Source organism: Azoarcus sp. PA01 (genome assembly GCA_001274695.2).
Lineage (GTDB): Bacteria > Pseudomonadota > Gammaproteobacteria > Burkholderiales > Rhodocyclaceae > Aromatoleum.
The window spans coordinates 2,344,644-2,388,297 of sequence record LARU01000002.1; the positions used below are offsets into that span (position 1 = coordinate 2,344,644).

Annotated in this window: 32 protein-coding genes, 2 tRNA genes, 3 rRNA genes and 1 pseudogene (1 of these 38 running past the window's edge); 17 read left to right on the plus strand and 21 right to left on the minus strand. The window is 63.5% G+C overall.

What is annotated here, in order from left to right:
* The 4 genes from rpoD to rpsU all read right to left on the minus strand — a co-directional run.
* Positions 1–1,472 carry the 5' portion of an RNA polymerase sigma factor RpoD gene (gene rpoD, locus PA01_11855; protein ID KON82186.1) on the minus strand. It extends 523 nt beyond the left edge of the window, so the window shows 1,472 of its 1,995 coding nt (coding positions 1–1,472); its start codon is at positions 1,470–1,472; its stop codon lies off the left edge, out of view.
* 49 nt (positions 1,473–1,521) lie between these two features.
* Complete coding sequence (gene dnaG / locus PA01_11860; protein ID KON82187.1) at positions 1,522–3,351, minus strand: DNA primase; 1,830 nt, start codon at positions 3,349–3,351, stop codon at positions 1,522–1,524.
* Between the two features lie 37 nt (positions 3,352–3,388).
* The gene (locus PA01_11865) at positions 3,389–3,835 is read right to left on the minus strand and encodes a GatB/YqeY domain-containing protein (GenBank protein ID KON82188.1); all 447 of its coding nucleotides are present in this window, start codon (positions 3,833–3,835) and stop codon (positions 3,389–3,391) included.
* 94 nt (positions 3,836–3,929) lie between these two features.
* A complete protein-coding gene (gene rpsU, locus PA01_11870; GenBank protein ID KON82189.1) occupies positions 3,930–4,142 on the minus strand; it encodes a 30S ribosomal protein S21 in 213 nt (70 codons plus the stop codon).
* Positions 4,143–4,290: 148 nt separating this feature from the next.
* Between rpsU and tsaD the strand changes: the two genes are divergently transcribed.
* Positions 4,291–5,319 (plus strand): tRNA (adenosine(37)-N6)-threonylcarbamoyltransferase complex transferase subunit TsaD, encoded by a 1,029-nt coding sequence (gene tsaD / locus PA01_11875; GenBank protein ID KON82190.1) that lies wholly within the window; start codon positions 4,291–4,293, stop codon positions 5,317–5,319.
* Between the two features lie 62 nt (positions 5,320–5,381).
* On the opposite strand, the gene plsY is transcribed toward tsaD, so the two are convergent.
* Positions 5,382–5,975, minus strand: a complete 594-nt coding sequence (gene plsY, locus PA01_11880; protein KON82191.1) for a glycerol-3-phosphate 1-O-acyltransferase PlsY — start codon at positions 5,973–5,975, stop codon at positions 5,382–5,384.
* A 41-nt stretch (positions 5,976–6,016) separates the two neighbouring features.
* On the opposite strand from plsY, the gene PA01_11885 reads away from it, so the two are divergent.
* Complete coding sequence (locus PA01_11885) at positions 6,017–6,394, plus strand: dihydroneopterin aldolase (protein ID KON82192.1); 378 nt, start codon at positions 6,017–6,019, stop codon at positions 6,392–6,394.
* Between the two features lie 42 nt (positions 6,395–6,436).
* On the opposite strand, the gene PA01_11890 is transcribed toward PA01_11885, so the two are convergent.
* The 8 genes from PA01_11890 to PA01_11925 form a co-directional block, all read right to left on the minus strand.
* The gene (locus PA01_11890) at positions 6,437–6,805 is read right to left on the minus strand and encodes an H-NS histone family protein (protein ID KON82193.1); all 369 of its coding nucleotides are present in this window, start codon (positions 6,803–6,805) and stop codon (positions 6,437–6,439) included.
* Between the two features lie 137 nt (positions 6,806–6,942).
* Positions 6,943–7,431 (minus strand): Cys-tRNA(Pro) deacylase, encoded by a 489-nt coding sequence (gene ybaK / locus PA01_11895; protein ID KON82194.1) that lies wholly within the window; start codon positions 7,429–7,431, stop codon positions 6,943–6,945.
* Positions 7,428–7,922 carry a methylated-DNA--[protein]-cysteine S-methyltransferase gene (locus PA01_11900; GenBank protein KON82195.1) on the minus strand — a complete coding sequence of 165 codons (495 nt, stop codon included), beginning with the start codon at positions 7,920–7,922 and terminating at the stop codon, positions 7,428–7,430. The genes ybaK and PA01_11900 overlap by 4 nt, the downstream gene beginning before the upstream one ends.
* Before the next feature lie 167 nt (positions 7,923–8,089).
* Entirely contained in the window at positions 8,090–9,367 is a 1,278-nt protein-coding gene (locus tag PA01_11905; GenBank protein KON82482.1) for a glutamate-5-semialdehyde dehydrogenase, read from the minus strand.
* A gap of 93 nt (positions 9,368–9,460) precedes the next feature.
* Positions 9,461–10,468 (minus strand): DNA polymerase III subunit delta, encoded by a 1,008-nt coding sequence (gene holA / locus PA01_11910; GenBank protein KON82196.1) that lies wholly within the window; start codon positions 10,466–10,468, stop codon positions 9,461–9,463.
* Positions 10,465–10,974, minus strand: coding sequence for an LPS assembly lipoprotein LptE (gene lptE, locus PA01_11915; GenBank protein KON82483.1), 510 nt, complete (start codon positions 10,972–10,974; stop codon positions 10,465–10,467). Before lptE ends, holA begins: the two co-directional genes overlap by 4 nt.
* 9 nt (positions 10,975–10,983) lie before the next feature.
* Entirely contained in the window at positions 10,984–13,605 is a 2,622-nt protein-coding gene (leuS, locus tag PA01_11920) for a leucine--tRNA ligase (protein ID KON82197.1), read from the minus strand.
* Between the two features lie 194 nt (positions 13,606–13,799).
* Entirely contained in the window at positions 13,800–14,126 is a 327-nt protein-coding gene (locus PA01_11925; protein KON82198.1) for a hypothetical protein, read from the minus strand.
* A gap of 329 nt (positions 14,127–14,455) precedes the next feature.
* Here PA01_11925 and PA01_11930 point away from each other — a divergent pair, with 329 nt between their 5' ends.
* Positions 14,456–16,678, plus strand: a complete 2,223-nt coding sequence (locus tag PA01_11930; protein KON82199.1) for a UvrD-helicase domain-containing protein — start codon at positions 14,456–14,458, stop codon at positions 16,676–16,678.
* 36 nt (positions 16,679–16,714) lie between these two features.
* On the opposite strand, the gene PA01_11935 is transcribed toward PA01_11930, so the two are convergent.
* Positions 16,715–17,494 (minus strand): ParA family protein, encoded by a 780-nt coding sequence (locus PA01_11935; protein KON82200.1) that lies wholly within the window; start codon positions 17,492–17,494, stop codon positions 16,715–16,717.
* A 395-nt stretch (positions 17,495–17,889) separates the two neighbouring features.
* Here PA01_11935 and PA01_11940 point away from each other — a divergent pair, with 395 nt between their 5' ends.
* The 6 genes and pseudogenes from PA01_11940 (at position 17,890) to dnaE (ending at position 26,599) form a co-directional block, all read left to right on the plus strand.
* Entirely contained in the window at positions 17,890–20,193 is a 2,304-nt protein-coding gene (locus tag PA01_11940) for an NADP-dependent malic enzyme (protein ID KON82201.1), read from the plus strand.
* A 62-nt stretch (positions 20,194–20,255) separates the two neighbouring features.
* A complete protein-coding gene (locus PA01_11945; protein ID KON82202.1) occupies positions 20,256–20,456 on the plus strand; it encodes a DUF2905 domain-containing protein in 201 nt (66 codons plus the stop codon).
* 34 nt (positions 20,457–20,490) lie between these two features.
* A complete protein-coding gene (locus tag PA01_11950) occupies positions 20,491–21,627 on the plus strand; it encodes a phospholipase A (GenBank protein KON82203.1) in 1,137 nt (378 codons plus the stop codon).
* A gap of 63 nt (positions 21,628–21,690) precedes the next feature.
* Positions 21,691–22,665: a quinone oxidoreductase gene (locus PA01_11955; protein KON82204.1), complete on the plus strand. Its 975-nt coding sequence runs from the start codon at positions 21,691–21,693 to the stop codon at positions 22,663–22,665.
* Positions 22,662–23,063 (plus strand): hypothetical protein, encoded by a 402-nt coding sequence (locus PA01_11960; protein KON82484.2) that lies wholly within the window; start codon positions 22,662–22,664, stop codon positions 23,061–23,063. The genes PA01_11955 and PA01_11960 overlap by 4 nt, the downstream gene beginning before the upstream one ends.
* 42 nt (positions 23,064–23,105) lie before the next feature.
* A pseudogene (gene dnaE / locus PA01_11965) lies at positions 23,106–26,599 on the plus strand (DNA polymerase III subunit alpha).
* Positions 26,600–26,677: 78 nt separating this feature from the next.
* Here dnaE and PA01_11970 read toward each other — a convergent pair.
* The 5 genes from PA01_11970 to PA01_11990 form a co-directional block, all read right to left on the minus strand.
* Positions 26,678–27,277 carry a peroxiredoxin gene (locus PA01_11970; GenBank protein KON82205.1) on the minus strand — a complete coding sequence of 200 codons (600 nt, stop codon included), beginning with the start codon at positions 27,275–27,277 and terminating at the stop codon, positions 26,678–26,680.
* Between the two features lie 217 nt (positions 27,278–27,494).
* A complete protein-coding gene (locus PA01_11975; GenBank protein KON82206.1) occupies positions 27,495–27,782 on the minus strand; it encodes an acylphosphatase in 288 nt (95 codons plus the stop codon).
* Positions 27,775–29,463, minus strand: a complete 1,689-nt coding sequence (gene sulP, locus PA01_11980; GenBank protein ID KON82207.1) for a sulfate permease — start codon at positions 29,461–29,463, stop codon at positions 27,775–27,777. Before sulP ends, PA01_11975 begins: the two co-directional genes overlap by 8 nt.
* Before the next feature lie 129 nt (positions 29,464–29,592).
* Positions 29,593–31,746: a methionine--tRNA ligase gene (gene metG, locus PA01_11985; protein KON82208.1), complete on the minus strand. Its 2,154-nt coding sequence runs from the start codon at positions 31,744–31,746 to the stop codon at positions 29,593–29,595.
* An 83-nt stretch (positions 31,747–31,829) separates the two neighbouring features.
* Positions 31,830–32,399 (minus strand): OmpA family protein, encoded by a 570-nt coding sequence (locus PA01_11990; GenBank protein ID KON82209.1) that lies wholly within the window; start codon positions 32,397–32,399, stop codon positions 31,830–31,832.
* Between the two features lie 228 nt (positions 32,400–32,627).
* Here PA01_11990 and apbC point away from each other — a divergent pair, with 228 nt between their 5' ends.
* The 3 genes from apbC to PA01_12005 all read left to right on the plus strand — a co-directional run bounded on the left by apbC (position 32,628) and on the right by PA01_12005 (position 36,794).
* Positions 32,628–33,719 carry an iron-sulfur cluster carrier protein ApbC gene (gene apbC / locus PA01_11995; GenBank protein KON82210.1) on the plus strand — a complete coding sequence of 364 codons (1,092 nt, stop codon included), beginning with the start codon at positions 32,628–32,630 and terminating at the stop codon, positions 33,717–33,719.
* Positions 33,720–33,836: 117 nt separating this feature from the next.
* Entirely contained in the window at positions 33,837–34,403 is a 567-nt protein-coding gene (gene dcd, locus PA01_12000; GenBank protein ID KON82211.1) for a dCTP deaminase, read from the plus strand.
* 141 nt (positions 34,404–34,544) lie between these two features.
* The gene (locus PA01_12005; GenBank protein ID KON82212.1) at positions 34,545–36,794 is read left to right on the plus strand and encodes an arginine/lysine/ornithine decarboxylase; all 2,250 of its coding nucleotides are present in this window, start codon (positions 34,545–34,547) and stop codon (positions 36,792–36,794) included.
* Between the two features lie 34 nt (positions 36,795–36,828).
* Here the strand turns inward: PA01_12005 and PA01_12010 are convergent, their stop codons facing one another.
* A complete protein-coding gene (locus PA01_12010; protein KON82213.1) occupies positions 36,829–37,332 on the minus strand; it encodes a dihydrofolate reductase in 504 nt (167 codons plus the stop codon).
* Entirely contained in the window at positions 37,329–38,123 is a 795-nt protein-coding gene (locus PA01_12015) for a thymidylate synthase (protein ID KON82214.1), read from the minus strand. Before PA01_12015 ends, PA01_12010 begins: the two co-directional genes overlap by 4 nt.
* A 409-nt stretch (positions 38,124–38,532) precedes the next feature.
* Between PA01_12015 and PA01_12020 the strand changes: the two genes are divergently transcribed.
* The 5 genes from PA01_12020 (at position 38,533) to rrf (ending at position 43,653) form a co-directional block, all read left to right on the plus strand.
* Positions 38,533–40,070 (plus strand): 16S ribosomal RNA (locus tag PA01_12020).
* Positions 40,071–40,147: 77 nt separating this feature from the next.
* A tRNA-Ile gene (locus PA01_12025) sits at positions 40,148–40,224 on the plus strand.
* A 15-nt stretch (positions 40,225–40,239) separates the two neighbouring features.
* Positions 40,240–40,315: transfer RNA gene (locus PA01_12030), tRNA-Ala, on the plus strand.
* Between the two features lie 260 nt (positions 40,316–40,575).
* Positions 40,576–43,446, plus strand: a 23S ribosomal RNA gene (locus PA01_12035).
* 94 nt (positions 43,447–43,540) lie between these two features.
* Positions 43,541–43,653: ribosomal RNA gene (gene rrf / locus PA01_12040) — 5S ribosomal RNA — on the plus strand.
* The 16S, 23S and 5S rRNA genes sit together here with 2 tRNA genes alongside, the layout of an rRNA operon.
* The last annotated feature ends 1 nt before the right edge of the window (position 43,654 follow it).

Consider the following 43,654-nt stretch of genomic DNA (forward strand, 5'->3'; position numbering starts at 1 on the left):
GAGCGCGTGATCGCCTGGCGGATCCACCACGTCGCGTAGGTCGAGAATTTGTAGCCGCGGCGGTATTCGAACTTGTCCACGGCTTTCATCAGGCCGATGTTGCCTTCCTGGATCAGGTCGAGGAATTGCAAACCGCGATTCGTGTATTTCTTCGCAATCGAAATCACGAGGCGCAAGTTGGCCTCCGTCATTTCGCGCTTCGCGCGGCGCATCTTCGCTTCGCCGGTGGACATCTGGCGGTTGATGTCCTTGAGTTCCTTCAGCGGAATGCCGATGCGCGTCTGCAGGTCGATCAGTTTCTGCTGTTCCTCGAGCACCGCAGGATGCACCCGCATCAGGCCTTCGGCGTAGTTCTTGCCGGCGCCGATTTCGTCCTTCAGCCAGTCGAGATCGATCTCGCGGCCGGGAAACACCTTGATGAAGTGCTGGCGCGGCATGCCGGCTCGGTCGACGCACAATTGCAGGATGTGGCGCTCATGACCGCGGACCTGTTCGACCATGTGGCGCACCGAGTCGCACAGCCGCTCGATCGACTTCGCGGTGAAGCGGATGTTCAGCAGTTCGCCGGAAATCTGTTGCTGCAGATCGAGGTACGCGCGGTCCTGCGAGCCTCCTGCGGCGAGCACCGCCATCTTCCGCTCGTGCAGCTCGCGGATCGTCGTGAAACGCACCAGCGCGTCGTTCTTCAGCTGCAGCAGCGTCGCGGCGTTCGCTGCAGCTTCCTTGTCTTCGTCGCTTTCGTCGTCGTCGTCGCCGCCGACGTCTTCGCTCTCGACTTCCTCGTCCGCGGCACTTTCGTCATCGGCCGCCTCGACCGCCGGCGCCTCGACCGCCTGGGCCGCGTTCGGGTCGATGAGCCCGTCGATCAGCTCGTCGATGCGCATCTCGTCGCGAGCGACCTTGTCGGTGATCTCGAGCATTTCGGCGATCGTCGTCGGACACGCGGAAATGGCCTGGACCATGTGACGCAGGCCGTCCTCGATCCGCTTCGCGATCTCGATTTCGCCTTCGCGAGTGAGCAGTTCGACGGTGCCCATTTCGCGCATGTACATGCGCACCGGATCGGTCGTGCGGCCGAACTCGGAGTCGACCGACGACAAGGCCTGTTCGGCCTCTTCCTCGGCGACGTCTTCGTCGACACTGCTCGGCACCGCGTCCGACATCAGCAGGTCTTCGGCAGCCGGTGCCTCGTCGAAGACGCGGATGCCCATGTTGTTGAACGTCGCGATGATGCCTTCGATCTGCTCGGCGTCGGCGACATCGTCCGGGAGATGGTCGCTGATCTCGGCGTACGTGAGATAGCCGCGCTCCTTGCCGAGCGTGATCAGGGTCTTTAGGCGGGTGCGGCGAACCTCGGCGTCGAGAGGCGCCACTTGCGGGCCTTCAGCTACCAACACTCCTTTGTCTTTGGCTCTGGAAGCTCGTCCCTTCGGGCTGTCCTTGCGCGAATCCTTGGTTTTTTCGCGGGCCATGGTACTCCTTGGTTCGGGCGGGAAATGAATTGGGTAACCTGCAATGGTACTAAAAATCTTGGACTTTGCCGAGATTGACGAGGTTCATTTTTTCGATTAAGAGCGCCGCAAGCCGGCGCCGCTCGATCGGCGACAGACCGGATTCGCGCTCCCGGGCGGTCAGCCCGTCAATTTCACGGGCGATCGCGTCGGCGTGCAGTTTGCGCAGCGTGTCTTCGAAAAGTATCTCGACGACCGCATCGTCGAACTCCGCGTCGACAAGTTCGCCTGCGGTCGTCGCGAGCGTTTCCCCGTGCGGGGTTTCGCGGAAGCGTTCGACCAGGGCGCCGAGCCCAAGGTTCGCGGCGAGATCGCCAGTGCTTGTCGCGTCAATGATTGCGACCAGCGCTTCGCCCTCGGCGTTCATTGTCGGGACGAGGTCGACCGGCAGTCGCGCCGCCAGGGCGGGGTGCTGGAGCACGAGCCGCAAGAGCGTGCCCACGGTCGAAGGGGGCTTGCGGCGCGGCCGCATTCCTGGGGTCGAACGGCGCGGCGCGGCGGCGGCAGGGCGATAGCCGGGAGCGACGGTGGGATGCTCGCCGGGCCCTTCGCGGCCGTCCTCCGAGAGCCCATACGCCCGCTCGATTTCGCTCTGGCTGAACTGGCTTGCCTCGGCGATCGACTTCACGATCTGCAGCCGCAGCATTGGCGCGGTGATCCGCGTGACGAGCGGTTTCGCTTCGTGGACGAGTCGTGCACGCCCTTCTGCGCTGTCGAGCGCGCAGTCCGCCTGCAGTTCGCGCAGCAGGAAAGTCGTCAGCGTCGTTGCGGCGTCAGCGGCCTGGCGGAACGCTTCGGCACCATGAGCGCGCACGAACGAATCCGGGTCGTGTTGCTCGGGCAGGAACAGGAAGGCGAGGGTGACGTCGTCGCGCAGCGCTTCGAGCGACGATTCGAGCGCCCGTCGAGCGGCCTTGCGCCCCGCCGCGTCGCCGTCGAAGCAGAACACGATGCGTCGGGACTGGCGCAGCAGCACATTGATGTGGTGCGTCGTCGTCGCGGTGCCGAGCGTCGCGACCGAATTGCCGATGCCGTGCTGGGCGAGCGCCACGACGTCCATGTAGCCTTCGACGACGATTACATGGCCCGCGTGGCGGATCGGTTTCTGCGCCTGGAGCAGCCCGTAGAGCTCGCGGCCTTTTTCGAACAGCGGGGTTTCCGGCGAGTTCAGGTACTTCGGTTCGCCGCTGTCGAGAACCCGTCCACCGAACGCGATGACGCTCCCGCGCCGGTCCTGGATCGGGAACATGATGCGGTTGCGGAAGCGGTCGTAGCGTCGCCCGGCTTCATTCTCGATCACGAGGCCGGCTTCGAGCAGTGGCTTCGCATCGTAGTCCGGGAAGCTGCTGGACAAGCCCTGCCAGTCGTCGGGCGCAAAGCCGATGCCGAAGCGCGCCGCGATTTCACCGCTGACGCCGCGTCTTTTAAGGTACTCGATCGCCGCGGAGGCCTGCCTGAGCTGGTCGCGGTAGTGCCGCGCCGCGACGCTCATCGCCTCGATCAGCGCTGCGTAAGCGGGATCCGCGTCGGTGCGCGGAGTCGGGCCACGTTCCTGCGGGACCTGCAGGCCCGCCTGGGTGGCGAGTTCCTTGACTGCCTCGACGAACGGCAGCCCGCTGTATTCCATCAGGAATCCGACGGCACTGCCGTGGGCGCCACAGCCGAAGCAGTGGTAGAACTGCTTGGTCGGGCTGACCGAGAACGACGGCGACTTCTCGCCGTGGAACGGGCAGCAGGCGAAGTAGTTGGCGCCGCCTTTTTTCAGCGGCAGGTGGCGCTCGATGACGTCGACGATGTCGACCCGGGCGAGCAGATCCTGAATGAACGACTGCGGAATCATGACTGGGCGCGGGCCCGCCCGCGGGGGCGGCAGCCAATCAGCTCGCCAGCCTCGCGCGCACCCGGCGCGACGCTTCAGTCATGTCGGCACGGCCCGCCAGGCGTGGCTTCAGCAGCGCCATGACGCGTCCCATGTCAGCGGGACCGGTGGCGCCGGCTTCGCCGACGGCGGCGGCAATCGCCTCTTCGAGTTCGGCGTCGGACAGCGGCTCGGGGAGATAGGCCGACAACACCGCGATCTCGAAGCGTTCGGCGGCAGCCAGTTCCGGCCGATTGGCGCCTTCGTACTGGGTGGCTGCGTCGCGCCGTTGCTTGACCAGTTTTTCAACCGTCGCGGTGATCGCAGCATCGTCGAGTTCGACCCGCTCGTCGATCTCGCGCTGCTTGACCGCCGCGAGCAGCAGGCGGACTGCGGACAGGCGTGCGCTATCCTTCGCACGCAGCGCCGCCTTCATGTCGTCCTGGATGCGTTCCTTGAGAGACATGATGTACTCCAGTTCGAAAATGCAAAAGCCACGCCGGGCACGAACCCTATGATTCGTGCCCGGCGTGGTGTCGGCCGGCTGAACCGGTGACGGATCAGTACAGCTTCGGCGGCAGAGTCTGGCTGCGCAGGCGCTTGTGGTTGCGCTTGACCGCGGCGGCCGACTTGCGCTTGCGTTCCGCGGTAGGCTTTTCGTAGAACTCGCGGGCGCGAAGCTCAGTCAGCAAACCGGTTTTTTCGATGGTGCGCTTGAAGCGGCGAATGGCGACTTCAAACGGCTCGTTTTCCTTGACGCGAATACCCGGCATTGCGAACGTCCTTGTGTGTCTTGTAGGCGGAAAAACGCGGATTATAACGACTGGCAGACGCCAAGCCAAGCACAAACTTCGACCGGGCACACCAGACGGGCCGTTAGAATAGGCGCCTGTGCGAACGTGCCGTCCAAATGGTGGGGTGATGAAAATACTGGGAATCGAGACTTCGTGCGACGAAACGGGTGTGGCGATCTTCGACACTGTGGCCGGTTTGCTCGGGCATTGCGTCCATACCCAGGTCGCGCTGCATGCCGCGTATGGTGGTGTCGTGCCGGAGCTCGCGTCGCGCGATCATATCCGCCGCCTGCCGCTGCTCGTGAAGCAGACGCTGGAGGCGGCCGGCTGCGAGCTGTCGCAACTCGATGCGGTCGCTTACACGGCAGGGCCGGGGCTTGCCGGGGCGCTGCTCGTCGGCGCGAGCTTCGCCGAGTCGCTCGGAGTGGCGCTCGCTGTGCCGGTTTTGCCCATTCATCATCTCGAGGGGCACCTGCTGTCCCCGTTGCTCGCCGCCGATCCGCCGGCGTTTCCGTTTGTCGCGTTGCTCGTGTCCGGCGGCCATACCCAGTTGATGCGGGTGTCGGGCGTGGGGGAATATGCCCTGCTCGGAGAATCGGTGGACGATGCGGCCGGAGAGGCGTTCGACAAGACGGCGAAGCTCCTCGGGCTCGGCTACCCGGGCGGGCCGCAACTGGCCGCGTTGGCCGAGCGTGGGCAGACGGGCCGTTTTCGCCTGCCGCGTCCGATGCTGCGTTCGGGCGATCTCGATTTCAGCTTCAGCGGACTCAAGACCGCGGTCCTCAACGTCGTGTCGGCGCCGACGTGGCGGGCCGAGGATGTCGCCGACCTGGCGGCGGATTTCCAGGCGGCGGTGGCCGACGTGCTGTGCGCGAAGGCGCTGCGTGCGCTCGAGCAGACCGGCTTGGCCCGGCTCGTCGTGGCGGGCGGAGTGGGGGCCAATCGCCATCTGCGCGAGCGACTCGATGCCGCGATGCGGCGCAAGGGTTGGCGAGTGTATTACCCGGAACCCGAACTGTGCACCGATAACGGCGCGATGATCGCGTTCGCCGGCGCGCTGCGCGTCGCTGCGGGGCAGCGCGGGGGCGAAATCCCGGCAGTGCGAGTGTTTCCTCGCTGGCCTCTGGCCGAGCTGCATTCACCCGTTCGGACGTGAGCAAAAGGCGGCTCTGACAGGCGTCGGTGCGCGGGGGGGCATTGCAGTGCGACCACCGGGGATCAACTCTTGCTTGCGCCGATCTTGCTTTCGGACCCGTTCATCAGTTTTCGTATGTTCGGGGCGTGGCGCCACACCAGGAGGCCGGCGATCAGCGCGAGCACGGCGACCGTCGGGGTGGTGCCCAGCAGAACGGCGCCCGAAATCGGCGTGATCGCTGCAGCGGCGAGCGCCGCTGCGGACGAATAGCGGGTCAGGACCGCGACCGCGAGCCACACGAGGAGCGCGCTGAGCGCGACCCAAGCATTGATCCCGGCTAGCACGCCGAGTGCGGTCGCCACGCCCTTGCCGCCGCGGAAGCGCAGGAACACGCTGAAGACATGGCCGAGAAACGCCGCCAACCCGGCCAGCGCTGCTTCGACTGGCGGAAAACCCAGCTTCGCCGCCGCCCATACGGCGAGCCACCCCTTCGCGCAGTCGCCGACCAGCGTCAGCAGGGCCGCAGCCTTGTTGCCGCTGCGCAGGACATTGGTTGCACCGGGGTTGCCGGAGCCGTAGCGGCGAGGGTCCGCAAGTCCGAACAGGCGGCTCGAAACGATGGCGAACGGGGTCGAGCCGAGTGCGTACGCGGCGAGCAATAACAGGAGGAAATTCATTTTTTCACCTAGAATTGCCGGAATTCTAATCGGGAAACAGCATGGATTTCATCTTCATCGAGGAGCTGCGCGTGCAGGCGTGGGTAGGCATCTATCCCCGTGAAAAGGCCGTCCCCCAGCCGGTCGAGCTGAATCTGACTTTCGGCGTGCCGGATTCCGCGGCCGAAAATGACGACATCGCGGGGACGATCAACTACGCGGACGTGATCGAACGAATCCGGAAGGAATTGGCCGAGCGCCATTTCAATCTGATCGAGACGCTCGGAGAGTTCGTCGTGAAGCTGCTATTCGACGAATTCGGCGCGCCGTGGGTCAAGATCCGCATCGCGAAGATCGGCGTGAAGAAAGGCGTGCGTCGTGTCGGCGTGTATATCCAGCGGGGACGCGAAGGAGTCTCGCTCCCGGCCACTGCAATCTGAAAGGTGATCGTGGCGCGCCCGTTAAAGAGGCGCCACGACGGGTTATTTTTCGGCAGCGATCTCGAGTTCCACGAGGGGCTTTTCCTGGGCAAGCCAATCCACGACCCATTGCGGTTTTCTGCCGCGCCCGCTCCAGCCGACCGACGGATTTTCCGGGTGGCGGTACTTCGCCGGAATCGGGCTGTTTTTCTTCGCTGCGGGTTTCGCTTTCCGCTTGCCGGGGCTGCGCTTGTCCTCGCTCGCCGGAGCGCTTCCGATAAGGTCGGTGAGCGACAGGCCTTCGTCCGCCGCCATCTTCTGCATTTTCTTGATCAGTTCGCGGCGCGTGTTATCGCTGCGCCGGCGGATTTCCGTTTCTACCTTCGACTGCAGGCGGCGCAATTCGGTCAGCGACAAAGTGGCCAAGTCCATGATCTCTCCAGATATCGAGGGTGGTTAGTTATGAAGGCAATGAATCGGGGATGAAATGCCAAACCGCATGCTCGCGATTATTGCCGATTATTTTGCCAGTAAATCCGGAGAATTAAAACGTTGCGGACGAATGCGACCTAGATTCCGGCGCTGACGAGCCGGGGCTGCAATACTCGCAGTATTTCCTGCGGAGATATTCCGAGCAGGAATCCCCGCCGACCGCCGTTGATATAGACGAGCGGAAGATCGACGATCGAGTTTTCCATGAACACCGGCAGGCGTTTTCGCATCCCGAAAGGAGAAGTGCCGCCGACGAGATAACCCGAATGACGATTCGCGACTTCCGGAGTGCAGGGCTCGATGCGTTTGCGGCCGGCTTGCCGTGCGAGTTCCTTCGTCGCTACTTTCCGGTCGCCATGCATCAATACGACCAACGGCGCGCCGCTGTCGTCTTCCATTACCAGCGTCTTGACGACCGCATGTTCGTCGACACCCAGTTCCCGGGCCGACACTTTCGTTCCGCCATGAGGTTCGTAGGTGTAGAGATGCGTCGTATAGGCCACGCGATGCTGTTTAAGAAAACGGGTGGCCGGCGTTTCCGGTGCGTGATGTTCGGTTCTGCTCACCGGGTTGCCTCGAACGCGAGAAGCCAGCGCTTGGCGTCGATCAGGTAGCCTCCCGATGCGCCGGCAAATCCACCGATGCCTGCTGCCGATACGACACGATGGCAGGGAATCACGAGGGGAAACGGGTTTGCCCGGCACGCCTGGCCGACCGCCCGGGCGGCGCTGGCGAGCGCCTTCGAAAGATGTGCGTACTGCCGCGTCTCGCCGCGCGGAATCGCCGCGATCGCGTCCCATACCCGCTGCTGAAACAACGTGCCACGCGTCGCCAGGGGCAGGTCGAAAGGGTGGTCCGGGTCTTCCAGCCAGGCGTGGATCTGCCCGGCCGCGCGCTCGGCGAGCGCGCAATCAGGAGGCATTGCGGGCGTGCCCGGGGGAAGGAAGACGAGCTCGTGAATGACGTTTCCCGCAGTCCGGATGCCGAATGCGCCGAACGGCACGGCGAGGATTGCGGCGAACGGGTCGCCGGATGAAGCGGTCGGAGTGAGGTTCATGGTCCGCGATGCAGTGTCGAGAGAGATTCAGGACCCGCGCGGCCACCGCAGGCTTCCGGTTGTCGGGACCTCGCCCGCGACCGCGCGACGACGTGCGCGACGAGCGGTCGCGTGCGGCAGCCTTTCGGGACGCGGGCGCAGAAGGCGAGGCGCGGCACGTAGCCTTTTTAGCCGCGGACTTCCCCGTTGCCGAAGACGATCCATTTCTGGCTCGTCAGCCCGTCGAGTCCGACCGGGCCGCGGGCGTGAATCTTGTCCGTCGAGATGCCGATTTCCGCCCCGAGGCCGTATTCGAAGCCGTCGGCGAAGCGCGTCGAAGCATTCACCATGACCGAGGACGAGTCCACCTCGCGCAGGAAGCGCATCGCGCTGGTGTAGTTTTCGGTGACGATCGCTTCGGTATGGCCCGAACTGTAGGTGTTGATATGCGCGATCGCGTCGTCGAGGTCGGCAACCACTTTCACCGCAATGACGGGTGCGAGATATTCCTCCGACCAGTCCTGCTCGCTCGCGGCGCGCAACTTGTCCGCAGCGATGCCGTCTGCGCGCAGGATCGCCAGCGATTGTTCGCACCCGCGCATCTCGACGCCTTTCGCCGCGAGCATCCGGCCGATTTCCGGCAGCAGGCGCGGCGCGACCTCGCGGGCGACGAGCAATGATTCCGCCGTGTTGCAGGTGCCGTAGCGCTGCGTCTTGGCGTTTTCGACGATCGGCACGACTTTCGCCACATCGGCATCGCGGTCGATATAGACGTGGCAGTTGCCGTCAAGGTGCTTGATGACCGGCACCCGCGCTTCTTTCGAAATGCGTTCGATCAGGCCTTTGCCGCCGCGCGGAACGATGACATCGACGAACTCGGGCATCGTGATGAGGTGGCCGACCGCGGCACGGTCGGTGATCTCGACGACCTGCACCGAAGTTTCCGGCAACCCGGCAGCGGAGAGTCCTGTCCTGACGCACTGCGCGATCGCCTGGTTGCAATGCAGCGCTTCCCTGCCGCCGCGCAGGATCGCGGCGTTGCCGGACTTGAGGCACAGCGCCGCGGCGTCGGCGGTCACGTTGGGGCGCGCTTCGTAGATGATGCCGATGACCCCGAGCGGCACGCGCATCTTGCCGACCTGAATGCCGGACGGGCGGCGCTTGACATCGGTGATCTCGCCGACCGGGTCGGGCAGTCCTGCGACCTGTTCGAGCCCTTCGGCCATCGCCTCGACGCCCTTCGAGGTCAGGGTGAGGCGATCGATCAGCGCCGCTTCGAGTCCGGCGGCGCGCGCCTCGTCGAGGTCGCGCGCGTTCGCCGCGAGCAGCGCCTCCGCCTGTTGCCGAATCGCCGCGGCCATCGCGATGAGCGCGGCGTTCTTGTCGGCGGTCGAAGCGGCCGCGAGCACGCGCGAGGCGGCGCGTGCGTCGCGACCCAGAGTCTGCATGTAGTCGTGGATGTCCATCGGATTCTCGATGTTGCCGTGCAAAAGAAGATTAAAGCATCGATCGGCCGGCGCCTGCCAGTGCGCACGTCCGCACTGAGGCGACCTGACCGGTCAGCGCCGTGCGAGCCGCAGTGCCAATTGCAGGAACTCGTCCCACACGTTGCCCGGAGCGAGTCCCTTGATGATGCGGTCGATCTTCGCCGCGTGCAGCAGCGCCGCGCGAAGCGTGCCGGTCCGAACCCGCGCAAGCGCGCTGCTTAACGCGTGCTTGCGCCGTTCGTCGAAGATTCGTTCGGCCTTGAACAGCGCGGCAAGAGGCTGGCCGGCAGCTTTTCCTGCCGCTAGCGTGGCCAGCATCCTGATTTCGTGCGCGAGTGCCCACAGCACCAGCGGCGGTGCCGCGCCTTCGCCCTGCAGGCCTTCGAGGAGACGTGTGCACCGCACCGGATCGCCTTCGACGAGCGCGTCGCGCAGCTTGGCAATGTCGTAGCGCGCGACGTTCAACACCGCATTCTGGACATCCTCGAGGCTGAGGTTTCCTTCCGCGTGGAGCAAACCGAGCTTGAGGATTTCCTGGTGCGCAGCGAGCAGATTGCCTTCGACGTGGTCGGCGATGAACGCGAGCGCTTCCGGGCTTGCCGTCTGCTTTTGCAGCGCCAGCCGGGCGGCGATCCATTCTCCCAGGCGTTCGCGCTCCGGGGCGTTGAGTTCGACCGTCACGCCCGTTTGCGTCAACGCGGTGAACCACGCCGTCTTGCGCGTCGCCCAGTCGATCTCGGGCAGCGTGATCAGCGTCACGATCCCGTCGGCGAGGCCGCGCGCATAACGCTGAAGCGCGTCGCCGCCGTCGCGTCCGGGTTTCCCGCCGGGAATGCGCAGGTCGATCAGCTTCGAACCACCGAACAGCGACAGATTTCCTGCAGCGGCGCTGAGGCTTTCCCACCGGAAACCCTGTCCGACGACCAGCGTTTCGCGCTCGTCGAAACCTTGCCGGCGCGCTGCCGCGCGTACGAGGTCAGCGGATTCGAGCACCAGCAACGGTTCGTTGCCATGCAGCAGGTAGAGTGGGGCGAGCGGCTTTGCCAGATGTGCGGAAAGCTGCTCGGGGCGCAGGTTCACGGCTTCGCGGCGGCCAGGCGGCGCATCAACTGGTCGATGAGGTCGAGCTGCATGTCGCGGAACAGCAGAGCTTCTTCCTGTTCCTTGGCGAGCACCTGGGCGTCGTCGAAGTTGTATTCGCGCCGCGCCGAAATCGTCGTCGGCGCGATCCATTCGTTGCCGTTGCGGTCGACGAGCCGGAAACTCATGAGGCGCTCGAGCTGGTACTCGCGCACCTTGCCGCCTCCGGTGAGCGTGAGGATCTCGCGCTCGGCCTGATCGCGCAGGATTTCGAGCCTGACGTCGGCTTTTGCCGGGTCGTCCGTGACCGTGGTGTTGCCGTTCGCGACGATGCGCCGACGCAGCGCCGCCCCGAGGTCCGACTGCCTGCTGACGCCGAGGTAAATGCTGGAAAACGCGAGCGGCTGCGGGCCGCGCAACTTGAACCCGCAGCCGCCGAGCAGTCCAGCCGCCGCCAGCGTGCCGAACCCCAGGAGCAGGCGACGGCGCGCGGGAGAGGATTTCATCGCCATCGCTCAGACGACGATGTTGACGAGGCGGCCGGGCACGACGACGACTTTGCGCGGCGGCTTGCCTTCCATGAATTTCTGCGCCGCCTCCGAGCCGAGCGCGAGCGCTTCGATGACGGAATTGCTTGCGCCGGCGGCGACCCGCAGGCTGCCGCGCAGCTTGCCATTGACCTGCAGCACGAGGTCGATCTCGTCCTGCCTGAGCGCGTCTTCGGAAGGTTCGGGCCAGCTCGCGTGCAGCAGGTCGCCGGCAAAGCCGCAGTCCTGCCACAGCGCGTGCGCGACGTGCGGCGTGATCGGCGCGAGCAGGCGCAGCAGGATATCGAGTCCTTCCTCCGCGACCTGCGCGTGGGCCGCCGTGACGTCACGCGGCGCTTTTTCGAGCGCGTTGAGGATCTTCATCGCGGCCGAGACGACCGTATTGAACTGGTGCTTGCCGAAGTCGTAGTTCGCCTGCTTCAGGCAGAGGTGGATCTCGCGGCGCACTGCGGCGAGCGCTTCCGGCAGCCGGGCAGCGTCGAGCGGGCGATCCGCCGGCAATCGGGGACGGAGTTCGCTGACGAAACCGTGGCCGAAGCTCCATACGCGACGCAGGAAGCGGTATGCCCCTTCGACGCCGGAGTCCGACCATTCGAGCTGCTGATCGGGCGGTGCGGCGAAGATGATGAACAGGCGCGCCGTGTCCGCGCCGTACTGATCGACGAGCGCCTGCGGGTCGACGCCATTGTTCTTCGATTTCGCCATTTTCTCGATGCCGCCGATGACGACCGGCGCGCCGTCGGCGGTGAGTTTCGCGGCGACGATGCGGCCTTTCTCGTCACGTTCGACTTCGACGTCGGCCGGATTGATCCACTGCTTCTTGCCGCCGTCGGCGTCGCGGTAATAGGTTTCGGCGACGACCATGCCCTGGGTCAGCAGGTTCGTGAAAGGTTCGGACACATTGACGAGACCTTCGTCGCGCATCGCGCGCGTGAAAAAGCGCGAATACAGCAGGTGCAGGATCGCATGCTCGATGCCGCCGATGTACTGGTCGACCGGCGCCCAGTAATTGACGCGCTCGTCGACCATCGCCTGCCCGTTGTCGGCCGACGCGTAGCGCAGGAAGTACCAGGACGATTCGACGAACGTGTCCATCGTGTCGGTTTCGCGCTTCGCCGGCTTGCCGCACTTCGGACAATCGCATTCGTGGAACTCGGGCATTTTGGCGAGCGGCGAACCGCGACCGGTCACCGCGACGTCTTCGGGCAGCACGACCGGCAGTTGCTCGTCCGGCACCGGCACGTCGCCGCAATCGGCGCAGTGGATCATCGGGATCGGGCAGCCCCAATAGCGCTGGCGCGAGATGCCCCAGTCGCGCAGGCGGTACTGCGTGCGCTTGGCGCCGAGGCCTTTCGCGGCGAGGTCGGCGGCGATCGCATCGATGGCATCGTGGAAATGCAGACCGTCGTATTTGCCGGAATTGACGAGCCGGCCCTGCTCGGCATACGCGTCCTGCCACGGCGCGACCGTGTCGGTGTAGGCATCGCGCGTCGACCTCACGACCATCCGGATCGGCAGCCGGTATTTCGTCGCGAACGCGAAATCGCGCTCGTCGTGCGCTGGCACCGCCATCACCGCGCCTTCGCCATAGCCCATCAGCACGTAGTTCGCGATCCACACCGGCAGATGCTCGCCGGTGAGCGGGTGCACGACGCGCAGGCCCGTCGACATGCCCTTTTTTTCCATCGTCGCCAGATCGGCCTCGGCGACGCCGCCGTGCCGGCATTCGTCGATGAAGGCCGCGAGTTCCGGATCGTTCGCCGCGGCCTGGAGCGCGAGCGGATGTTCGGCGGCGACGGCGACGTAGGTCGCGCCCAGCAGCGTGTCGGCGCGCGTCGTGAACACCTTCAGCACGCCGGACGCCCCGATCGTCGCCACCTCATACGGGAAATGCACTTCGACGCCTTCGGAGCGGCCGATCCAGTTCTTCTGCATCAGCTTGACCTGCTCCGGCCAGCCGGGCAGGGCGTCGAGCGCTTCGAGAAGCTCATCCGCGTAGGCGGTGATCTTCATGTAGTACATCGGGATTTCACGCTTCTCGATCAGCGCGCCGCTGCGCCAGCCGCGGCCGTCGATGACCTGCTCGTTCGCGAGCACCGTCTCGTCGACGGGGTCCCAGTTCACCGTGCCGAGCTTCTTGTAGATCAGTCCTTTCTGGTACAGGCGGGTGAACAGCCACTGTTCCCAGCGGTAGTAATCCGGCTTGCAGGTGGCGAGTTCGCGCGACCAGTCGATCGCGAAACCGAGACGCTTCAACTGCGTCTTCATGTAGTCGATGTTCGCGTAGGTCCACTTCGCCGGCGGCACGTTGTTCTGGATCGCGGCGTTTTCCGCCGGCATGCCGAACGCGTCCCAGCCCATCGGCTGCAGCACGTTGAAGCCGCGCATGCGATGGTAGCGCGCGAGCACGTCGCCGATCGTGTAGTTGCGCACGTGGCCCATGTGCAGCTTTCCCGACGGGTACGGGAACATGCTCAGACAGTAATACTTGGGCTTGCCGGCGTCCTCGGCGACTTTGAATGCCTGGGTGCCTTCCCAGTGCTGCTGGGCGGCGGCTTCGACTGCGGCGGGAGTGTATTTGTCCTGCATCGGGGGCGGGCGTGGGTGCGTGGAAAACACGCGAGTATATCGCGAAGCCAGCGCTGCCCGGGTTGCCGGCCGATTGCGGGAAATCCGGCACGAAACGGAAACCCGAATCCCCTCCGCCCTTCGACCGCGCGGGCGGGACGCGCCGCCGCGCCCGGCACTGCGGGGGCAGGAGCGCCCGGACCGGATCCGAGTGCTTACGCAGCTTTGCGGGCGAGGGTCGAATAACGTTGCCAGTGGGCCGAGACTGCCGATACGACGTCTTCCATCGCGGTCAGCGGCAGACGCCACAGACGATTCTGGCTGCGCACGAACGGGGTGACGCGCGGCGCGCAGAAGTGCGCCTTTTCTTCTTCGAGCAGGCGCAGGAAAGCATTCATCGCCTCGCCCCAGTACTCGGCATTGCCGACCCATCCGGTCGCCGCGGTGGCTTCGCGCACCGCTTCATGCCACAGGATCGTGGCCCGTTCGATCGAGATGCCCGCTTTGCGAGCATGCCAGGGCAAAAGCTTGGGTGTCTTCATGATTCGTTCTCCTGTGAGCTCGTCGGCCTTGTCGGCTTGTGCGCCGGGGCAGACCTCGTAAGTCCACCGTTCGAGGCGCTGTTAATGCGGTGCAACATATAAAATTTGCCGAATTCTGCACCTCTGAAGAGGGTAATTCCTTGATGAAGCGCAAACGGATGTTGCGTCGCACAATTCCAAGCTAAAGGATCGTCCGGGGCAAATCAACGTCGCTGTTGTGCCGATGCAACAGTGCCCTTTTTTTACGTCGTCACGACCGCGGTTTCGAGCGAGGCCGAAGTTTCCCGCGCGTCCCGGTTAAAATTCGCTGTGCCCCAAGAGAAAACCGAATGTCCGACCTGCTCGCCAACCTCAATCCCGAACAACTCCAGGCCGTTACCTTGCCGCCGCAACACGCGCTGATCCTGGCCGGTGCCGGTTCCGGCAAGACCCGCGTGCTGACGACGCGCATCGCGTGGCTCGTGCAGACCGGGCAGGTCGATCCGCAAGGGGTCCTGGCCGTCACTTTCACGAACAAGGCGGCAAAGGAACTGCTCGCACGCCTGTCCGCGATGCTGCCGCTCAGTTTCAACCGGTCGGCGCGCGGCATGTGGATCGGCACGTTTCACGGACTGTGCAACCGCCTGTTGCGCGCCCACCACCGCGACGCCGGCCTGCCCCAGCTGTTCCAGATTCTCGATTCGGGCGACCAGCTCGCCGCGATTAAGCGGCTCCTGAAGGCGCTGAACGTCGACGACGAAAAATTCCCGCCGCGTGAACTGCAGCATTTCATCAACGGCCAGAAGGAAGCCGGGCTGCGGCCGCACGCGGTCGAAGCGTGGGACGACTACACCCGCCGCCGCGTCGAGCTGTACATCGAGTACGAGTCGCAGTGCCAGCGCGAGTCGATCGTGGATTTTGCCGAGCTGCTGCTACGCACTTACGAGCTGCTGGAGCGCAACGAACCGATCCGCAAGCATTACCAGCAGCGTTTCCGCCACATCCTGGTGGACGAATTCCAGGACACGAACCGCCTTCAGTACCGCTGGCTGAAGCTGCTAGCCGACGCCGGGCGTGACGGCGCGGCGAAGCTGTTCTGCGTCGGCGACGACGACCAGTCGATCTATCGTTTTCGCGGCGCCGACGTCGGCAACATGCGCGATTTCGAGCGCGAGTTTCACGTCGCCAACGTCATCCGCCTCGAGCAGAATTACCGTTCGCACGGCAACATCCTCGATGCCGCGAACGCGATCATCCGTCACAACGCCGGCCGCCTGGGCAAGAATCTGTGGACCGAACGCGGCGCCGGCGAGCCGATCCGCGTGTTCGAGGCCTGCGGCGACCTCGACGAAGCGCGCTGGATCGTCGACGAAATCCAGTCGCTGGTGCGCGACGGCATGAGCCGTTCGGCCATTGCGCTGCTGTATCGCTCGAACGCGCAGTCGCGCGTCCTGGAACACCAGCTCTTTTCCAGCGGCATCTCGTACCGTGTCTACGGCGGCCTGCGTTTTTTCGAGCGCCAGGAAATCAAGCATGCGCTCGCGTACCTGCGCCTGATCGCCAATCCGGACGACGACACCGCGTTCAGCCGCGTCGTCAATTTCCCGACGCGCGGCATCGGCGCCCGTTCGATCGAGGCACTGCAGGACGCGGCGCGCGCGTGGAACAGCAGCCTGTACGCGGCCGTGCCGCATCTGGCGGGGAAGCCGGGGAGCGTGCTGGCCCAGTTCGTGCGCATGGTCGAAGACCTGAGGCGCGACACCGCGAAGCTGCCGCTGCCCGAGCTCGTCGACCATGTGCTCGATGCGTCGGGCTTGCGCAATCACTTCCGCAACGAGAAGGAAGGCCAGGAGCGGCTCGAAAACCTCGACGAACTGATCAATGCGGCGGCGAACTTCGTCGCCGAAGCCGGCGTGCAGGCCGATGCGCAGGACATGGCCCATGCGCTGCTCGCGGATTTTCTCGCGCACGCGTCGCTCGAGGCCGGCGAGCACCAGGCCGATGCTGGCAGCGACGCGGTGCAGTTGATGACGGTGCATTCATCGAAAGGGCTGGAATTCGACGCGGTTTTCCTGTCGGGCCTCGAGGAAGGGCTGTTTCCGCACGAGAACAGCATCCTCGAGACGGAAGGGCTGGAGGAGGAGCGGCGGCTGATGTACGTCGCGGTGACGCGCGCCCGTCAGCGGCTTTACCTGTCCTTCGCGCAGAGCCGCATGCTGCACGGGCAGACGCGCTACAACCTGCGTTCGCGCTTTCTCGAGGAAATTCCGGAGGAAGTCACGAAGTGGCTGTCACCGACGAATCCACGCACCAGTGCGGTGCGCAGCGGGTTCGGCGGCTACTATCAGCCGTCGCGCGGGAGCGGCGGGGCGAAGGCGGCGGAACAACCGGTTTCGCGCAGCCGTGATCTCGGCGGTTTACGTGTCGGTCAGCTGGTCACCCATGCGAAGTTCGGCCAGGGCGTGATCGTCGCCGCCGAAGGCAGCGGCTCGGACGCCCGGCTCCAGATCAACTTCGGCGCCGCCGGAGTGAAATGGCTGATGCTCGCGGTCGCGAAGCTCACGCCCGCCTGACTTCCGCCGCGCGCGGGCGGGGAAAGGCGCCCGTCGTCACGCGCCGTATTTGCGCGCGAGCGAGTCGTGCAGCGCGACGTACTCCTGCGCGAGCTTGTGTTTCGCGTCGAGATGGATCATCGGCCGCGCTTGCTCGTGGGATTCCTTGATTTTCACGGAGGCGGACAAATAGGGCGTCAGCACCGGCAGGCCTTCGTCGATCAGTTCCTGCACGACTTTCTGCGGCAGTGCGGCGCGGGCCTGGAACTGGTTGACGACGATCCCTTCGACCTGCAGCTCGCGATTGTGGTCGCTGCGGATTTCCTGGACGTTTTCCAGCAGCGAGTACAGCGCGCGGCGGGAAAACTCGTCGCAGTCGAACGGGATCAGGCAGCCGTGGGCGGCGATCAGCGCCGAGCGGGTATAGAAATTGAGCGCCGGCGGCGTGTCGATGTAGATGCAGTCGTAGCGCCCGGACAGCTCCTCGAGTGCGTCGCGCAGCTTGTAGATCTTGTAGCGCGACTCGAGCTTGCCCTGCAGGTCTTCGAGTCCCGGGTGCGAAGGCATCACGTCGAGCCCCTCGAATGGGCTCGGGACGACGAACCCGGTCGTCTTCTTCGGGTTCAGCTTGAAGTTGAGTGTCTGGTCGAAGAAATCCGCCAGCGTCGTGTCGACCTCCCCGCCGGAGCGGCCGAGCAGATACTGGGTCGAGTTGCCCTGCGGGTCGAGGTCGACGACCAGGGTACGCCGGCCCCGGTGGGCGCTGATCGCCGCGAGGTTGCAGGTAATGGTCGACTTGCCGACTCCGCCTTTCTGATTGAACACCACGCGTCGCATCTTGGCTTTCCTGGTTGGGCTGCCACGCGATTGTGCCAAAAAATGTCCACGGCCACGTGCCGATGTGCGCCGACGCTCTGCCGGGACCGCAAGCCAGAAGATCGCGCGCGCCGCCATGCCGGCTTACCCTGACATCCCTCTGCCCAAGGCTGGACGGCTGCGCTAAACTTTCGCCTCGTCAAAGCTGGCGTCAGCGGCGGTCGCATGAAGCGGCCGTCATGCGGGCCGCCGAGCCCGATCCGCTGCGATGCCCGGTTCAATGCCGGCCATTCGATCAGAACAAGCCACATCGCTGCGGACATTCCTCATTGGTTGGCGAGGCGCCGGTGCGAGCGCAGAGCTTTTCCCGCACGTTCATAAACAAAGACAACCCACTTAGCACGAGAGGGAGCGCAATGGATCAGGATTTCATCACCGCGGCACTGGATTATCATCGTTCGCCGACCCACGGGAAAATTTCGGTTGTTCCCACCAAGAGCCTGACGAACCAGCGCGACCTCGCGCTCGCCTATTCGCCGGGCGTCGCTGCGGCGTGCGACGCGATCGTCGCGGACCCGGGACAGGCGCGCGAGCTGACGTCGCGCGGCAATCTCGTCGCCGTCGTCACGAACGGCACTGCGGTGCTCGGTCTGGGCAACATCGGCCCGCTCGCGTCGAAACCGGTCATGGAAGGCAAGGGCTGCCTGTTCAAGAAATTCGCGAACATCGACGTGTTCGACATCGAGCTCGCCGAACGGGACCCGGACAAGCTCATCGAGATCATCGCCTCCCTCGAGCCGACGCTCGGCGGCGTCAACCTCGAGGACATCAAGGCGCCCGAGTGTTTCTACATCGAGCAGAAGCTGCGCGAGCGGATGAACATTCCGGTCTTCCATGACGACCAGCACGGCACCGCGATCATTTCGTCGGCCGGGCTGATCAACGGTCTCAAGATCGTCGGCAAGGACATCGGCGACGTGAAGCTGGTGTGCTCGGGCGCGGGCGCCGCGGCGATCGCGTGCCTCGACCTGATGGTCGGGCTCGGAGTGAAGCGCGAGAACGTGTTCGTCTGCGACTCCAAAGGCGTGATCCGCGTCGGCCGTGACGAGAACATGGAGCCGAACAAGGCTCGCTACGCGCAGCGCACCGACGCGACGACGCTGGGCGAAGTCATCGAGGGCGCCGACGTGTTCCTCGGCCTGTCGACCGCCGGCGTGCTGAAGCCCGAGATGATCAAACGCATGGCGGACAAGCCGCTGATTTTCGCGCTCGCGAACCCGAACCCGGAAATCCTGCCCGAAGTGGCGAAGGAAGCGCGTCCGGACTGCATCATCGCGACCGGCCGGTCCGATTATCCGAACCAGGTCAACAACGTGCTGTGCTTCCCGTTCATCTTCCGCGGCGCGCTCGACGCCGGTGCGACGAAGATCACTGAGGAGATGAAGCTCGCGTGCGTGAAGGCGATCGCCGAACTCGCGCGCGCCGAGCAGAGCGACATCGTCGCCGCCGCGTATGGCAACGCCGACCTGCATTTCGGCCCGGACTACATCATTCCCAGCCCGTTCGATCCGCGTCTGATCGTCAAGATCGCGCCCGCCGTCGCGAAGGCGGCGATGGAATCGGGCGTCGCGACGAGGCCGATCGAGGATCTCGCGGCGTACGCGGCCAGTCTGTCGGATTTCGTTTATCAGTCGGGCATCGTCATGAAGCCGGTGTTCTCCGCGGCGAAGCGGATTCCGGCCGAATTCAAGCGCGTGCTGTACGCCGAAGGCGAGGACGAGCGCGTGCTGCATGCCGCGCGCGTCGTCATCGACGAGGAACTCGCGCGGCCGATCCTGATCGGCAGGCCGAGCGTGATCGAGATGCGCATCCAGAAGATCGGCCTGAACCTCGTGCCCGGGCGCGACTTCGACATCATCAATCCCGAGTCCGACCCGCGCTACCGCGAGCTGTGGCAGGAATACCATCACATGAGGTGCCGCGACGGCGTGACGCCCGAACTCGCGAAAGCGAAGATGCGCCGCGACACGACGCTGATCGGCTGCATGGTGCTGCGGCGCGGTGATGCCGACGCGCTGGTGTGCGGCACGTTCGGCTCCTACGATTACCACTTCAAGACGGTCGAGGACGTCATCGGCTTGAAGAAGGGCTCGAAGCTGTTCGCGGCGATGAGTCTGCTGCTGCTGCCCAAGCGCATGCTCGCGATCACCGATCCGTATGTGAACGAGAATCCGAGCGCCGAGGAAGTTGCTGAAATCGCCCGGATGGCTGCCGAAGAGCTGCGCCGTTTCGGCATCGAGCCGCGCGTCGCGCTGCTGTCGCACTCGAACTTCGGCAGCTCGCGTTCGACCTCCGCGCGCAAGATGCGCGAAGCGTCGGAGATTCTCCGCCGCATCGCTCCGGATCTGGAATGCGATGGCGAGATGCACGGCGATTCAGCGCTGTCGCCCGATATCCGCAACAAATCGAACCCGGAGTCGACGCTCGCCGGGGAAGCCAACCTCGTCGTGATGCCGAACCTCGACGCGGCGAACATCTCGTTCAACCTGATGAAGATCGCGAACGGCGACGGGGTGTCGGTTGGTCCGATGCTGCTTGGTGCGGCGCTGCCGGTGCATATCCTGACGCCGTCGGCGACCGTGCGCCGGCTCGTGAACATCACTGCTGTTTCGGTGGTCGACGCTTTCGAGCAGCGGCAGTTTGCCGCCGCGCAGGAGTAAGGTCCTGTCCGGACGCCGGTTCCGTTGAGGAGCCGGCGCCCGCAACGACCGTCGTCCCGTTCATGCAACGCCTGCTGATCGTCCTCGGCTTGATCCTGGTCGCTGCCGGCCTGTTGTGGCCGTGGCTGGCACGCCTGCCGTTCGGCCGGCTTCCCGGCGACTTCCACATCGAACGTGAAGGCTTCGGCTTCTATTTTCCGCTGACGACGGGGCTGATCGTCTCGATCGTGATCAGCCTTATCCTCTGGATCTTCCGCCGCTAAGAGCGGCGTCGGTCAGCCCTACAGGAGCTCCCGGATGCGAATTCCCGTGCTCGCGGTCGCCGCCGCGATGCTTCTTGGCGCGCCTGCGGTCCAAGCCGAATGGCTGCTGGCGGCCTTCGCCACGCGCATCGTCGCCGGGCAGCCGCTGAACATTTCGATCGTTCGCGACGCTTCCGACGAGTTGCCGCTGCCGGATCGTCTCGAAGCGGTCATCGAAGTCGGGGAACAGCGTGTCGCCGTGGAACTCCTCGCCGCAGGGGCGGGCGAGAGCGCTGCGTTCCGGCGCGATTACGTGCTGAGCTGGCCGGAGCAGCTCACCGGACCCGCGGTCGTGGAGCTCGCCGACCGGAGCTCGTCGCGGCTGCTGCTGATCGCTCAGGAAGCTGCCGCGCCGCCGGGCGCCGACGTGGCGAAGGCGGCACAGGAGCCGGTCCTGCCTGCGGCGACCCTTCCGCCGGCCCCCGCGCTGTCGGTCAACGAGCCGATGTATTTCCTCGTCGGCGGCGGCGCCGGGCGCTCGGCGCGTGTCCAGCTCAGTTTCAAGTACCGCATCTTCGAGCCCGAAGGCCCCGTCGTCGAGCTGCTGCCGCCGTTGCGCGGCCTGCATTTCGGTTACACGCAGACGTCCGTGTGGGATCTGCGCTCGGAGTCGAAGCCGTTCCGCGATACGAGCTACCGGCCGTCGCTGTTCTACGAGTGGCGGCTCGCGTCCGACCCGCAGCGCCAGCACGGCGTCACCGTCCGCACCGGCTACGAGCATGAATCGAACGCACGCGACCGGCACAATTCGCGCAGCATCGACACGCTGTTCGCGTCGCTCGACTGGCGTCATCGCCTCGGCGAGCGGCAATCGTATGTCGGTATCACGCCGAAGCTCTGGGCTTACCTCGATCGCGATGAAAACCCGGACATCCACCGCTATCGCGGCTATGGCGAGCTGGGCGTGCGTTTCGGCCGGGACGACGGCTTTCTCGCTCAGCTGCGCCTGCGCCACTCGACCGACGGGGGCAGTTCGCAGCTCGATCTGTCATATCCGCTATCGCGCGCAATCCTGTCGGACACGGCGTCCTACCTGCATTTCCAGGTGTTCAACGGTTATGGCGAGACGTTGCTCGATTACAACCGGTCACGCGGAACGCAGTTTAGAATCGGTTTCTCGATCCAGCGCTGACGCATAGGCGAGGGCGCTGCCCTCCTGCGCTGCGCCAGCCGCATTGAACTCAAGGAGACCGGCATGTCGCATGCGATTCGCTTCCACCAAACCGGCGGTCCCGAAGTCTTGCAGTGGGAGGCGGTCGACGTTCCGCCGCCTGCACAAGGCGAGGCGCGCGTGCGACAGCATGCCGTAGGGCTCAACTACATCGACACCTACCATCGCACCGGGCTGTATCCGGCGCCGTTGCCATCGGGCATCGGTCTCGAGGCTGCCGGAGTCGTCGAGGCGGTCGGCGAGGGGGTGGACGATCTCGCGCCGGGCGATCGGGTGGCCTATGCGGGAGGGCCGCTCGGCGCGTATGCGGAACTGCGCAACCTGCCCGCCGATCGGCTCGTGAAGCTTCCCGATCCGGTCTCGTTCGAGCAGGGTGCGGCGATGATGCTGCAGGGGCTGACTGCGCAGTATCTGCTGCGTCGCACTTATCGCGTGCAGCCGGGTGACACGATCCTGATCCACGCTGCCGCGGGCGGCGTCGGCCTGATCGTGTGCCAGTGGGCGAAGGCGCTCGGCGCAACCGTCATCGGCACTGTCGGGTCGGACGAGAAAGCTGAACTCGCCCGCGCGCACGGCTGCGACCATCCGATCGTCTATACGCGCGAGAACTTCGCCGAGCGGGTCAGGGAGATCAACGGCGGCGAAGGATTGCCGGTGGTCTACGACTCGATCGGCAAGGATACTTTCATGGAGTCGCTGGGCTGCCTGCGGCCGCTCGGCACGATGGTGCTGTTCGGGGCCGCTTCGGGGCCGGTGCCGCCGTTCGATCTCGGCCTGCTCGCGAAAATGGGGTCGCTGTTCATCACGCGCCCGACCCTATTCACTTATTCGGCGCAGCGCGCGGACTTGCTGGCGATGGCGGCCGATCTCTTTGAATTCGTCGTCTCGGGCAAAGTGCGGATCGAGGTCAACCAGCGTTTTGCGCTGAAGGACGCCGCGCAGGCGCACCGCGAGCTCGAGGCCCGCCGCACCACCGGTTCGTCGATCCTGCTGCCATGAGTGTGCGCCGCGAAGGTGCATCGCCGGCGCGCCGGCTGGCGCTGTGCCTGATCCTGGTCTTTCCCGCTGCGCCGCTCGTGCCGCAGGCGCTCCCGCAACCGCAGGGCCAGAGCGCGATGAGCCCGGCCGCGACCGCGTTCCTCGCCGCGAGCAGCCGCCGGATCGAGGACCACTTCGTCAGCGAAGTCGTGCGCATCACCGGCGCGACTCCAGCACAGGTGCGCAGGGCGATGCCCGACGAGCGGCGCATCACCTCGACGGCTTCACGACTCATCTCCGCGCTCGAAGCTGAGCTCGGCGCGCCGTTGCCACACGCGCAGCAGCAGGCGATTGTCGAGGCCGATGACGCGCGCAAGGAGTCGCTGGCACGGGCCCGGGAAGCCGCGCAGCAGCGTTGAGCGATCAGGTGAGGGGGCAGGGCATCGGGTAAAATTGCGCCCATGACTGCCCCCTACGAACCCTGTTTCATCCATCTGCGGCTGCACTCCGAATATTCGATCTCCGACGGTATCGTCCAGATCGATCAGGTGATCGCCCGCGCCGCCGCCGATGCGATGCCCGCTCTCGGCATTTCCGACCTGGCCAACCTCTTCGGCATGGTCAAGTTCTACAAAGGCGCGCGTGGCAAGGGCATGAAGCCGGTCATCGGCGTCGATGTCTGGATCACCAACGACGCGGACCGCGACAAACCTTTCCGCGCCCTGCTGATCTGCAAGAATCGCAAGGGTTACGGGCAGTTGTGCGAATTGCTGACGCGCGCCTATCTCGACAACAAGTACCGCAGCCGCGCCGAGATGCACCGGCAGTGGTTCGCCGATGGCGCTGCATCGGATCTGCTGTGCCTGTCGGGCGCGATGAGCGGAGACATCGGCCAGGCGCTGGTGAACGGCAACCCCGACGTCGCCGAGCGCCTTGCAGCCGAGTGGGCGCAGCTGTTTCCCGATGCGTTCTACATCGAGCTGCAGCGCGCCGGCCATCCCGGTACCGAAGCCTACATCCGCCAGGCCGTGCAGCTTGCGGGCAAACTCGGGCTGCCGGTCGTCGCGACGCACCCGGTGCAGTTCCTCAAGCGCGAGGACTTCAAGGCGCACGAGGCGCGCGTGTGCATCGCGCAGGGCTATGTGCTTGCCGACAAGCGCCGGCCGCGCGACTTCACCGAGGAGCAGTATTTCAAGAGCCAGGACGAGATGTGCGCGCTGTTCGCCGACATCCCGGAGGCGCTCGAAAATTCGGTCGAGATCGCCCGGCGATGTTCGCTGACGGTGCAGCTCGGCAAGAATTTCCTGCCGCAGTTTCCGACGCCGGAAGGCATGACGCTCGACGATTTCCTCGTTGCCGAAGCGAAATGCGGCCTCGAAGTGCGACTCGCGGAGCTCTACCCGGATGAGGCGGAGCGCGAGCGTCAGCGCCGGACTTACGAGGACCGGCTCAAGTTCGAGACCGACACGATCATCCAGATGGGTTTTCCCGGTTACTTCCTGATCGTTGCGGACTTCATCAACTGGGCGAAGGAAAACGGCGTGCCGGTCGGACCGGGACGCGGTTCCGGCGCCGGTTCGCTGGTCGCGTACAGCCTGCGCATCACCGACCTCGATCCGCTCGCGTACGCGCTGCTGTTCGAGCGCTTCCTGAACCCGGAACGGGTGTCGATGCCCGACTTCGACATCGACTTCTGCCAGGACAACCGCTACCGCGTCATCGAGTACGTGCGCAGCCGCTACGGCAAGGAAGCGGTCAGCCAGATCGCGACCTTCGGCACGATGGCGTCGAAAGCGGTCGTGCGCGACGTCGGTCGCGTGCTCGACCTGCCGTACGGGCTGTGCGATCGCCTGTCGAAGCTGATTCCGATCGAAGGCGCGAAGCCCGTCTCGCTCGCCAAAGCGTACGACATGGAGGCGCAGATCGGCGAGATGATGAAGGATGGCAACGACGGCGAGTCGGTGCAGGAGCTGTGGAGCCTCGCCGAACCGCTCGAAGGCCTCTCGCGCAACGTCGGCATGCACGCCGGGGGCGTGCTGATCGCGCCGGGCAGGCTCACCGATTTCTGCCCGCTGTACATCGCCGACGGCGACGATGCGACGCCGGTGTCGCAGTTCGACAAGGACGACGTCGAGGCGGTCGGCCTGGTGAAGTTCGACTTTCTCGGCCTGCGCAACCTGACGATCATCGAGCTCGCCGTCGAGTACGTCGAGCGCCTCACCGGCGAGAAGCCCGACCTCGCCGCGCTGCCCTTCACCGACCCGGCCGCGTACCAGATCCTCAAGGACGCGAACACCACCGCGATCTTCCAGGTGGAATCGGAGGGCATGAAGAAGCTGCTGAAAAAGCTTGCCCCGGACCGCTTCGAGGACATCATCGCGGTGCTCGCACTGTACCGCCCGGGGCCGCTCGGCTCGGGGATGGTCGACGACTTCATCCTGCGCAAGAAAGGCCAGCAGGAGATCGACTACTTCCATCCGGATCTGAAGCCCTGCCTCGAGCCGACGTACGGCGTGATCGTGTATCAGGAACAGGTGATGCAGATCTCGCAGATCATCGGCGGCTACACGCTCGGTGGCGCCGACATGCTGCGCCGTGCGATGGGCAAGAAGAAAGCCGAGGAAATGGCGCTCCACCGCGAGACGATCGCCGCCGGCGCGAAGCAGAAAGGCTACGACCCGGCGTTGGCCGAGCAGCTCTTCGACCTGATGACGAAGTTCGCGGAGTACGGCTTCAACAAGTCGCACACGGCTGCCTACGCGGTCGTCACATACCACACCGCGTGGTTGAAGGCGCACCACTGCGCAGCGTTCATGGCCGCAACGATGTCGGCCGATCTCGACAACACCGACACGATCAGGATCTTCTTCGAGGACGCCGTCGCGAACGGCGTGACGATCCTGCCGCCGGACGTCAACGCTTCCGACTTCCGCTTCGTGCCGACCGACCGCGATACCATCCGCTATGGCCTCGGTGCAGTGAAAGGAGCCGGGGAGCCGGCGGTTCGCGCGATCCTCGCGGCGCGGGACGCCGGCGGACCGTTCCGCGACCTGTTCGATTTCTGCATGCGCGTCGATCGGCGCGCGGTCAACCGTCGCGTCATCGAAGCGCTGATCCGCGCCGGCGCGTTCGACCTCATCGAACCGAGCGGCAGCGCCGACCGCGCGCGGCTGCTCGCCACCGTGAGTCTCGCGATGGAGGCGGCCGAGCAGGCGGCGGCGAATGCGCTGCAAGGCGGGCTTTTCGACCTGATCCCGGAAGCGGCCGGCGCAGCCCCGGAGTACGTTCGCGTGCGCCCGTGGACCGAACGCGAGCGGCTCAAGGAAGAGAAGCTCGCGATCGGCTTCTTCCTCTCCGGCCATCCGTTCAACAGTTTCCGCAAAGAGGTGCGCCGCTTTGTCCGCCGGCCGCTCGCCGAACTCGAACCTTCGCGGGATCTGCTGATGCTCGCCGGCGTCGTCATGGACGTGCGCACGAAGATGACCGGCCGCGGCAAGATGGCTTTCGTCGTGCTCGATGACGGCAGCTATGTACGCGAAGTGTCGGTGTTCTCGGAACTGTTCGATTCGCAACGCAGCAAGATCGTCACTGACGAAGTGCTGGTCGTCGAAGGCAAGGTGAGCAACGACGACTTTACCGGCGGGCTGCGCATCGTCGCCGACAAGCTCATGACGCTCGGCGAAGCGCGCTCGCGGTTTGCCCGGGCGCTGCAGCTGACGGTCAACGGGGAAGTGAAGGCGGCGGGGGCGCGAGCGCTGCGGCCGACCGTCTGCAAAGCCTGCTGGCGCCGTTCCGCGAAGGAGGCTGCCCGGTCCGGCTGCGTTACCGCAACGAGGTGGCCGAAGCGGACCTGCCTTTCGGCGAAGGCTGGCGCGTACGTCTCGACGACGCGCTGCTCGACGGCCTGCGCCAGTGGTTGCCGACGGACGCGGTCGAAGTGCTCTATCCGAACTGAGCTTCGTCGCCTGTCGGCAGCAAAAAAAACGGCCGCGGCCCTTTCCGGGACGCGGCCGTTTTCATCTTGCCAGCCCGATCAGAGCGATTGGGCGTGCTGCGCGAGGTAATCCGCGACGCCGCTGGGGTCGGCCTTCATGCCCGCCTTGCCCTTGTTCCAGCCCGCCGGGCAGACTTCGCCGTGCTCTTCGGTGAATTGCAGCGCGTCGACCATGCGCAGCATCTCGTCGATGTTGCGGCCCAGCGGCAGGTCATTGACGACCTGATGGCGCACGACGCCGGCCTTGTCGATCAGGAAGGAACCGCGGAACGCAACGCCGCCTTCGGATTCGACGTCGTACGCGCGGCAGATCTCGTGCCTGATGTCGGCCACCATCGGATACTGCACCTGCCCGATACCGCCGCTGTTGACCGGCGTGTTCTTCCATGCGAGGTGCGTGAACTGGCTGTCGATCGACACGCCGAGCACTTCGACGCCGCGCTTCTTGAATTCCTCAAGGCGGTGATCGAATGCGATCAGCTCGGACGGGCAGACGAAAGTGAAATCGAGCGGGTAGAAGAACAGGACGGCGTACTTGTTCTTCGTGAACTGCGAGAAGGTGATGTCCTGGATCTGATTGTCGCCGAGCACTGCGGTCGCGGTGAAATCGGGGGCCTGCTTGCCTACGAGGACTGCCATGATTGATCTCTCCTCTGTGATTTGAACGGGGTGTATGCATCTTGGGCCACCCTGCCCGGTGCGTCAAATTGCAATTGCAATCGAGTGTTGATAGTTTTTTTCTATCGAGAGGCTCCGTTCTGCATCGGTCCGGATGAGTGAGTTGACAGTTTTGGTGGCCGAGTTCCGCATCCGGCAAATGTTCCTGTCGCGCTCTCCCTGCGGCAGGGGAGGGGCGCTATGCCGTCGGACGGACCGAAAATGCTCCGGGTTCCGGCCATTCCGCCGGGGTGACGATGACTTCCTGCACATGAGCGGCGGGTGGGCCCCGCCGTGCCCACGCGATGAAATGTTCGACTGTTGCCTCGGGGCCGGCGACCAGCGCCTCGACCGAGCCGTCCCGCCGGTTGCGCACCCATCCCTCCAGCCCGAGGCGAATGCCTTCAGCCTGCGCGCTCGCCCGGTAATACACGCCCTGCACGCGGCCGCGGATCGTCAGATGGCGTGAAACGGTTGCGTCAGGCATACGACAGCTCCGCTTCGTGCCCGCGCAGCCGCTGGGCGCGGATCAGGGCTTCGGTCATGTTTCCCGCGATGTTGTCGTCGCCGAGGCTCGCCTGGAATCCGGAGCGGAACACGAGCGACGCAGGCTGCTCGTTCAGGTCGCACAGGATCAGCTGGGCGCCACGCTTTTGCAGCGTGCGGTGCAGGGTCTGGAGCGCGTCGAGGCCGGTGGTGTCGATGTTGATCACTTTTTCGAGATCGAGGATCACGGCGTCCGGATGGCCTTCCTGCATCAGCAGCAGGTTCTCGAGCTTGTTCGCCGCGCCGAAAAACAGGCTGCCGAATACCCGGTAGGCGATGATCCGCGGCGTGCCGTCGCTGCGTGCCAAGGCTTCGACGCCGTAATGCTCTTCGAGCGGGACCCGTTCGATGCGCGTGAGGTCCGACATCCGGTAAATGAAAAACAGACTCGCGAGCAACATTCCGAGTTCCACGGCGAGCGTGAGATCGAACACCACCGTGACGAAGAACGTGCCGAGCAGGATAACCCGGTACTGGTTCGAATAGCGTGCGAGCTCTTTCCAGGCGAAAGCGTGCCATTCGCCCATGTCGACCGATACCATGACGACGATCGCCGACAGTGCGGCGAGCGGGATGTGGCTCGCGAGCGGCGCCAGCGCGAGCACGACGGCGAGCAGCACCAGCGCGTGGACCATCCCGGCGACCGGGGTATGCCCTCCCGAGCGCACATTGGTCGCGGTTCGGGCAATCGCGCCGGTTGCGGCGAAGCCGCCGAACAGCGGCGCGACGACGTTCGCGACGCCCTGCGCGATGAGTTCCTGGTTGGGATCGTGACGGTCGTCGATCAAGTTGTCGGCGACGCGTGCGGACAACAGCGATTCGATCGCCCCGAGCAACGCGATCGTCACGGCCGGCGCGATCAGCTTGCCGAGCGTGCCGAGCGACAGCGCCGGCAGGCCGATGTCCGGCAACTCCTGGGGAATGCCGCCGAAGCGGCTGCCGATGGTGTCGATCGGCAAGTGGAGCAGCGCATTGACTGCCGTGGCGATCAGCAGCACTGCGAGCGGTCCGGGCAGGCGGCGCATCCACGCGATCCGTGTCGCCGTGCGGTTCCACGCGATCAGCACCGCGAGCGACGCGATCGACGTGGCCACGGTCGGAAGATCGATCGTGGGCATCGCCGCGAGCAAGGTTTCCATCTTGCCGAAGAACTCCCCCGGCATCTTCTCGATGTCGAGCCCGAGGAAGTCCTTGACCTGCGAAATGAAGATCACGACGGCGATGCCGTTCGTGAAGCCGATGACGACTGACACCGGGATGAAGCGGATCATGCTGCCGAGCCTGAAGGCACCCATGCCGAGCAGCATCACGCCCGACATCATCGTCGCGATCAGCAGGTTCTGTACGCCGAAATCCGCGACGATCGCGTACACGATCGGGATGAACGCGCCGGTCGGGCCGCCGATCTGCACTTTCGAGCCGCCGAGTGCGGAGATCAGGAAGCCGGCGACGATCGCCGTCCATACGCCGGCCGTCGGACTCATGCCGCTGGCGATCGCGAACGCCATCGCCAGCGGCAGCGCGAGCACGCCGACGGTGACGCCGGCGGAAAAATCGTTGATGAACGTGGCCCGGCCGTAGCCGGGCAGGGTGTCAAGCAGTTTCGGGCGAAACCTGATCATGGAGCCTCCTGAATTCCTCGCTGTGTTGCCTACCTCGGGCGCTGCAGTGGTGCAGCGGCCCGGGGCCGGTTCGGTGCTGCACGAACCAGCGTTTCGAGGGAGTCAGGGGCATGTCGGCTTAGGCTGTGATCATTTCACCCGCATGCCGGGCGCGGCGCCCGCGTCCGGCGTCAGGATGTAGATCCCGGCCCCCTTGTCGTCCGCGTCGGACGCGGCGAGCACCATGCCTTCGCTGACGCCGAACTTCATCTTGCGCGGCGCGAGGTTGGCGACCATCACCGTGAGCCGTCCGACGAGCGCCGCGGGGTCGTACGCCGACTTGATGCCGGCAAACACCTGGCGCAGCTTCGTCTGCCCATTTTCGGTTTGGCCGATGTCGAGCTGTAGCCGGATCAGCTTGTCGGCGCCTTCGACGTGTTCGGCGCCGACGATGCGGGCGATACGCAGATCCACTTTCGTGAAATCGTCGATCGAGATATGCGGCATCGCCGTTTCGGACTGGGCTTCATGCTGCTGCTTTTCCGCGTGGCGCTGCTGCGACGACGCGACTTTTGCCGCCGGCGCGGCCGGCGCGAGCGATTCGCGGTTCGCGTCGAGCAGCGCGTCGATCTGCTTGCGCTCGACGCGCGTCATCAGGTGCGCATAGGGATTGATCGCGTGCGCGGCGGGCAGCGGCTGCCAGGTTTGCGGCCAGGCGAGCGGGTCGATCGCGAGGAACGCTTCGACTTTTTCGGCGAGAGCGGGCAGGACCGGTTTCAGATACAGCGTAAGGTCGCGGAAATGCGTCAGCGCGGTGCTGCACACGACATGAAGACGCGCTTCCTGACCTTCCTGCTTCGCCAGTTCCCACGGCTTGTGGTCGTTGACGTACTGGTTCGCGAGGTCGGCCAGCCGCATGATCTCGCGCAATGCGCGGCCGTAGTCACGTTCTTCGTAAGCGTGCGCAATTGTCCCGGCCGCGAAGGCAGCTTCGAAATCCGCGGTCGCCTGCGAGTCGCTCGCGCCGAGCCTGCCGTCGAAGCGTTTGGCGATGAAGCCGGCGCAGCGGCTCGCGATGTTGACGTACTTGCCGACGAGGTCCGAATTCACTTTTGCGACCATGTCGTCGAGACTCAGGTCGACGTCTTCCATCGTGCCGTTCGACTTGGTCGCGAAGTAATAGCGCAGCCATTCCGGATTGAGGCCCTGCGAGACGTAGGAGCGCGCGGTGATGAACGTGCCGCGGCTCTTGCTCATCTTCGCGCCGTCGACAGTCAGGAAGCCATTGACGCACAGCTGGGTGGGCGTGCGGTAGCCGGCGAACCGCAGCATCGCCGGCCAGAAGAGGGCGTGGAAGTAGAGGATGTCCTTGCCGATGAAGTGCACCATCTCGGTGCCGGCGGTTTCAGCGCGGACGGCGTCGGTGAACTCGTCGAGGGCGATGTCGCCGCGCTGCTCGGCGAGGTTGCGGAAGCTCGCGAGGTAGCCGATCGGGGCGTCGAGCCAGACGTAGAAGTATTTTCCGGGCGCGCCGGGAATCTCGAAACCGAAATACGGCGCGTCGCGCGATATGTCCCAGTCCGACAGCGTGTTGCCGCCGTCGCCGACGCTTTCGTCGCCGAGCCACTCCTTCATCTTGTTTGCCGCTTCGGCCTGCAGGCGGCGAGTGCCGGCAGCGTTCGTGCCGCGCGTCCATTCGCGCAAAAACGCCACGGCGCGCGGGTCGGACAGGCGGAAAAAGTAATGCTCCGACGTCTTCAGCACGGGCTTCGCGCCGGACACGGCCGAGTGCGGGTTCTTGAGCTCGGTCGGTGCGTACGCGGCGCCGCACGCTTCGCAGTTGTCGCCGTACTGGTCGGCCGCCCCGCACTTCGGGCATTCGCCCTTGATGAAGCGGTCCGGCAGGAACATCTCCTTGACCGGATCGTAGAACTGCTCGATCGCGCGGGTATCGATCAACTCCGCGGCCTTGAGCTTCGTATAGACGTCTTCGGCGTAGGCCCGGTTTTCGACGCTGTGAGTGCTGTGGTAATTGTCGAATGCGACGCCGAAGTCGGTGAAGTCACGCAGATGTTCGCCGTGCACGCGCCCGATCAGCGCTTCGGGCGTGATGCCTTCCTTCTCGGCGCGCAGCATGACCGGCGTGCCGTGCGTGTCGTCCGCGCAGACGTAATGCACGGTGTTGCCGCGCATGCGCTGGTAACGCACCCAGATGTCGCCCTGGATGTACCCGACCAGATGACCGAGGTGGATGTCGCCGTTGGCGTACGGGAGGGCGTTGGTGACCAGTATCTTGCGCGGCATGATGGGCGGAAATGGAAAAAGAAAGAGTGTAGCAAAGGCGTCGCCGTTGTCCTGCGACGCCGCGGGAAACGGTCGGTTGCGGACTATTCGAACGGACGCAGGACGATCTCGACGCGCCGGTTCTTCGCGCGTCCCGCCTCGGTCGCGTTGTCGGCGATCGGCTCGGCCTCGCCCTTGCCGTCGGCATGAAGACGAGCAAGCGGGATGCCGCGGCGACGCAGATGCTCCGCGACGGTTTCGGCGCGCTGGATCGAAAGCTGCAGATTGTGCAATTCACTGTCCAGGCTGTCGGTATGACCGAACACGTGGATTTCGACCTCGGACGACGGGACCAAGGCCGATGCGACACGGTCGAGGCTCGGCGTCAGGACCGGTTGGGGCTCGGTGCCGCCGCGCGAAAAGGCTTCTGCGCCGGGCAGCAGCAGTTGCAGGGCGCCATCATCGAGTACCCGGGTCGCGATCTCGCTCGAGCCGCTCAAGCGATTGACGATACGACTGCGTTCGGCGGGCCAGTCGAAGGCGGCGTTCGTCGCGACGGGTACGGCGCGCTGGGCGGGGGTCGCGGCGGCGGGAGGCGCGGTCGCAGTCGTCGTCGCGCACGCCGACAGCAGCGCGCTCACGCCGCTCAGGACGAATAGCGAAAATCGGTTCATGCTGTGAGGAATTCCGGGGGGTGAAGGGAACCAGTGCGGGAATCAGTCCGCTAAGGGGCAGGAATCCGCCCGCCAAGGGGCAGTCCGCCAAGGGCGCATTTTACCGCGTCGGAGACGGCGACAGAATGACCCTGATGAACAAGAGGGTGAGCGGCCTCGCAGGCTTAGGTATGATTTACCTTCTTGAGGCCCGAATCGCGGGCTGCCGATCGCCGAGGATATGCCATCATGAGTCTCACCCAGGAATCTGTCACCGAAGCGCTCAAGGGCGTTGTCGATCCGAACATGGGCAAGGATTTCGTTTCGACGCGCTGCGTCAGGAACGTCACCGTCAGCGGCAGCGACGTCCGCGTCGAACTCGAGCTCGGCTACCCGGCGAAGACACAGCATGAATCGATCCGCGAAATGCTCGCCGCCGCAATCGCGACGATTCCCGGCGCAGGGCGGGTGACGGTCGAGGTGCACAGCAAGGTCGTCGCGCACGCGGTGCAGCAAGGCGTCAAACTGCTGCCGGGCGTGAAGAACATCATCGCCGTCGCTTCGGGGAAAGGAGGCGTCGGCAAGAGCACGACGGCCGTGAACCTTGCGCTTGCGCTGGTGGCAGAAGGGGCGAAAGTGGGCCTTCTCGACGCCGACATCTATGGTCCGTCGCAGCCGCACATGCTCGGCATCGGCGACCAGCGGCCGGAGTCGCTCGACGGCAAGACGATGGAGCCGCTGCAGGCGCACGGCCTGCAGGTGATGTCGATCGGCTTCCTCGTCGATGTCGAGACGCCGATGGTGTGGCGTGGCCCGATGGCGACGCAGGCGCTCAACCAGCTGCTGAAGGAAACCAACTGGAAAGAGCTGGACTACCTCGTCATCGACATGCCGCCGGGCACCGGCGACATCCAGCTCACGCTGTCGCAGAGCGTGCCGCTGACCGGCGCCGTGATCGTCACGACACCCCAGGACATCGCATTGCTCGATGCGCGCAAGGGACTCAAGATGTTCGAGAAGGTGGGCGTGCCGATCATCGGCGTCATCGAAAACATGAGCATCCACATCTGTTCGAATTGCGGTCACGAAGAAGCGATCTTCGGTACTCGCGGAGGCGAGCGCCTGTGCGCCGACTACAACGTGCCTTTCCTCGGCGCGCTGCCGCTCGATCTGCAGATCCGTCAGGAAACCGATGGCGGCGCGCCGACAGTCGTGTCCGATCCTGACGGCCGCATCGCGGAACTCTACAAGGCGATCGCGCGCAAGGTTGCGGCACGCGTGGCGGTCAAGGCGAAGGACATGACGCACAAGTTCCCGAGCATCGTCATCAAGAGCACCTGAAAACGGGCCAGCCATGGAATCGATTTTTCCCGCTTCCGGTCGGGCACCGCTTAGCCTAAACTAGCCGATTTTTCGCGTCCGGCCGGTGCCGGGCCGGCCCGGAGGAAACGCCACCCCATGTCCATCAAGTCCGACAAATGGATTCGCCGCATGGCGGAACAGCAGGGGATGATCGCGCCGTTCGCGCCCGAGTTGGTCCGCCATAACGGCACGGGGAAAATCGTCTCGTACGGCACTTCGAGCTACGGCTATGATGTGCGCTGCGCGAATGAATTCAAGATCTTCACCAACATCAACTCGACGATCGTCGACCCGAAGGATTTCGATGCGCGGAATTTCGTCGATTTCGTCGGCGACGTGTGCATCATTCCGCCGAACTCGTTCGCCCTCGCGCGCACGGTCGAGTATTTTCGCATCCCGCGTAATGTCCTGACGGTGTGCCTGGGCAAGTCGACCTACGCTCGGTGCGGCATCATCGTGAACGTCACGCCGCTGGAACCCGAGTGGGAAGGTCACGTGACGCTCGAATTTTCGAACACCACGCCGCTGCCGGCGAAGATCTACGCGAACGAGGGCATCGCGCAGATGCTTTTCTTCGAGGCGGACGAGGTGTGCGAAACGTCGTACAAGGATCGCGGCGGCAAATATCTCGGCCAGACGGGCGTGACATTGCCGAAAATCTGATTCATCGACTCGCTCCGCTGCACGCGGACCACACGACGAACGGGGCCGGCTGACGGCCCCTTGTGCTTTCCGGTAACCGGGAAGCAGGATTCACAGGGGCATCATGCCCGTTGCCCCAACGCAAGAAGCTGGAGAAGAGGGATGCGCTTTCATTTTCCGATCATCATAATCGACGAGGATTTCCGCTCGGAAAACACGAGCGGTCTCGGCATTCGCGCGCTCGCCAAGGCGATCGAGGAAGAGAGCATGGAAGTGCTCGGTGTCACGAGTTATGGTGACCTCACCTCGTTCGCGCAGCAGCAAAGCCGCGGCTCGGCGTTCATCCTGTCGATCGACGACGAGGAGTTCTCGTCGTCGGAGGCGTCCGACAAGGCGATCGCCGACCTGCGTGCATTTGTCGAGGAGATTCGGTTGCGCAACGCCGACATCCCGATCTTCATCCACGGTGAAACCCGTACCAGCCGGCACATCCCGAACGACGTGCTGCGCGAGCTGCACGGTTTCATCCACATGTTCGAGGACACGCCCGAGTTCGTCGCCCGCTACATCGTGCGCGAAGCGAAAAACTACCTCGAGAGCCTCGCGCCGCCGTTTTTCCGTGCGCTGGTGCATTACGCCGCCGACAGCTCGTATTCGTGGCACTGCCCGGGCCATTCGGGCGGAGTGGCGTTCCTGAAGAGCCCGGTCGGGCAGATGTTCCACCAGTTCTTCGGTGAAAACATGCTGCGCGCGGATGTGTGCAACGCGGTCGAGGAACTCGGTCAGTTGCTCGACCACACCGGCCCGGTGGCTGCTTCCGAACGCAACGCGGCGCGCATCTTCAACTGCGACCATCTCTATTTCGTCACCAACGGCACGTCGACGTCGAACAAGATGGTGTGGCACACCACCGTCGCGCCCGGCGACGTCGTCGTCGTCGATCGCAACTGCCACAAGTCGATTCTCCACTCGATCATCATGACTGGCGCGGTGCCGGTGTTCCTGACGCCGACGCGCAACCATTACGGCATCATCGGTCCGATCCCGCTCGAGGAATTCAGCATCGAGACGATCCGGCGCAAGATCGAGGCGAACCCGTTCGCGCGCCCGAGCGCCGGCAAGAAGCCGCGCATCCTCACGATCACGCAGTCGACGTACGACGGCGTCGTGTACAACGTCGAGACGATCAAGGAGATGCTCGACGGCGAGATCGACACGCTGCACTTCGACGAAGCCTGGCTGCCGCACGCGGCCTTCCATGATTTCTACGGCGATTACCACGCGATCGGCGCCGATCGCCCGCGCTGCGAGCAGTCGATGGTGTTCTCGACGCAGTCGACACACAAGCTGCTGGCCGGGCTGTCCCAGGCTTCGCAGATCCTCGTGCAGGATTCGCAGACCCGCAAGCTCGATCGCGACATCTTCAACGAGGCCTACCTGATGCACACTTCGACGTCGCCGCAATACGCGATCATCGCTTCGTGCGACGTCGCTGCGGCGATGATGGAGCCTCCCGGCGGGCCGGCGTTGGTCGACGAGTCGCTGGCGGAAGCGGTCGAATTCCGCCGCGCGATGCGCAAGGTGGAAGCCGAATTCGGACCCGCCGACTGGTGGTTCAAAGTCTGGGGGCCCGAATACCTGCCCGAGGAGGGCATCGGCGAGCGCGAGGACTGGATGCTCAAGGCCGGCGAACGCTGGCACGGCTTTGGCAATCTCGCGCCGGGTTTCAACATGCTCGACCCGATCAAAGCGACGGTGATCACGCCGGGGCTCGACGTCGACGGCGACTTCGCCGATTCCGGGATTCCGGCCGGGATCCTCACCCGTTATCTCGCCGAGCATGGCATCATCGTCGAAAAGACCGGGTTGTACTCGTTCTTCATCATGTTCACGATCGGCATCACGAAGGGCCGATGGAACACGATGGTGACCGAATTGCAGCAATTCAAGGACGACTACGACCGCAACCAGCCGTTGTGGCGCGTAATGCCGGAATTCATTGCGAAGCATCCGCGCTACGAGAAAGTCGGCCTGAAGGACTTGTGCGCGCAGATCCACAGTTTCTACAAGTCGTACGATATTGCGCGCCTCACGACCGAGATGTATCTGTCGGACATGGTTCCGGCGATGAAGCCGGCCGATGCATTCGCCAAGATGGCGCACCGCGAGATCGAGCGCGTGCCGATCGACGAGCTCGAAGGGCGCGTCACGGCGATGCTCGTCACGCCGTATCCGCCCGGGATCCCGTTACTGATTCCGGGCGAGCGTTTCAACGCGACGATCGTGCGTTATCTGAAGTTCGCGCGTGATTTCAACGCGGGCTTTCCGGGATTCGAAACCGATATCCACGGCCTCGTCAGGGAACATGCAGAGGGGCGGTTCGACTATTACGTCGACTGCGTGCAGGACTGACCCACCGCGCTGAACCGGGAGCGCGCTGGCCAGTTCAGCGTGCCTTGCGCCGATACTCGACGAAGTCGAACGAAAATTCGTTATGCGCGTCTGCGTCGTGCCTTTCGCGCCGCACCTCGTCGAAGTCTCCGCGGTCGAACGCCGGAAAATGCGCATCGCCGGCTACGTCGGCGTGCACTTCCGTAATTAGCAGCGCGTCGGCCCTGTCGAGCAACCGGCGATACAGCTCGGCGCCGCCGATGACGAAGACAGTCTCGTCGCGCGCGACTTCGAGCGCTGCTTCGGGATCCGGAAAAACTTCCGCCCCGGCCGCGGAGTAACTGCGGTCATGCGTGACGACCAGATTGCGTCGAGCCGGTAGCGGCCGCCGCAGCGATTCCCAGGTTTTGCGCCCCATCAGCACGGGGTGCCCGATCGTCGTTTCCTTGAAGCGGGCAAGATCGGCCTTGAGTCGCCACGGCAATTGGTTGTCTCTTCCGATCACGCCGTTTCGCGCAGTCGCCGCGATGATGATCACTTGCCCCTTGCTCGCGCTCATACGGCGACGTCCGCTTTGATGTGGGGATGGGGATCATAGCCATCGAGACGAAAGTCTTCGAAGCGAAATTCAAAGATGTCGGTGACGCCGGGATTCACGATCATCCGTGGCAAAGCGCGGGGTTGCCGGGAAAGCTGCAGACGTGCCTGATCGAGGTGGTTGAGGTACAGGTGGCAATCCCCTCCTGTCCACACAAAGTCTCCGGCGCGCAGCCCGCAGACCTGGGCCACCATCAGCGTCAGTAGCGCATAAGACGCAATGTTGAACGGCACTCCGAGAAAGATATCGGCGCTGCGTTGGTACAGCTGGCAGGACAGCCGGTCGCCCGCAACATAGAACTGGAACAGTGCGTGGCACGGCGGAAGCGCCATTCCGGCCACTTCTCCCGGATTCCATGCTGAAACCAGATGGCGTCGCGAATCGGGATTGCGCTTCAATCCGTCGATCAGTTGAGCGATCTGGTCGATCGTGGTGCCGTTCGCGGTTTCCCAGCGGCGCCATTGCTTGCCGTACACCGGCCCGAGATCGCCATCCTCGTCGGCCCAGTCGTCCCAGATGGAGACGCCCTGCTCGTTGAGGTAGCGGATATTGGTGTCGCCACGCAGAAACCACAGCAATTCGTGAATGATCGAGCGGGTGTGCAGCTTCTTCGTCGTGAGCAGAGGAAAGCCGTCGTCGAGATTGAACCGCATCTGCCAACCGAAGGTCGAAAGTGTACCGGTGCCGGTCCGGTCGGATTTTCGGTCGCCATGATCGAGGACATGGCGCATCAGGTCGAGATACTGTTTCATGAGAGATCCTTCGCGTCGATGCCGAAATTCTACGGCGACCGAAGAGCCTCCCGATTTTATTTTTCGAGAGCTTCGCTTCAGCAGCAGGTTGACTGTCTGTTGGATGTATCTATAATTCGGCCCTCTTCGCGGCACCGGACGGTTGGGAAGTCGGGTGCGAGGCGCGGTGGCGGCAGAGGAAGGGTTGCCGGGGGTGAGGAAAGCGCCCGGCGGGGGTTGACGGCAGCAGCGAAGTCGGTCAGAATCTCTTTCTCGCTGCAACGGCAGCGGTTCTTTAAAAAGTTGAACAACCGATAAGTGTGGGTACTGGGTTGCTGCGGTGGTCGAATCGCCTTCGGGTGGATTCGGCATTGCAAAGATTGAGTGCTCACGGAAGTCAGTAGAGATTCTTTGAGTACTTTGTTGGATTGAACTTAAGAGTTTGATCCTGGCTCAGATTGAACGCTGGCGGCATGCTTTACACATGCAAGTCGAACGGCAGCGGGGGCTTCGGCCTGCCGGCGAGTGGCGAACGGGTGAGTAATGCATCGGAACGTACCCAGTCGTGGGGGATAACTACGCGAAAGCGTAGCTAATACCGCATACGCCCTGAGGGGGAAAGCGGGGGACCTTCGGGCCTCGCGCGATTGGAGCGGCTGATGTCGGATTAGCTAGTTGGTGGGGTAAAGGCCTACCAAGGCGACGATCCGTAGCTGGTCTGAGAGGATGATCAGCCACACTGGGACTGAGACACGGCCCAGACTCCTACGGGAGGCAGCAGTGGGGAATTTTGGACAATGGGCGCAAGCCTGATCCAGCCATGCCGCGTGAGTGAAGAAGGCCTTCGGGTTGTAAAGCTCTTTCAGACGGAAAGAAATCGCGCGGGTCAATAGCCTGCGTGGATGACGGTACTGTCAGAAGAAGCACCGGCTAACTACGTGCCAGCAGCCGCGGTAATACGTAGGGTGCGAGCGTTAATCGGAATTACTGGGCGTAAAGCGTGCGCAGGCGGTTGTGTAAGACAGGTGTGAAATCCCCGGGCTTAACCTGGGAACTGCGCTTGTGACTGCACGGCTAGAGTACGGCAGAGGGGGGTGGAATTCCACGTGTAGCAGTGAAATGCGTAGATATGTGGAGGAACACCGATGGCGAAGGCAGCCCCCTGGGCCGATACTGACGCTCATGCACGAAAGCGTGGGGAGCAAACAGGATTAGATACCCTGGTAGTCCACGCCCTAAACGATGTCGACTAGTTGTTCGGGAAGGTAACTTCCTGAGTAACGCAGCTAACGCGTGAAGTCGACCGCCTGGGGAGTACGGCCGCAAGGTTAAAACTCAAAGGAATTGACGGGGACCCGCACAAGCGGTGGATGATGTGGATTAATTCGATGCAACGCGAAAAACCTTACCTACCCTTGACATGCCTGGAATCCTCGAGAGATCGAGGAGTGCCTTCGGGAGCCAGGACACAGGTGCTGCATGGCTGTCGTCAGCTCGTGTCGTGAGATGTTGGGTTAAGTCCCGCAACGAGCGCAACCCTTGTCGCTAATTGCCATCATTAGGTTGGGCACTTTAGCGAGACTGCCGGTGACAAACCGGAGGAAGGTGGGGATGACGTCAAGTCCTCATGGCCCTTATGGGTAGGGCTTCACACGTCATACAATGGTCGGTACAGAGGGTTGCCAAGCCGCGAGGTGGAGCCAATCCCACAAAGCCGATCGTAGTCCGGATCGTAGTCTGCAACTCGACTACGTGAAGTCGGAATCGCTAGTAATCGCAGATCAGCATGCTGCGGTGAATACGTTCCCGGGTCTTGTACACACCGCCCGTCACACCATGGGAGTGGGTTTCACCAGAAGTAGGTAGCTTAACCTTTCGGGGAGGGCGCTTACCACGGTGAGATTCATGACTGGGGTGAAGTCGTAACAAGGTAGCCGTATCGGAAGGTGCGGCTGGATCACCTCCTTTCAAGAGAAGACGGCCGCGGCGGCCGCAGTATCCACAACTTATCGGTTGTTCAGGCAACGAGCGCCTCGCAGGCATGAGGGTCTGTAGCTCAGCTGGTTAGAGCACCGTCTTGATAAGGCGGGGGTCGTTGGTTCGAACCCAACCAGACCCACCACCGCCGCAGGACAGGGGGGGATTAGCTCAGCTGGGAGAGCACCTGCTTTGCAAGCAGGGGGTCGACGGTTCGATCCCGTCATCCTCCACCACCGCCTCATCGGGTGGGCTCGAGAGTAGGGCTAAGCAGTGCGCACGGACGGTGCGTAGTGCTTAGGCCTAGTGCCAGTGTTCTTTAACAAAGTGGAAGAAGTAAAGTGTGCGACAGTGGGCCGCAAGGCGCGCTGTTGCATGGGTTGGTGTGATTGCATTTTTTGCATTCACCTGCGCTTTGAACCAGCGGCAGGTGAGTGCGCACAAGCGTGAGTTCGTCTATGACGGTGCACCCTGGCGACAGGGTCCATGGTTATAGGATCAAGCGACTAAGTGCATGTGGTGGATGCCTTGGCGATCACAGGCGATGAAGGACGTGCAAGCCTGCGAAAAGCGGGGGGAGCTGGCAATGGAGCTTTGATCCCCCGATGTCCGAATGGGGAAACCCACTCCTTTTGGAGTATCCCGCGCTGAATACATAGGCGTGTGGAGGCGAACGCGGCGAACTGAAACATCTAAGTAGCCGCAGGAACAGAAATCAACCGAGATTCCCCAAGTAGTGGCGAGCGAACGGGGAGGAGCCTGCACGACTAAACCAATTACTTAGCAAAACGGTCTGGAAAGTCCGACGATACAGGGTGATAGTCCCGTATGCGAAAAGTGGCTGGCGGGTCTGAGCGTGCGACAAGTAGGGCGGGACACGAGAAATCCTGTCTGAAGATGGGGGACCATCCTCCAAGGCTAAATACTCGTGATCGACCGATAGTGAACCAGTACCGTGAGGGAAAGGCGAAAAGAACCCCGGGAGGGGAGTGAAATAGATCCTGAAACCGCATGCATACAAACAGTGGGAGCCTCCTTTGTGGGGTGACTGCGTACCTTTTGTATAATGGGTCAGCGACTTACGTTCAGTAGCGAGCTTAACCGAATAGGGGAGGCGTAGGGAAACCGAGTCTGACAAGGGCGATTGAGTTGCTGGGCGTAGACCCGAAACCGGATGATCTATCCATGGCCAGGATGAAGGTGCGGTAACACGCACTGGAGGTCCGAACCCACTAATGTTGAAAAATTAGGGGATGAGCTGTGGATAGGGGTGAAAGGCTAAACAAATCCGGAAATAGCTGGTTCTCCCCGAAAACTATTTAGGTAGTGCGTCGTACGGACACTTGCGGGGGTAGAGCACTGTAATCGTTGGGGGGGTCACTGCGATCTACCCGCGATAGCAAACTCCGAATACCGCAAAGTGATATACGCAGACAGTCCTGGGGTGCTAACGTCCTGGGACAAGAGGGAAACAACCCAGACCGCCAGCTAAGGTCCCAAATACATGGCTAAGTGGGAAACGAAGTGGGAAGGCCCAGACAGCTAGGAGGTTGGCTTAGAAGCAGCCATCCTTTAAAGAAAGCGTAATAGCTCACTAGTCGAGTCGTCCTGCGCGGAAGATGTAACGGGGCTCAAGCCATGAACCGAAGCTGCGGATCTCGCAAGAGATGGTAGGGGAGCGTTCCGTAAGCCTGCGAAGGTGTCTCGAGAGGGATGCTGGAGTATCGGAAGTGCGAATGCTGACATGAGTAGCGATAAAGGGTGTGAAAAGCACCCTCGCCGAAAGCCCAAGGTTTCCTGCGCAACGTTCATCGACGCAGGGTGAGTCGGCCCCTAAGGCGAGGCAGAAATGCGTAGTCGATGGGAAACGGGTCAATATTCCCGTACCGCTCTTAGATGCGATGGGGGGACGGAGAAGGTTAGGCCAGCCGGGTGTTGGACGTCCCGGTTTAAGCGTGTAGGCGTGCCCCGTAGGCAAATCCGCGGGCTAAGCTGAGGCGTGATGACGAGGGCTCTTTGAGCCCGAAGTGGTTGATACCATGCTTCCAGGAAAAGCCTCTAAGCTTCAGTCTAAGAGCGACCGTACCGCAAACCGACACAGGTGGGCAGGTAGAAAATACCCAGGCGCTTGAGAGAACTCAGGAGAAGGAACTCGGCAAATTGATACCGTAACTTCGGGAGAAGGTATGCCCCGCTAGCTTGTAGGCGAACAGCCGAAGGGCGAAGGGGCCGCAGAGAATCGGTGGCTGCGACTGTTTATTAAAAACACAGCACTGTGCAAACACGAAAGTGGACGTATACGGTGTGACGCCTGCCCGGTGCCGGAAGGTTAAGTGATGGGTGCAAGCTCTTGATCGAAGCCCCGGTAAACGGCGGCCGTAACTATAACGGTCCTAAGGTAGCGAAATTCCTTGTCGGGTAAGTTCCGACCTGCACGAATGGCGTAACGATGGCCACACTGTCTCCTCCTGAGACTCAGCGAAGTTGAAATGTTTGTGAAGATGCAATCTCCCGCGGCAAGACGGAAAGACCCCATGAACCTTTACTGTAGCTTTGCATTGGACTTTGACGGGACTTGTGTAGGATAGGTGGGAGCTGTGAAGCGGGAACGCCAGTTTCCGTGGAGCCAACCTTGAAATACCACCCTGGTGTCGTTGAGGTTCTAACCTTGGCCGTGAATCCGGGTCGGGGACCGTGCATGGCAGGCAGTTTGACTGGGGCGGTCTCCTCCCAAAAGTAACGGAGGAGTACGAAGGTCGCCTAGACACGGTCGGACATCGTGTTGATAGTGCAATGGCAAAAGGCGGCTTGACTGCGAGACCGACAAGTCGAGCAGGTGCGAAAGCAGGTCATAGTGATCCGGTGGTTCTGTATGGAAGGGCCATCGCTCAACGGATAAAAGGTACTCTGGGGATAACAGGCTGATTCCGCCCAAGTTCACATCGACGGCGGAGTTTGGCACCTCGATGTCGGCTCATCACATCCTGGGGCTGTAGCCGGTCCCAAGGGTATGGCTGTTCGCCATTTAAAGTGGTACGTGAGCTGGGTTTAAAACGTCGTGAGACAGTTTGGTCCCTATCTGCCGTGGGCGCTGGAAGTTTGAGAGGACCTGCTCCTAGTACGAGAGGACCGGAGTGGACGCACCCCTGGTGTACCGGTTGTGACGCCAGTCGCATCGCCGGGTAGCTAAGTGCGGAAGAGATAACCGCTGAAAGCATCTAAGCGGGAAACTCGCCTCAAGATGAGACTTCCCCGGGGCCTCGAGCCCCCTGAAGGGTCGTTGAAGACCACAACGTTGATAGGTCGGGTGTGGAAGCGCAGCAATGCGTTGAGCTACCGATACTAATTGCCCGTGAGGCTTGATCCTATAACCTGGATCGAACACCGCGTGACGACTCACCGAAAAAAACGCCTCACACCTCCCCACACACTTCGCTTCTCCGCTTTGTTACCCCTTACAGTCTGACGACCATAGCATCCTGGTACCACCCCTTCCCATCCCGAACAGGACCGTGAAACAGGACCGCGCCGATGATAGTGCCCATGCGGGTGCGAAAGTAGGTCATCGTCAGACT

What these genes read in the sequence shown, in the direction of transcription:
- PA01_11945 (KON82202.1), top strand. Translation starts at nt 20,256, where the DNA reads ATGCAACGCCTGCTGATCGTCCTCGGCTTGATCCTGGTCGCTGCCGGC.
- leuS (KON82197.1), bottom strand. Translation starts at nt 13,605, where the DNA reads ATGCAGGACAAATACACTCCCGCCGCAGTCGAAGCCGCCGCCCAGCAG.
- PA01_11925 (KON82198.1), bottom strand. Translation starts at nt 14,126, where the DNA reads ATGAAGACACCCAAGCTTTTGCCCTGGCATGCTCGCAAAGCGGGCATC.
- tsaD (KON82190.1), top strand. Translation starts at nt 4,291, where the DNA reads ATGAAAATACTGGGAATCGAGACTTCGTGCGACGAAACGGGTGTGGCG.
- PA01_12010 (KON82213.1), bottom strand. Translation starts at nt 37,332, where the DNA reads ATGAGCGCGAGCAAGGGGCAAGTGATCATCATCGCGGCGACTGCGCGA.
- lptE (KON82483.1), bottom strand. Translation starts at nt 10,974, where the DNA reads ATGAAATCCTCTCCCGCGCGCCGTCGCCTGCTCCTGGGGTTCGGCACG.
- dnaG (KON82187.1), bottom strand. Translation starts at nt 3,351, where the DNA reads ATGATTCCGCAGTCGTTCATTCAGGATCTGCTCGCCCGGGTCGACATC.
- metG (KON82208.1), bottom strand. Translation starts at nt 31,746, where the DNA reads ATGCCGCGCAAGATACTGGTCACCAACGCCCTCCCGTACGCCAACGGC.
- PA01_11990 (KON82209.1), bottom strand. Translation starts at nt 32,399, where the DNA reads ATGAACCGATTTTCGCTATTCGTCCTGAGCGGCGTGAGCGCGCTGCTG.
- PA01_11930 (KON82199.1), top strand. Translation starts at nt 14,456, where the DNA reads ATGTCCGACCTGCTCGCCAACCTCAATCCCGAACAACTCCAGGCCGTT.
- dcd (KON82211.1), top strand. Translation starts at nt 33,837, where the DNA reads ATGTCCATCAAGTCCGACAAATGGATTCGCCGCATGGCGGAACAGCAG.
- PA01_11955 (KON82204.1), top strand. Translation starts at nt 21,691, where the DNA reads ATGTCGCATGCGATTCGCTTCCACCAAACCGGCGGTCCCGAAGTCTTG.
- PA01_11900 (KON82195.1), bottom strand. Translation starts at nt 7,922, where the DNA reads ATGAACCTCACTCCGACCGCTTCATCCGGCGACCCGTTCGCCGCAATC.
- apbC (KON82210.1), top strand. Translation starts at nt 32,628, where the DNA reads ATGAGTCTCACCCAGGAATCTGTCACCGAAGCGCTCAAGGGCGTTGTC.
- PA01_11940 (KON82201.1), top strand. Translation starts at nt 17,890, where the DNA reads ATGGATCAGGATTTCATCACCGCGGCACTGGATTATCATCGTTCGCCG.
- PA01_11950 (KON82203.1), top strand. Translation starts at nt 20,491, where the DNA reads ATGCGAATTCCCGTGCTCGCGGTCGCCGCCGCGATGCTTCTTGGCGCG.
- PA01_12015 (KON82214.1), bottom strand. Translation starts at nt 38,123, where the DNA reads ATGAAACAGTATCTCGACCTGATGCGCCATGTCCTCGATCATGGCGAC.
- PA01_11960 (KON82484.2), top strand. Translation starts at nt 22,662, where the DNA reads ATGAGTGTGCGCCGCGAAGGTGCATCGCCGGCGCGCCGGCTGGCGCTG.
- PA01_11905 (KON82482.1), bottom strand. Translation starts at nt 9,367, where the DNA reads ATGGACATCCACGACTACATGCAGACTCTGGGTCGCGACGCACGCGCC.
- PA01_12005 (KON82212.1), top strand. Translation starts at nt 34,545, where the DNA reads ATGCGCTTTCATTTTCCGATCATCATAATCGACGAGGATTTCCGCTCG.
- PA01_11935 (KON82200.1), bottom strand. Translation starts at nt 17,494, where the DNA reads ATGCGACGCGTGGTGTTCAATCAGAAAGGCGGAGTCGGCAAGTCGACC.
- PA01_11970 (KON82205.1), bottom strand. Translation starts at nt 27,277, where the DNA reads ATGGCAGTCCTCGTAGGCAAGCAGGCCCCCGATTTCACCGCGACCGCA.
- plsY (KON82191.1), bottom strand. Translation starts at nt 5,975, where the DNA reads ATGAATTTCCTCCTGTTATTGCTCGCCGCGTACGCACTCGGCTCGACC.
- rpsU (KON82189.1), bottom strand. Translation starts at nt 4,142, where the DNA reads ATGCCGGGTATTCGCGTCAAGGAAAACGAGCCGTTTGAAGTCGCCATT.
- PA01_11975 (KON82206.1), bottom strand. Translation starts at nt 27,782, where the DNA reads ATGCCTGACGCAACCGTTTCACGCCATCTGACGATCCGCGGCCGCGTG.
- sulP (KON82207.1), bottom strand. Translation starts at nt 29,463, where the DNA reads ATGATCAGGTTTCGCCCGAAACTGCTTGACACCCTGCCCGGCTACGGC.
- PA01_11865 (KON82188.1), bottom strand. Translation starts at nt 3,835, where the DNA reads ATGTCTCTCAAGGAACGCATCCAGGACGACATGAAGGCGGCGCTGCGT.
- PA01_11885 (KON82192.1), top strand. Translation starts at nt 6,017, where the DNA reads ATGGATTTCATCTTCATCGAGGAGCTGCGCGTGCAGGCGTGGGTAGGC.
- PA01_11890 (KON82193.1), bottom strand. Translation starts at nt 6,805, where the DNA reads ATGGACTTGGCCACTTTGTCGCTGACCGAATTGCGCCGCCTGCAGTCG.